We start from the raw sequence: 53,771 nt of genomic DNA, 5'->3' as shown, positions 1-53,771 counted from the left end.
GGATGTTTTCAAACTCGAAGGTGACAATATCAACCGATTTGGCAAAGGCGGTCAGCGCGTCGACGTCATCATAGCCAGCGGTGGTCAGCGCATGGGCGACATCACCTGCAGGTGGGTTGGCACCGGGTTCAAAGATATGCGTGCGAAACCCCAGACGTGCGGCAGCAACGGCCAGCATGCGCCCCAATTGCCCGCCGCCCAAAATCCCGATGGTGGCCCCTGTCTTCAATGCTTCAGTCATCCGAAGGCTCCTCTGGGATAGACGCGCTAAGCGCATCGCGCCAAGCGTCAAGACGGGCGGCAAGGGCAGGGTCTTGGAGGGCCAGAATGCCCGCCGCCATCAACGCGGCATTCGCAGCACCTGCCACACCGATCGCCATCGTCGCGACCGGAAAGCCCCGGGGCATCTGCACAATAGAATAAAGCGAATCCACACCCGACAGCGCCTTGGTCTGCACCGGTACGCCGATCACCGGCACGCGGGTCTTGGACGCCATCATGCCGGGCAAATGCGCAGCACCGCCCGCACCGGCGATGATCACCTGCAGGCCACGGTCGGCGGCGGTTTTCCCATAGCTCCACAACCGGTCGGGGGTGCGGTGTGCCGATACGATCTTGGCCTCGTAAGCGATACCAAGTTCATCCAGCAGCGTCGCTGCCTCGCGCATCGTGGCCCAATCGGACTGCGAGCCCATGATGATGCCGACAGGTGGATTTTCCATGAAAAAGGGCCTTTGCTAGAGCGTATAAGAAGCGCGCACTATAGCCATGATCGCCCGCGTGGCAATCCGCTGGCGGGCGCTGTCAGGCGGTAATATCGGGGGTCAGCCGGTCTTCGATCTGGGCAATCAGGTCTTTCAGGCGCAGCTTGCGTTTTTTCAGCCGCTGCAGCGTCAGTTGATCGCCCGTCCCCTTGTCGACCAGCGCCTGAATGGCATCGTCCAGATCGCGATGCTCGCGGCGAAACACCTCAAGCTCGACACGCAGGACATCGTCATTCTTCATCGACAGGTCGGAGGGAGGATTCATAAGTTTGGCTGATTCTTGCTATATCTAGGCCTGCGAATATAGGCGGTTGCAATTCAAAGGCATAGCCCTTGCGTCCTGCCCCCATGGCCCCCATATTTGACGCAGGTCGCCGAATACGGGGCCGGATGACTGACTGTCGCTTATCTTAAAGGACGTGTCTTATGACGAAATTAACGCTGGCTTCCTACCCGCATATGCTGGGTTTCGAGCAGTTGGAACGGGTGATGGAACGTACGGCGAAGGCCGGAAACGAAGGCTATCCACCGTTCAACATTGAACAAACATCGGACTATAGCTACCGCATTACGCTTGCGGTTGCAGGTTTTGCGGAACAAGATCTCTCTATAACCGTTGAGGATAGACAACTTGTGATCCGTGGCCGTCAGGTCGACACGCAAGAAGACCGAATCTTTTTGCACCGCGGGATTGCCGCACGCCAGTTCCAACGATCCTTCGTACTGGCCGACGGTGTAGACGTTGGCGAAGCGCTGATTGAAAACGGCCTACTACACGTCGATCTCACCCGCGCGAAGCCCGAAAAGGTCGTTCAGACCATCAAGATCAGAAAAGGGGAACAAAATGCATAACGAAGAAACGCATGTTCAGGACCGTACCGTCTACGTCAAGATGATTGCCGTGTCCGACCTTCCCCTCGAAGTGCGCGAGCAGGCGGAAGGGCTAAAACAGCTATACGCCGTGCATGACGCCGAAGGGCAGCAGCTGGCGCTGGTCGGTGACCGCAAGCTCGCCTTTAGCCTCGCGCGCGATCATGACTACGCGCCCGTTATGGTGCATTAAGTCCTAACATCGATAATTAAACAAAAAGGGTCGCTGATTTGCGGCCCTTTTTTTGTGCACGGCATCCAACAACACGCACGAAAAAGGCCAGCCTATGAAGGCTGGCCTTTCTGTATTCGACTTGGCGAAAGAGTTACCCCTTGATCAGCCCCATGCTTTCCAGCTTGAGCAGCACCTGATGGGCGCAATTGTCGACGTCGACATTCTCTGTCTCAACGCGCAGTTCGGGGGTTTCGGGAACGTCATAGGGGTCTGAGATCCCTGTGAATTCCTTGATCTTGCCCTCACGCGCCAACTTGTACAGACCCTTGCGGTCGCGGCGTTCGCATTCCTCGATGGAGGTGGCGACATGCACCTCGACGAAGGCACCAAAGCTTTCCACGTCTTCGCGCACGGCGCGGCGGGTGGTGGCGTAAGGCGCAATCGGCGCGCAGATGGCGATGCCGCCGTTCTTGGTGATCTCGGACGCGACATAGCCGATGCGGCGGATGTTCAGATCGCGGTGCTCTTTGCTAAAGCCCAATTCCGACGACAGGTTCTTGCGGACGATATCGCCATCCAGCAGCGTGACGGGACGGCCGCCCATCTCCATCAGTTTGACCATCAAAGCATTGGCGATTGTCGATTTCCCCGAGCCGGAAAAACCGGTGAAGAAGACGGTAAAGCCCTGCTTGTTGCGTGGCGGCTTGGTGCGGCGCAGCTCTTCAACCACCTCGGGGAAGGAGAACCATTCAGGAATTTCCAGCCCTTCCTGCAAACGGCGACGCAACTCGGTGCCCGAGATGTTGAGGATGGTGATGTCATCCTTGTCTTCGATCTCGTCAATCGCCTCGTATTGCGCGCGCTCGGCCACCCAAACCATATGTTTGAAGTCGACCATTTCGATGCCCATTTCTTCCTCGTGGGCGCGGAACAGATCCTGCGCGTCATAGGGGCCATAGAAATCATCACCGGCAGAGTTCTTGCCGGGGCCCGCATGGTCGCGGCCCACGATGAAATGGGTGCAGCCGTGGTTCTTGCGGATCAGACCGTGCCACACGGCCTCGCGGGGGCCGGCCATGCGCATGGCGAGGTTCAGCAGGCTCATTGCGGTGGTGGCGGCGGGGTATTTGTTCAGCACGGCCTCGTAGCAGCGCACGCGGGTAAAGTGGTCCACATCGCCGGGCTTGGTCAGACCGACAACGGGGTGGATCAGCAGGTTCGCCTGCGCTTCACGCGCGGCGCGGAAGGTCAGTTCCTGGTGCGCGCGGTGCAGGGGGTTGCGGGTCTGGAAGGCCACAACCTTGCGCCAACCCATCTTGCGGAAATAGGCGCGCAGCTCATTCGGCGTGTCGCGACGCGCCTTGAAATCATAGTGGACGGGCTGCTGGATGCCAGTCACAGGGCCGCCCAGATAGACGTTGCCCGCGGTGTTGTGCAGATAGTTCACCGCCGGATGCGCGCTGTCATCCGCGCCAAAGACTTTCTCTGCCTCGCGGGCCTTGTTCGGGACCCAACGGTCGGTGACGGTCATGACCGCCAAGATCACGCCTTCCTGATCGCGCAGCGCAATGTCCTGCCCGATCTCGAGCCCTTCGGCAAACTTCTCGGACACATCAAGGTTGATCGGCATCGGCCACAGCGACCCATCCGCCAGACGCATGTTTTCGACAACACCGTCATAGTCTTCTTCGGTCAAGAAACCCTTAAGAGGGTTGAAGCCACCGTTCATCAGCAGCTCTAGATCGCAGATCTGGCGCGGCGTCAGGTCATGGCTGACCAGATCACCAGCTTCCACCTTCAGCTTCTGCGCCGAGTCGTAAGAGACGTAGAGTTCAGGGATCGGAGCAAGGTTGGGCGTTTGCATGGGCGTCTCGCAATTTTTTAGGTTCAAATTCGAATATTCGGGCTGATAGACCGCACCGATTGGGCTAGGCAACCTTTGTAGCCGCTTTGCGGCGAATTACGGACAGCGACGTGTTTTTTGCTGGGAAAAGGCAATCTTATCCCAGCAAACGCCATCCTAGGCGAACGTTATGCGTCGTCTTTTACCTCGGCTCCATAGCCAAGCGGCAGCGATGTGTCTTTGCCTTCGTCATCGCCAACTTTCGCAAGGAATCGTTCAGCCTCTAGCGCGGCCATGCAGCCCATGCCGGCGCTGGTCACGGCCTGACGGTACTTGTGGTCGGTCAGGTCGCCCGCCGCGAACACACCGGGGACAGAGGTTTCGGTGCTGTCCGGCTTGGTGACGACATAGCCGCCCATATGCGTTTCCAGCGTATCCTTGACCAATTCATTCGCGGGCGCGTGACCGATGGCGACGAAAACACCTTTGCATGGAATATCGGTGATCTCGCCGGTTTCGACGTGCTTGACCTTGACCCCTTCGACACCAAGCGGCGCATCGGTGCCATAAACTTCATCCAGTTGGTGGAACCACAGCGGTTCGATCTTTGGATTTTTCATCAGCCGGTCGATCAGGATCTTCTCGGCGCGCAGCTCGTCCCGGCGGTGGATCAAAGTGACCTTGGAGGCGAAGTTGGTCAGGAACAGCGCTTCTTCCACGGCGGTGTTGCCACCCCCGATGACCACGATTTCCTGATTGCGGTAGAAGAAGCCGTCGCAGGTGGCGCAGGCCGAAACGCCGAAGCCTTTGAACTTCTCTTCGGTCTCAAGCCCCAGCCATTTTGCCCGTGCGCCTGTTGCGAGGATCACAGCGTCGGCCACATAGGTCGTGCCGCTGTCGCCCTTGGCGTGGAAGGGGCGGCTGGACAGGTCCAGATCGGTGATGATGTCGCCGATGATCTCGGTCCCCATCGCCTTGGCGTGGTCCTGCATGCGGATCATCAGATCGGGGCCCTGGACCTCGCTGTCGCCGGGCCAGTTTTCAACCTCGGTCGTGGTGGTCAACTGCCCGCCCGGTTCGATGCCTTGTACAAGGATCGGGTTCAGCATCGCGCGGCTGGCATAGACACCGGCAGTATATCCGGCAGGGCCGGAGCCGATGATCAAAAGCTTGGTTTCGCGAGTTTCGGCCATGATAAAGAACCCCAGAATGTATAATTTGTTGCGTTCCAACCGATATAGACGCCCCTCGGGTTGCCTTAAACCCCAAGTTTGCATATCCGCCCTGCAAAGATCGCCGTCATCGAAAATGCGGTTGATTTTTGCTTGAATTCAGAACATTGCGCACCGGCGAAAGATTATTGCGTCCAACGATGTTGGTGCTATAACAATTGAAAATCCTATGGGGGTATTATGGCAGGGACGCGGCTTGATCCGATTGATCGGAAAATTTTAGCCGAATTGCAGGCGGACGGGCGCATGACCAACGTTGAGTTGGCCAAACGTGTAGGCATCTCTGCACCGCCGTGCCTGCGCCGGGTCCGGACCCTTGAGGAAAGCGGATATATCCGCGGCTACCACGCGAATGTTAACGCGCGTGAGCTGGGGTTCGAGGTACAGGTCTTCGCGATGGTCGGTCTAGCCAGCCAGGCTGAATCCGACCTCACCGCCTTTGAAGAGAAGTGCCGCAACTGGCCGCTGGTCCGCGAATGTCACATGCTCAACGGCGAGGTGGATTTCCTGCTGAAATGCGTCGCCCCCGATCTGTCGAGCTTCCAGAGCTTTCTGACCGGACAATTGCTGACGACGCCCAATGTGGAAAGCGTCAAAACCAGCCTTGTGATCCGCCCGGCCAAAGATGAACCGGGCGTGCCTTTTGATGTGCTGGAAAGCCGTCTGAAAAGCGAACCCTAAAGGCTATTGCGCAGCGTAGATCGGGTCTGACCGTTCTGACGCGCGGGGGTGACACAGCGGGCCAAAATCCTTGGCACTACTGATATGCGGAAACATTGATAAAAACGCGTCACGTTGATGCAGCGGCAGGGCTGCGATTGTCGACGGGCCGGGGTGAAATGTCTCCATCTCCAGACCGCTGACGCTGATCGCGGCATGACGGGCAAGACCCAAGTGATACAGCCGTACCGGCGTCGGAGGCTGAATTTCGATTATATTCACCCCGTCCACCAGATCTCGCATCAGGGTAAAGACCTTGCGCGTCTGCTTTGCGCCGCGAAGACTTTGTGGCGTATGCAGGATGCGCGCAGCGGGGCCGAAGGTCAGGAAACCAGAGGGGCGGGCCAGCCCCAGACTGTCCGCCATGACCCGTACAAGCGGCGTGCGATGGCCGATATCCGCAGGGACGAACTTGCTTGATCCAACCCAAAGAAGCGGAGTGTGCAGCCCGTCGGCCTGTACGATCCGGTCACCCGGGCAAAGATCTTCGACCGGGATTTCCCCTTGGGTCGTGCGGATCAACGTACCATGGGCGAAAGCGGAAAACGGTTCTTCGAACAACGGTGTGGCAGGGGCGTAGCCTTCGGTCACAAAGACGGAGCCGTCCTGACGCAGCACCGCAATCTCATACGCGCGGGTGCGTCCGGTAGATCTGGCACGCGCTTCCCGCAGAACCGAACGCGAGGCTGCGGATTGCGCCGTATGTGTAGGGGAGGGGGCAAAATCAGGGGCAGTATGCAATGTCATAACGTGACCTTTATATGGTCGATCCCACGTGCCTAGCCCCCGCTGAAACACCTGCGATCCGGATTAATCCGCGCGAGAGAGGCCCGCGCGCAGAGAATGTTTGTGATCGGTCTCAAACCATCTGTGCGGACAGGCACCCGCCCGCCGCGCGCAGAGTCACCGGCGGCCCGTGACCCCCCGGGCCATAAGCCGACCCTGTTCAGGCGGCTTTTTGCTGGGACGTCAGGGCAGCGCGTTTCGCGATAAACGCGGCGCGGCGTGTGCCACGGGACCAAGGCAGGTTCACGCCTTCCTTGTTGGAAGCGTCGATAACCGATTTGATGAAGCGTGCGTTGGTTTTCATGCTCTGTATCCTATTGTCTATGGGCAATGCCCTTTCGTCGAGGATCACTATGCAAATGCTTTCGGGCACCGATTGGGCATTTCGCGAAAAAATACAGATAATTCGAGCAAACCTGAGAGCGGTTTGTGGCACGGCCTCAAAAGCGCGAAACACCCTTGAATTTATGACCTGTGGTAGAAAATGCGCCGCCATTCAAACAGGCTGCTCGCTGGCTATGGGGCGAAATTTGGGCAGGTGCCTGTCGCATTGCTGCCTAAATTCACGCTGCTACAGCACAATCGCAGCGATCAGCCGGCCATAGTCAGCCTCTTTCGCGTGGGTGCTGCGACGGTAGCTATAGAAACGATCCGCATCGCTATAGGTGCAGTGGCGCGTCCATTCCGCATGGCCCACACCTGCCGCGCGCAGGCGGTTCAGGCCAAAGCCCGCAAGGTCGAATTGCATCCGGTCATCGGCACCATTTGCAAAATAGCGGGCGAATGTCGGATCTTCTGCTAGGAAGGCGTCGATGAACTCTGGCCCGACCTCATAGGCGCGCTGGCTGATGCAGGGGCCGATCACTGCTGTGATATTGTCGCGCGTGGCCCCAAGGTCTTCCATCGCCTCGACTGTGGCCGTCAGCACCCCGTCAAGCGCGCCGCGCCAACCGGCATGCGCCGCCCCGATCACGCCGGCTTCGGCGTCGTGGAACAGCACAGGCTGGCAATCGGCGGTCAGGATCGACAAGGCCAGCCCCGGTGTCGCGGTGACCAGTGCATCGGCGCGGGGTTTCTCGTTCAGGGGGCCATCGACGCTAATGACGGTGGCGGAATGGATCTGATGCACGCCAACCAGATGGTCCGGTGCCACGTCCATTGCATCGGCGACACGGGCACGATTGATCTCTACGACCTCGCGCTGGTCCGAGCTGCCAACCCCGCAATTCAGCCCGGCAAACACGCCAGAGGAGGCACCGCCGCGGCGCGTAAAGAACCCGTGGCGCACGTCGCCAAGACTATCGGAGGTGAGTATTTCCAGCGTCATGGTTCCAATCCTGGGGGCGGGCTATGGTGCGGAGGATAAATCCCCATCACTTTAAACAAATTTCCCATTTCTGACGGATGCGTCAAGCGTCTATGTGCGGCGACATGGGCGTTCAGCGCGTCCTCGGTCATGCCCTTGGCAAGGGTCTGTGCGCGTTGAGTGATCCCGAGGCGTTCAAGAAAGACGCCCTGCGGGGTGATGCGAGTGTGGCTGGCCGGTGCGGCTGCGAGGGCAAGCTTTTCAAAATCGACGTGTGCTGTCAAATCGGCTTGGCCGGGAGCGGCCAGCGGATCGGCTTTTTCATGCCCCCGCAGCGCCTGCAAGGTATCGCCCAGACTGTGCCAGTCGCCATAATCCACGATCAGCGCGGCGCCGCCGTGGGTCGCGATCCGTTCCGACACGGGGTGGAGGATCGGCGCAAGCTGCGTGCAATCCTCGACCAGATCGCCGGGCGTGGTATCGGCCAGCCGGTCGGCCAGCGCGGGTTGCGGCAGCTCGGGCCCCAGCCCAAAGCTCAACGCGCCGTCCGCCAGCCCAACCTGCCGTTCGCGCCACGATGTTTCGCCACGGACGAACTGGCGGATCGGCAGCGCGTCGAAAAATTCATTCGCCACCAGAAAAAGCGGCTGGTCGGGCAGCGCGTCGGTCCTGTCGGCCCAGATCACCTGATGCCCCGCAAGGGTCTTGGCCTGGGCATCGCGCAGCGTCGGGGACGCCTCTACCAGCGTAATTTGCGCCGCCTCGATAAAGCCGGGCACGTTGCGGGTCGCGCGCAGGATATCGGCCATCAGGGTGCCGCGGCCGGGGCCAAGCTCGGCCAAGGTGAAGGCCGTGGGCGCGTCTTGGGCGAGCCAGCTCTGCGCGAGACACAGGCCCAACAGCTCTCCGAACATCTGGCTGATCTCGGGAGCAGTGGTGAAATCGCCTTGGGTGCCAAAGGGGTCACGGGTGGTATAATAGCCCTGCGTCGGATGCAGCAGGCAGGTGGCCATATATTCGTCGATCCGCATCGGCCCGTTGGACGCGATGCGGCTGTGTAGAATGTCGCGTAGTGTGGTCATGCCTTGCGCGTCGCCCGCAAGATCAGGAACACCCCGATGGCAATCATCGGCAGGCTCAGCAGTTGGCCCATGGTCAGCCCCCAGCCGTTTACATGCCACGCCAGCCCCAGCGGGTTGTCGGCGCTGACAAATTGCGCATCCGGTTGGCGTACGAATTCGACGATGAAACGCGCGGCCCCGTAGCCGGCCAGAAAGACGCCGCCGATCAGCCCCTCCGATTTCAGCCCGCCGCGCCGCCATGCCAGATAGATCAGCAGGGCCCCAAGGATCAGCCCCTCAAGCAGCGCCTCATATAGCTGCGAGGGATGCCGCGCACAGATCGTTGCAATGTCCGGGCAGTCCTGTGCGGCCACCGTGGGAAAGGCCACGCCCCAGGGCAGATCAGTGGGGCGGCCCCAAAGCTCTGCATTGATGAAATTCGCCAGACGCCCCAGAAACAGGCCGGGTGCCAGCCCCAGACAGACGACATCACCGGTCGAGATCGTGCTGATGCCGTGACGTTTGGTATAGGCGATACCCGCAAAGATCACCCCAAGCGCGCCGCCGTGGAACGACATGCCCCCCTCCCAGATCCGCAGGATCTGCGCGGGATTGCTGAGGTAATAGCCCGGTTGATAGAATAGTACATATCCCAGACGCCCGCCCAGAATGACGCCGAGAATGACCCAGAAAAGCAGATCCTCGACCTGCTGTTTGGTCATGACGGGGGTATTGCCCGCCCAAAGCCGGGGCCGTTCAACGGCGCGCACAACGATGCGCCAGCCAACGAGGATGCCGACGATATAGGCCAGCGCATACCAGCGCAGGGCGACGGTCATGCCAAACAATGTGAACGAGAAAATCTCGGGCGATAGGTCGGGGAAGGGGAGCATTGCATTCATGCGCTGATTGAGCCTGACCGTAAACGGAAGTCAACCTTGCGAGAACCCGCTTTGCACACCATATAGTGAGCAACAGCCGATCAGGAGAGAATGACCATGCAAACGCGCAACAAGATTTTCGACGACATCTCGCAGATGATGACCAATGCCATGGGCGTGGCCCAAGGGGCCAAGACCGAAGCAGAGACCGCGATGAAGGGAATGCTGGACCGTTGGCTGGCAGACCGTGATTTTGTGACACGCGAAGAATTCGATGCGGTGCGCGCCATGGCGCAAAAAGCCCGCGAAGAGAATGAAGCGCTGAAGGCGCGGCTTGATGCGATGGACAGCAAGGGCTGATCGCCGCGCTCATCCTCGGCCAACTTTGTACGATGTGATCCGCACCCGCCTTTTGGCGGGTGTGTTCGTTTTTGGGGTGGCACCTTCGCCTCTAATGCTGTCTGTCGGGGTCAGTGCTCTATAGATGGGGGGTTATGCTGCTTTTATCCACAAGATACTGAGGTTATCCCCTATCTTTCGTGGTTACCCCCAGAAAAAGACTTGCCTCAGGGCCGCGTTGCGCGCACCATATTTGGTATAGGTCGCTAAGAGCTTCGGCGATTTATGGTAGATGCACCCATGTATTGATGTGCCTGCGCATATGAATACCCGGATCCAAAGAGGTGACCACATGGCCCTGACAGAGCAGTATCTTGAAGAAGACATTCACCCCATCGACATCGTAGAAAATCTCGCGGCGTATCACGACTGGGACTTCGACCGTATATCGGACGAACAGATCGCGATGGCCGTCGAAGGGCAGTGGCGGACCTATTCCATCACCCTCGCGTGGTCGCCCTTTGACGAAACCCTGCGCCTTGTCTGCACCTTCGAAATGGATCCGCCCGCGGAAAAACTGCCGGTGCTCTATCACTTGCTCAACGATGTGAACGATCAATGCTGGACCGGTGCCTTCACCTATTGGCCGGAACAAAAGCTGATGGTTTATCGCTATGGGCTGGTTCTTGCCGGGGGGCAGGATGCCTCTGCGCAGCAGATTGATACCATGATCAACGCCGCCGTGAGCAACGCAGAGCGGTATTATCCCGCGGTGCAGCTGGCGGTTTGGGGCGACCAGACCCCCCGACAAGCCCTTCAGGTTGCCATTGCAGAGGCGTACGGCCACGCATAGGTGTATCCCCGAATGTTAATTTAGGGGTACAGATATGAAAGATACGCGCATCGCCAAAGACGGTTTGGTTCTACTGGGCTGTGGCAAGATGGGATCCGCGATGCTGGCGGGCTGGCTGGCACGCGGGCTTCCGACATCTTCGGTATATGTCATCGATCCGAAACCCTCTGATTGGTTGAAAGAGCAGGGCGTGCAGTTGAACGTCGATCTGCCCAAGGAGCCCGCTGTGGTTCTTGTGGCGGTGAAGCCGCAGATGATGGGTGACGCGCTGCCCACGTTGCAGGCCATGGGCAACGGCAAGACGGTTTTTGTAAGCGTCGCCGCCGGCACCACCATCGCGACGTTTGAGAAAACGCTGGGGGAACAGACGCCGATCGTGCGCGCCATGCCCAACACACCCGCCGCCATCAGCCAAGGCATCACCGCCATCGTCGGCAACGACCACGTCGACGCCAAGGGTATGGATGAAGCTGAAGAGCTGCTGTCAGCCGTGGGCGACGTTGTCCGGCTGGAGGAGGAATCCCAGATCGACGCAGTCACTGGGGTCAGCGGCTCGGGTCCGGCGTATGTTTTCCACATGATCGAAACCATGGCCGCGGGCGGGATCGCGCAGGGGCTCAGCCCCGAGCTCGCGCTAAAGCTCGCCACGGCGACGGTGGCAGGGGCCGGGGCGCTGGCGAAATCCGCGGACGAAGGCCCGGACCAGCTGCGCATCAACGTGACCAGCCCCAACGGCACCACACAGGCCGCGCTGGACGTGCTGATGAACGAGCAAGACGGCTTTCCGGTCCTGCTCAAACGCGCTGTGGCGGCGGCCGCCGATCGTTCGCGTGAGCTTTCGAATGGCTGAGATCAGCTTTGACGACTTCATGAAAGTCGACATCAGGGTCGGGACGGTCACGCGTGCCGAACCCTTCCCCGAGGCGCGCAAGCCCGCGATCAAGATGTGGATCGACTTTGGTCCCGAGATCGGTGAGCGTAAAACCTCGGCTCAGGTGACGGTGCATTACACGCCCGAGACGCTGATCGGCACGCAGGTGATGGGGGTGGTCAACTTCCCGCCGCGTCAGATCGGGCCGTTCATGTCCGAAGTTTTGGTGCTTGGGGTGCCGGACGAGGACGGGGCGATTGTGCTGATGCGCCCCACGCAACCCACCCCGAACGGAGGACGTCTGCATTGACGAAACTACTGATCGCCCGCCCTGCGCCCCCCGAAGTGCACGAGGCCTTGGAAGGCTTTGACGTGACCTATCGCGAGGACAGCGCGCCCTTGTCCGAGGACGAGATGCAGGACGCCCTGCGCGACTATGACGGGGTGCTGGCCACCTTGGGCGACCGCTTTACCGCGGATGTCTTTGGCAAGGTCGGCATGCCACGGTGCAAGATGCTCGCCAATTTCGGGGTGGGCTATAACCACATCGATGTCGAGGCGGCAAAGGCGGCGGGGCTTCAGGTCTCTAACACGCCCGGTGCTGTGACCGATGCCACCGCCGATATCGCCATGACGCTGATGCTGATGGCCGCACGGCGTGCGGGAGAAGGCGAACGGCTGGTGCGGTCAGGTCAATGGTCCGGATGGGAGCCTTCGCAGCTTTTGGGCATGCATCTGACGGGCAAGACTGTCGGGATCGTCGGGATGGGACGTATCGGCCAAGCCGTCGCGCGGCGCTGTCACTACGGCTTTTCGATGGATGTGAAATACTTTAGCCGCAGCGCGAAAAGCGTCGCCTATCCGGCGGAACATATCAGTGATCTCAAACAGTTGGTCGCCGCTGTTGATGTTGTCGTTATCGCTGTGCCGGGCGGGGATGACACGCAGCATCTGATCAATGCGGATGTGCTGGCGGCGATGCAGCCCCATGCCTTCCTGATCAACATCGCTCGTGGCAATATCGTCGAGGAAGCCGCTTTGATCGAGGCGCTGCAAGCGGGCACCTTCGGCGGCGCAGGGCTGGATGTGTATGAGTTCGAGCCAGAGGTGCCGCAAGCCCTGCGGGATCTGGATAATGTGGTGCTATTACCGCATCTAGGCACGTCCTCCCGAGAGGTGCGTGTGGATATGTGGATGATGGCGGTTGAGAATTTGAAAGCGGGCGTCGCGGGCGAAACGCCCCCGAACCTCGTTTAACGGCCCACGGCCTCGCGCCAATGTCGGCGGCATAACGAGATATAGGTCTCGTTGCCGCCGATCTGCACCTGCGCCCCTTCGCGGATCGCTTTGCCTTCGGCATCCTGCCGCACCACCATCGTCGCTTTCTTGCCGCAGTGGCAGATCGTGCGCACCTCGCGCATTTCATCGGCAAGGGCGAGCAGCGTCGCAGACCCGGGGAAGAGCAGACCACGGAAGTCCACGCGCAGCCCGTAGCACATGATAGGCACCCGCAGGTCATCCACCGCACGGGCCAATTGCCAGACCTGATCAGGGCTGAGGAACTGCGCCTCGTCGATGAAGATGCAGGCGCAAGGGCCTTCAGCCAAACGCTTTTCGATCTTCGCCAGAAGGTCTTCGTCCGTCTCGAAAGTGTCGGCCTCGTGCCCGATCCCGATACGCGATGCGATCCGCCCGTGTCCGGCGCGGTTGTCGAATTTCGCGGTCATCAGGTAGGGGACCATGCCGCGTTCGACATAGTTATGAGCCGCCTGCAGAAGTACGGTCGATTTGCCCGCGTTCATGGTCGAATAATGAAAGTAAAGCTTTGCCATGGCCCTCTTTAGCGTCAGGCGACCTTGGCGTTCAAGGTGGGGGGAGGGCAGCGGGGACGCGTCTGTCGCAGACCGCGCCCCACATGTCACAGGTGTTGAAGTGGCTCTGTGCCGGTGGGCTTAGCCGTGGCGCTGCACCAGCACAGAACCCACGGAATATCCGGCCCCGAAGGAACAGATCAGCCCGGTGTCCCCATCGGTCAGATCGTCGGAGTATTTCGAAAACGCGATGATCGACCCGGCAGAGGAGGTGTTGGCGTAGTCTTGCAGGATGTTCGGCTGCTCGCCCGCTTCGGGCGCGCGACCCAGCACTTTGCGACCGATGAAGTCATTCATCGATTTATTCGCCTGATGCAGCCACAGACGCTTTAGATCAGCGGCCTCAACGCCTTCGTCAGCCATGTGGCCCGCGATGTGTTCGGCAACCATCGGCAGCACTTCCTTGAACACCTTGCGCCCGTTCTGCATGAACTGCATGTCGCGGCGGTCCGCGACGCCATCGGGGCGGGACCGGCGCAAAAAGCCATTGTTGTTGCGGATGTTGTTCGAGAACTCGGTCGCGCAACGGGTTGATTTGATCTCGAAATAAGCACCGGCTGCATCTTCGGCGCGTTCGATCAGCACGGCGGTGGCCACGTCCCCAAAGATAAAGTGGCAGTCACGGTCGCGCCATTCCAGATGGGCCGAGCATATCTCGGGGCAGACCACCAGCGCCGAGCGGATCGAGCCGGAGCGGATCATATCCGCTGCCGCTTGGATGCCGAAGGTCGCGGACGAACAGGCGACGTTCATATCGAAGGCAAAGCCGTTGATATCCAGCAACTGCTGGATTTCGATCGCGACCGCCGGATAGGCGCGTTCAAGGTTCGACGCCGCGCAGATGACGGCATCAACATCAGCCGCGGTTTTCCCGGCCGCCTTCAACGCCTTTTGTGCCGCATCCAGCGCCATCTCGGCCATCAGGCCGGGTTCGTCGTCGGACCGTTGGCGCAGCAGGGGGTGCATCACCTTGGGATCCAGAATGCCCGTCTTATCCATGACATAGCGCTGTTCGATCCCCGACGCCTTGACGATGAACTCCTCTGACGAGTGTTCCTTGGCGGGCAACTCTCCGGCGTCGATCTCGGCGGCGTGTTCGGCATTGTACAGATCGGCATAGGCGTTGAACGCCTTGACCAGCTCGGCGTTGGTGATGACCTGTTCCGGCGTAAAGATGCCGCTACCAGTAATGGCGGGTGTGTACATGGGTAAACCTTTTTCAGCGTTGTCCGAGTAGGCCAAGAAACGGCTGCGGGGTCAAGTCCAGCGGGGGCTGGCATGCAAGGGCGACGGACAATGAGAGAGGGGAGGAAAGGGGAAAGACCTGCGCCACGCGTCAAAGACGCGGCGCAGGTCAGAAAGGGCAGATTAGCCCTGAAGCGATTTAACGCCGATTTCGTCTTCGGCTTGTGCCTTGATGGCCAGCGCTGCGGCATAGGCACCGGCGGCCGTGGTGAAATACGGGATCTTGTCATACAGCGCGATAGAGCGGATGGATTTGCTGTCCTCGACCGCCTGCGCGCCTTCGGTGGTGTTCATCACCAGTTGGATCGCTTCGTCCTTCATCATGTCGGTGATGTTCGGGCGACCCTCGTAGACCTTGTTCACGATCTCGCAGGCGATGTCATGCTCTGTCAGCCAGGCGGCGGTGCCACGGGTGGCGCGCAGGGTGAACCCTTGCTCCAGCAGGATACGCGCGGCAGTCAGCATGTCTTCCGACTTGTCCATATCTTTGATCGAGAAGAACACGCAGCCCTTGCGCGGCAACGGATTGCCCGCGCCCATTTGCGCCTTGAGGAAGGCACGGGGGAAATCGCGGTCCCAGCCCATAACCTCGCCCGTTGACCGCATTTCCGGCCCAAGCAGCGTGTCGACGCCGGGGAAGCGGGCGAAGGGCAGCACGGCTTCCTTGACCGAGAACCAAGGCATGTTCGGGTCCGCCAGTGTCATTGGATCACCCAAAGGCAGCACGTCGTCATAGGCGGCATCGTCACGGTAGGGCGCGCGTTGCGGGAAGGCCGACAGCTTTTCGCCCGCCATGATCCGCGCAGCGATTGACGCAATCGCGCTGTCCGTCGCTTTGGCGACAAAGGGCACGGTGCGCGAGGCGCGGGGGTTGACTTCGATCAGATAGATCTGGCCGTCCTTGACCGCGAACTGGATGTTCATCAGGCCCACTACATTCAACGCCAGCGCCAGCGCCTTGGTCTGTTTTTCGACCTCGGCAATGATGTCGCGGCTCAGCGAATAGGGGGGCAACGAACAGGCGCTGTCGCCCGAATGAACGCCGGCCTCTTCGATGTGCTGCATGATGCCCGCAACGTGGACATCCGTGCCGTCTGACAGCGCGTCGACGTCCAGCTCTACCGCGCCCGAGAGGTAGTGGTCCAACAGCACGGGGCTTTTGCCCGATACGACCACCGCGTCGCGGATATAGCGTTCGAGGCTGGCCTGATCGCGCACGATCTCCATCGCGCGGCCGCCCAGAACGTAAGACGGGCGGATCACCAGCGGAAAGCCGATGTCTGCTGCGATCTCAAGCGCTTCGGCGTCGGAGTGGGCGATACCGTTATGCGGCTGTTTCAGGCCCAGCGATTGCACCAGCTGCTGGAACCGTTCGCGGTCTTCGGCAAGGTCGATCATGTCGGGCGTGGTGCCAAGGATCGGGATGCCCGCCTCTTGCAGCGCTTGCGCGATCTTCAGCGGTGTCTGGCCGCCGAACTGCACGATGACGCCGTGCAGCGTGCCGTTTTCCTGTTCGACCCGCAGGATTTCCATCACGTGTTCAAAGGTGACGGGTTCGAAATACAGCCGGTCCGAGGTGTCATAGTCGGTCGAGACGGTTTCGGGGTTACAGTTGACCATGATCGTCTCGTAGCCCGCGTCGGTCAGCGCATAGCAGGCGTGACAACAGCAATAGTCGAACTCGATCCCTTGACCAATCCGGTTCGGTCCACCGCCCAGAATGACGACTTTCTGACGGTCGCTGGGGCGGGCTTCGCATTCAACTTCGTCAAAGGCGGGGGCCTCGTAGGTAGAATACATGTAGGGCGTTTGCGCTTCGAATTCGGCGGCGCAGGTGTCGATCCGTTTGAACACGGCCTTGACGCCAAGGTTCAGACGCGCGCGGCGTACGTTGTCTTCGTCGCGACCGGTCAGCGTGCCAAGGCGCGCGTCGGTAAAGCCCATCATCTTGAGCTTGCGCATCCCGTCTTCGGTCAGCGGCAGCCCGTCTTTGCGGACCTGCGCCTCGGCGTCGACGATCTCGCGGATGCGGGCAAGGAACCACGGGTCGAACATGGTCACACCGTGGATATCCACGTCGGACATACCGTGACGCATCGCCTGAGCAATGGTGCGCATCCGGTCGGGGGTCTGCTTGCTGATCGCGGCAATCAGCGCGGCTTCGTTCTGTGGTGCGTCGGCGGGCAGGTCACTGTCCAGACCGGGGATGTCGATTTCATCAAAACCGGTCAGCCCGGATTCCATCGACGCCAGCGCCTTTTGCAGCGACTCGTGGATCGTGCGGCCAATCGCCATCGCTTCGCCGACAGACTTCATCGCGGTCGTCAGATAGGGTTCGGAGCCGGGGAATTTCTCGAACGCGAATTTCGGGATCTTGGTGACGACATAATCGATTGTCGGCTCGAAGGACGCAGGGGTCACGCCGGTGATGTCGTTGTCCAGCTCGTCTAGGGTAAAGCCCACCGCCAGCTTGGCCGCGATCTTGGCAATGGGGAAACCCGTCGCCTTGGACGCCAGCGCAGAAGAGCGCGATACACGGGGGTTCATCTCGATCACGACCATGCGGCCATCTTCGGGGTTCACGGCCCACTGCACGTTCGATCCGCCTGTTTCCACGCCGATTTCGCGCAGCACGGCGATCGAGTGGTTACGCATGATCTGGTATTCTTTGTCGGTCAGCGTCAGGGCAGGGGCCACGGTGATCGAATCGCCTGTGTGCACGCCCATCGGGTCGACGTTCTCGATCGAGCAGACGATGATCGCATTGTCAGCAGTGTCGCGCACCACTTCCATCTCGTATTCTTTCCAGCCAAGCAGGCTCTCATCAATCAGGATCTGACCCATCGGCGACGCGTCCATCCCCGAGCGGCAGTAGAATTCGTAATCGTCGCGGTTATAGGCCACGCCGCCGCCGGTGCCACCCATGGTGAAGGCAGGGCGGATGATGGCGGGCAGGCCGACATATTCCAGCGCGTCGAGCGCAAGCTGAACGCCCGCCGCAAGGTCTTTTTTACCGCTGGCGGCAACGGGCGCGGTGACGATGGTCGCCTTGGGATTTTCGATGCCCAAACGGTCCATCGCCTCGCGGAAGAGCTTGCGATCCTCTGCCATTTCAATGGCTTCGCGTTTCGCGCCGATCATCTCGACGTTGAATTTCTCCAGCACGCCCATCTCTTCGAGCGCGAGCGAGGTGTTCAGCCCGGTCTGACCGCCCATCGTTGGCAGCAGCGCGTCAGGGCGTTCTTTCTCGATGATCTTGGCGACGATTTCAGGGGTGATGGGTTCGATGTAGGTGGCATCCGCCAGCCCCGGATCGGTCATGATCGTCGCAGGGTTGGAGTTCACGAGGATGACGCGGTAGCCTTCCTCTTTCAGGGCCTTACAGGCCTGCGCGCCGGAGTAGTCGAACTCGCACGCCTGACCGATGACAATGGGCCCCGCTCCAATGATCATGATCGACTGGATATCGGTTCTTTTTGGCATGGCTCAGGCCCCCGGATGTTTGCAAATTCTCCGCGTTATAGGCTTTGGGGGGAGAGGTGCAAGGGGGCATGTCGGGATATGGGGCGTGTTTTCAGGCAACACCCATGTGGCAGGGGCGCAGCACCGCCCGATACGGTGCCCCTTTGCCTTAACCGAGCGTCAGGAAGGCGCGCAAAGACGCCTCGAAGTCGCGCGGCTTTTCGGCGTGCAGCCAATGGCCCGTGTCCGGCAGCTTGGCAAAGCGCGACTGCGGGAACAGCGCCTTGATCACGGGGCGGTCTTCGGGTTTGACATAGGTGGAGTTGCCGCCGGACAGGAACAGCACCTCCCCCTCGTATTGTCCATCGACCCCATCGGGCCAGCCGACGATCTTGGACATCTCTGCCTCAAGCACATCAAGGTTCAGCTTCCACACCTTGTTGGGCACATCCAGAGACTGGGTGAAAAAGCTTTGCAATGCGGGCTCGACCCCCGCCGCCGCCAATTGGTCAGAGGCGTCGGAGCGGCGGGTGAGCGTACCCAGATCGACCGTGCGCATCGCATCGATAAACTCTTGCTGGCTGTGGCCATAAGCGACAGGAGCGATATCGGCGACCACCAGACGGTTCACGAGTTCGGGATGGTTCAGCGCCAGCATCATGGCCGCCTTACCGCCCATCGAGTGCCCGCAGACGTCCATTGGCGCGCCAAGATGGGTGATGACCTCTGCCAGATCGGCGGCCATCTCGGGGTAGCTTTGCGTCTGCGCGCGCGGGCTGTCCCCGTGGTTGCGCATATCGACGGTCACCACGCGGCGCTGGTCGGACATCCGTTTGGCGATCACGCCCCAATTGCGGCCTGACCCGAAAAGACCATGCACGATCAGCAGGGCAGGGGCGTCGCCTGTGGTGCCATATTCAGTGTAATTCAACATGCCCAAGATGTAGGGCCATTGCAGCGGATGTGCCAGACCGTTTAGGGTTGAAACATGCTGGATCAAAAAGACCTAGAGACCAAGGCACGTGAAATGCAGCGCGGCTTGCAGGCAAAGCTGGGTGTGCAGGGGCGCGATGTCTCTCATGCGTTGGCGCGCGCAGGGCGACGTCTGCCCGCGCGGGTGCGGCGTGAGGGCAAGGTCTTTGCACAGGCGGCTTTTATGGCGCGCAACCCCAAGATGGCACGCAGGCTCGAGGGCGCGACGGTGCAGTCCGCCTATGACCGCGTGATGGAGCATCTTGCCGGGATCGACGTGGCCGAACGGCGCAAGGACCGCTGGCTTGGTCTTGCGGCCAGCGTGGCGTTCAACCTGATGTGCGTGGCGGTGGCGTTCATCACATTTCTGTGGTGGCGCGGCTACGTCTGACGGGCGCTGCTGTTACGATCAAATACGCAAAAGCCCCGCTGCGGACCTGCAAGCGGGGCTTTGTTTTGAAGCGTGGTTTGGGGCGCTGCCCCGCCCTTGCGGGCCCCCCGGGATTTAATCCATTTGGAAGGGCCCGGGGCACATCGCTTTAGAGGTTGGGGCTTTAGAGGTCGGGATAGATCGGGAAGCGGGCGCAGAGCGCTTCGACTTCGGCTTTGACCTTGGCTTCGACCTCGGCGTTGCCATCGGCCCCATTGGCGGCCAGCCCGTCGACGACCTCTATGATCCAGTCGGCGATCTGACGGAATTCATCCTCACCAAACCCGCGTGTTGTTGCCGCCGGCGATCCCAAACGGATGCCGGAGGTGACCATGGGCTTTTCAGGGTCAAACGGCACACCGTTCTTGTTGCAGGTGATGTGGGCGCGGCCCAGAGCTTTTTCGGTGTCGTTCCCTTTGACACCTTTGGGGCGCAGGTCGACCAGTAGCAGGTGGGTGTCGGTGCCGTGTGTGATCGTGTCGAGCCCGCCTTTGATCAGCTGGTCGCTGAGTGCTTGGGCGTTCTTGATGACCTGTTGGATGTAGGTCTTGAACTCGGGCTTGAGCGCTTCACCAAAGGCCACGGCCTTGGCCGCGATCACATGCATCAGCGGGCCACCCTGAATACCGGGGAAGATGGCCGAGTTGAACTTTTTCGCCAGCGCTTCGTCGTTGGTCAGGATCATGCCGCCGCGCGGACCGCGCAGGGTTTTATGTGTGGTGGTTGTCGCCACATGCGCATGGGGGAAGGGGGAGGGGTGTTCGCCCGCAGCGACCAGACCGGCAAAATGGGCCATGTCCACCTGTAGGTAGGCACCGACCATATCGGCAATCTCGCGCATCCGCTTGAAGTCGATCTGGCGCGGGATGGCGGAACCACCGGCGATGATCAGCTTGGGCTGGTGCTCTTTCGCGAGCGCTTCGACCTGGTCATAGTCAAGCTGGTTGTCTTGTTTGCGCACGCCGTACTGGATGGCGTTGAACCATTTGCCGGATTGGTTCGGCTTGGCCCCGTGGGTCAGGTGGCCGCCCGCGTCGAGGCTCATGCCCAGAATGGTGTCACCGGGTTGCAGCAGCGCGGTGAACACGCCCTGGTTGGCTTGGCTGCCCGAATTCGGCTGCACGTTGGCGAAATCGCAGTTGAACAATTTGCACGCGCGTTCAATCGCCAGGTTTTCCGCCACATCGACAAAATCACACCCGCCGTAATAGCGGCGGCCCGGGTAGCCTTCGGCGTATTTGTTGGTCATCACCGACCCCTGCGCCGCCATGACAGCCGCAGACACGATGTTTTCGGAGGCGATCAGTTCGATCTCGTTACGCTGGCGACCCAGCTCGTCTGTAATGGACCCGAAGATTTCGGGATCGGCTTCGGACAGGGGGGTGGTGAAAAAACCGGACATGGGCGTGGTTCCTTTGACTACGTGTGCGGGTTGCGGGCTATCTAGCTTAATCCGGCACGGGGGTGAAGGTCGTAATGCGCCGGTCGCACCGTCATATGCGGCAAAGCTGGTAGGTCGGCGCGATATGTGGTTCTTTTGACTGTGAATATCCCTCATTGGAAACATCCGCCCATGAAGATCGCTTTTATCGCCAGCCGCTCTGATGTTGCACAGGATGCGTTGACGGCGCTGAGCGCACGATACGGCAATGTCACGCGCGAGGAGGCAGAGGTTATCGTCGCCCTCGGGGGGGACGGGTTCATGCTGCAGGCGCTGCACGACTCGCAAGAGCTGTCGACGCCGGTCTATGGCATGAACCGCGGCACCATCGGGTTCTTGATGAACGCCTATGCCGAAGAGGATCTGGTGGATCGTCTGCGCGCAGCAGAAGAGGCGGTGATCAACCCGCTGGTGATGGTCGCCACCCACGCCAATGGCGAGACCTCCAAGGCGCTGGCCTTGAACGAGGTCGCCTTGCTGCGCGAGGGGCCGCAGGCCGCCAAGCTGCGGATCAGCGTCGACGGGCGCGTGCGGATGGAAGAGCTGGTCTGCGACGGGGCACTGGTGGCGACGCCTGCCGGGTCCACTGCCTATAATTACTCCGCGCACGGCCCGATCCTGCCGATTGGCGCGGATGTGCTGGCCCTGACGGCGATGGCGGCGTTTCGGCCACGGCGCTGGCGCGGGGCCTTGCTGCCGAAAACGGTGACCGTGCGCTTTGATGTGCTGGAGCCCGCCAAACGCCCTGTGATGGCCGACGCCGACGGGAATTCCTACCGCGATGTCGTCGCGGTCGAGATCACCTCGGACCCGTTGATCAAGCACCGTATCCTGTTCGATCCGGGCCACGGTCTGGAAGAACGGCTGATCAGCGAGCAGTTCAACTAATCCGCGTTTCAGACGGAACCGCGGTGCCTTTGGCGCGTTGATATTCCGAGACGCATGAGAGGCCATTCAGGTGCTTTCATCGTTTGGAATTTTAGCAAAAGGAGACCTGACATGAATTGGGATACAATCAAAGGTAACTGGAGCCAGATGACCGGTAAGGTCAAAGAAGAATGGGGTGATCTGACCGATGATGACCTGACAGAAGCCGCCGGCGAACGCGACCAGCTGGTCGGCAAGATTCAGGCGCGCTACGGCGTTGCCAAAGACGAGGCGGAGCGTCAGGTAGACAGCTTCGTGGCCAAACACTAACTGGCCTAGATATTGAATAGAAAAGGCGGCTGTTACAGCCGCCTTTTTCGCGTTCTGGGGTGCCGGATCTATCAGGTGTCCTTGGCGTAGCCGATGGTTTGCAGCGCCGACTTGATCTCGTCCAGAATGGCCGGATCGTCGATCGTGGCGGGCAGTTTGAACGGCTCTGCATCCGCCAGTTTGACCATCGTTGCCCGCAGGATCTTGCCTGAACGCGTCTTGGGCAAGCGATCCACCACCAGCGTCATCTTATAGGCTGCCACTGGCCCGATCTGGTCACGCACCCGTTGCTGGCATTCGGCTGCAATCTCGGCATGGGGGCGGTCGACCCCTTTGGACAGGCACACAAACCCCATCGGGGCTTGGCCCTTCAGCGGATCGCTGACGCCGATCACGGCACATTCAGCCACATCGGGGTGGCCGGCCAGAACCTCTTCCATCGCGCCGGTGGACAAGCGGTGACCGGCGACGTTGATCACGTCATCGGTGCGCGCCATGATATAAAGATATCCATCCTCGTCGATCCTGCCCGCATCGCCCGTTTCGTAGTATCCGGGATAGGTCGTGAGGTAACTTTTGCGGAAGCGATCTTCGGCATTCCACAGGGTGGGCAGCGTGCCGGGGGGCAGGGGCAGCTTGATCGCGATAGACCCCAAAGTGCCAGCGGGTTGCGGCTCGCCCGCCTCGTTCAGGATTTGCACGTCATAGCCCGGCATCGGCACCGTGGGGGAGCCGACTTTGACCGGCAGCGCCTCTAGTCCGGCGGGGTTGCCGACGATGGTATAGCCGGTTTCGGTCTGCCACCAATGGTCATAGACGGGTATGCCCAGCTTTTCCTGCGCCCAGATCACGGTGTCTGGGTCGGCGCGCTCGCCCGCCAGATACAGCGCGCGCAGGCAGGAAATGTCGTATTTGCCAATCTCCTCGCCCTTGGGATCTTCGCGTTTGACGGCGCGGATCGCGGTGGGGGCGGTAAAGAAGCTGCGGACATTGTGTTCGGAAATGACGCGCCAGAAGGTGCCCGCATCGGGTGTGCCCACGGGCTTGCCTTCGAACACAACGGTGGTGTTGCCATGCACCAGCGGGCCATAGCAAATGTAGCTGTGCCCCACGACCCAGCCCACATCGGAGGCGGCCCAGAAGACATCGCCCGGATCGACATTGTAGATGTTCTTCATCGTCCAGTTCAGCGCCACCAGATGCCCCGCGGTTTGGCGCACCACGCCCTTGGGCGCGCCGGTCGTCCCCGAGGTGTAAAGAATGTAGGCAGGGTGGTTGCCCTCCACCGCGACGCAGGGCGCGGGGGTGGTGCCTTTTTGCGCCGCGTGCCAATCCAGATCGCGCCCCGGTGTCAGATCGCAGGGGGCCTGTTCGCGTTGCAGGATCAGGCAGAAGTCGGGTTTGTGGTCGGCCTGTTCAATGGCCCCGTCAAGCAGCGGCTTATAGGCCACGACGCGTGCCGGTTCCAACCCGCAGGATGCGGCGATGATCGCTTTGGGGGTGCAGTCGTTGATCCGCACGGCCAGTTCGTTCGAGGCAAAGCCGCCGAACACGACCGAGTGCACCGCCCCGATCCGTGCGCAGGCGAGCATCGCCTCAAGCGCTTCGGGAACCATCGGCATATAGATGATCACGCGGTCGCCTTTGCCCACGCCATTGGCCTGTAGCGCACCGGCGACAGCGGCGACGCGGGTTTGCAGCTCGGCAAAGGTGATCTTGGTCTGGGTGTCGGTGATCGGGCTGTCATGGATAATCGCCACCTGATCGGCACGGCCGTTTTCCACATGGCGATCAACGGCATTATAGCACGCATTTACTTTGGCGTCGGCGAACCATTCGTACAGATCATTGCCCTTGTCGAACAACGCCTGACGGGGCGCTTCCTCCCAATCGATGGCTTTGGACTGCTCTAGCCAGTAGGCTTCAGGGTTGTCCTGACAGCTTTTGTAAATGTCGTGATATCCCATATGCGGTTCCCTCCCGTGAACGCGAATACCATTTGGTAGGCCACGGCCGCGGGAAAGAGCAAGAGCTTGCGCCTATATCGCGGCCATCCGGCAACAAAGTTTACAGCCGCTCCCCCGCGCGCGGTGTCAAAATTTACAAGCGCGTTTCGGCCGGTGTCCGGTAGCGCACAGATTTTCGCGCAGCGCATGTCGAATATGACCCACCGCGTCGAATTTGGATCAGATCAATCGCGCAAAGGGGCGCAGCATCACGGATAGGGACGGCATGTCGCCGCCCTTCGTCTTTGAACAAAGGTTCAGAACAATGGGTGATAAGCTCGCCAACAAGAAGAAAAAGGCCAAAGCAGACGCACGGCCTGCCAAGCCGATGCCAAGCAGCGTGTCTGACATCAAGGCACCCTTTGCGGCCAAGGGCACCAAACCGGCCAAGTAATTCCGGCCGGTTCCGGTCCATGCGCCGCCCCGCATAAGGGCGGCGTTTTCACCCGGGGTGTCAGCCGTATTCGGCGACCGGCGTACCGGCGATCGCACCGACGTTCAGCAGCCCGCGCGCGGTGATAGACGGAGAGACGATATGAGCACGGTTGCCCATCCCCATCAGGATCGGCCCAACCTCAAGCCCGCCCCCCTTCATCTTCAGAATATTGCGCACGCCCGATGCCGCATCTGCATGGGCAAAGACAAGAACATTCGCAGGACCTTCCATCCGGTTCGAGGGCAGCAGACGGCTGCGCAGCTCGGGGTCGAGGGCGGCATCGATGTTCATCTCGCCCTCATAGCAGAAATCGTGGTTGCCCGCATCCAGCAGCCGTAGCGCCGCGCGCAGACGTTTGCCCGACCCTTCGCCCTGATTGCCGAACTGGCTTTGCGAACACAGGGCGATCTTGGGTTCGATGCCGAAACGCTGCACGTGACGTGCAGCGCCGATGGCGATTTCGGCGATCTGTTCGGGGGTGGGGTGCAGATGCACCTGCGTATCCGCGATAAACAAGGGCCCATCTTCCAGGATCATCAGCGACAGGGCCCCATGGGGGCGCCGCCCGTCGCGACCGAGAACCTGTTCGATATAATTCATATGCCAGCGGAATTCCCCGAAGGTGCCGCAGATCAGGCTGTCGGCCTCTTCGCGGTGCACCATCACCGCGCCGATGGCGGTGGTATTGGTGCGCATGATGGCGCGCGCGATATCAGGTGACACGCCGCGGCGGGCCATCAGGTTGTGATAGGTCTCCCAATAGTCGCGGTAGCGCGGGTCGTTTTCTGGGTTCACCAGATCCACTGTCTCGCCCAGCTTGATTGTCAGACCAGCCTTTTCGATGCGCCGTTCGATCACCTCGGGGCGGCCGATCAGGATCGGGCGTTCCTTGGTTTCCTCCACCATGGCTTGGGCGGCGCGCAGCACGCGTTCGTCTTCGCCTTCGGCAAAGACGATCCGGCGCGGGGCCACGCGCGCGGCCTCGAACACGGGGCGCATCAGCATGGACGATTTGAAGACCGAGCTGTCCAGCTTGTGGCGATAGGCGGCCAGATCCTCGATCGGGCGGGTGGCGACGCCGGTGTCCATCGCGGCTTTCGCGACGGCGGTAGAGACGACACCGATCAGGCGCGGGTCAAAGGGTTTGGGGATCAGGTAGTCGGGGCCAAAGGTCAGCTGTTCGCCCTGATAGGCGGCGGCAGCCTCGGCCGAGGTGGTGGCACGGGCAAGTGCGGCGATCCCGTCGATACAGGCGATCTTCATCTCGTCATTGATCGTGGTTGCCCCCACATCCAGCGCACCGCGGAAGATAAAGGGGAAGCACAATACGTTGTTGACCTGATTGGGAAAATCCGACCGGCCCGTTGCGATAATCGCATCAGGTGCCACCGCACGGGCCAGATCGGGCATGATTTCCGGCGTGGGGTTGGCCAGCGCAAAAATGATCGGCTGCGGCGCCATTTTCTGCACCATTTCGGGGCTCAGGACACCGGGACCAGAGAGCCCGAGGAACAGATCGGCATCATGGATCACATCGGCCAGATCACGCAGGTCGGATTTCTGCGCGTATTCCGATTTGATCGGGTTCATGTCGATCTCGCGGCCCTCGTAGACCAGACCGTGAATATCACAAAGCCAGACGTTCTCGCGCTTCACACCGAGTTTCAGCAGCATGTTCAGACAAGCGATGCCCGCCGCGCCGCCGCCTGTGGAGACGATCTTGATGTCCTCGAACTTCTTGCCCGCCACGAAAAGCGCGTTTTTCACGGCGGCCCCAACGACAATCGCGGTGCCGTGCTGGTCGTCGTGGAAAACCGGAATGTTCATCCGCTCGCGGCAGATGCGTTCGACGGTAAAGCAATCGGGGGCCTTGATGTCTTCGAGGTTGATCGCGCCGAAGGTCGGCTCTAGCGCGCACACCAGTTCAGCAAGCTTTTCGGGGTCGTTCTGGTCCAGCTCGATGTCGAAGCAATCGATATTGGCGAATTTCTTGAAAAGGACGGCCTTGCCCTCCATCACCGGTTTGGAGGCCAGCGCGCCGATGTTGCCAAGCCCCAGAACCGCCGTGCCATTGGTCACCACACCCACAAGGTTCGCGCGGGTTGTGTAATGCGCGGCTGTGGTCGGGTCGGCCTTGATCTCAAGGCAGGCTTCGGCCACGCCGGGGGAATAGGCGCGCGCCAGATCGCGGCCGTTCGCCAGTGGTTTGGTCGCGCGCACTTCGAGTTTTCCGGGCTTGGGGAAAGCGTGATAGTCAAGTGCGGCTTGGCGCAGATTGGGCGCATCGGTCATGTTTTGGCGGTCCTTTAAGAGAGTAGTTTAGCGTTAAACTATTTTGCCAGCCGCGCCAACACGACTTTTGGAGCGGGGCGTGTCACCGCCCATGCGGCGCAGATTGTGGGGCGGGAAGGGGGCCAGCCCCCATCGTGGCAGGCCACGATTCCCCCGGAGTTTGTCTGGCAAAATGAAGCATGGCATTTTTCCGCTTTTGGCATCGCAACTTTGGCGAAAGGTTTTTATAGTTTTGTGAAACTTGGGGGAATTATGACCAGTGATTTGCGACAGCACGCCATCGCCGTGCAGGAAAATGCCTATGCGCCCTATTCCAACTTCAAGGTGGGGGCCGCGTTGCGTACGGCCTCGGGTGCGGTGTTTGTAGGCTGCAACGTGGAAAACGTCGCCTACCCGGAAGGCACCTGTGCCGAGGCCGGTGCCATCGCCGCCATGATCGCGGCGGGCGAGACGGCTTTTGTAGAGGCTTATGTGATTGCGGGCAGCCCCACGCCCGTCACGCCCTGTGGCGGCTGCCGTCAGAAACTGGCGGAATTCGGTCAGGGGGACGCGCGGGTGACGATGGCGACCCTGTCGGGCGTTGAAGAGGTGATGACCATGGCCGAGCTGTTGCCCGGTGCCTTTGGCCGCGCGCATATGGAGGGCTAAGCCATGGATGCCCGCGCGATCCTGTCCAAACTGCGGCACCGGCGGTCGCTGAACCGAGAAGAGCTTGTCTGGTTCGCGATGGCCCTTGCCGACGGGCGGGTCAGTGATGCGCAGGCGGGGGCCTTTGCGATGGGGGTCTGTCAGGTCGGGCTGAGCGATGTGGGCCGCGTGGCCCTGACGCTCGCCATGCGCGACAGCGGGCGGGTGTTCGATTGGGATCTGAACGGGCCGGTGCTGGATAAACATTCGACGGGCGGTGTGGGCGATTGCGTCAGCCTTGTGCTGGCCCCTGCTTTGGCCGCCTGCGGGGCCTATGTGCCGATGATCTCGGGGCGTGGGCTGGGGCATACCGGCGGGACGCTGGACAAGCTTGAGGCCATTCCGGGTGTGAATACCACATTGGACGAGGCGCAGTTTCGCGCCGTGGTGGCGAAGGCAGGCTGTGCGATTGTCAGTGCGACCGACGGTATCGCCCCCGCGGACAAGCGGCTTTATGCGGTGCGCGATGTGTCTTCGACCGTGGACAGCCTTGATCTGATCACCGCGTCGATCCTGTCGAAGAAGCTGGCGGCGGGGCTGGATGGTCTGGTCTTGGACGTCAAGGTCGGCAGCGGTGCCTTCATGAAAGATCTGGCGCAGGCGCAGGCGCTGGCGACGGCGTTGACCAAGACTGCGAATGCGAGTGGATGCCGGACGACGGCGGTTATCAGCGATATGAGCCAGCCCCTGGTGCCGAGCCTTGGGAACGCGCTGGAAGTGGCCGAGGTGATGCGCGTGCTGACGGGGCACAACAAGGGGCCGATTGTCTCGGTCTGTGCGGCTCTTGGGGGGGTGTTGCTGGCCAATGCAGGGCTGGCGGGCGATGTGCAGGTCGGGGCGGATATGATCGTGCAGGCAATACGGTCGGGCCGCGCGGCAGAACGCTTTGGCGTGATGATCGCGGCCATGGGCGGGCCTGCGAAGTTTGTCGAAAACTGGACGCGGTTCCTGCCCGAGGCGACGATCATCGGAGAGGTCCCCGCACCGAAAACCGGATATGTGACCGCGATTGATGGGGAGGCCTTGGGCCTTGCGGTCGTCGCTTTGGGCGGCGGGCGCGCGGTCGAGACGGACCAGATCAACCCGGCCGTGGGGATTTCGGATGTCGTCCGCCTGGGCGCGAAAGTATCGTCTAAGGGGCCACTGGCGGTGGTCCATGCCGCCCGCGCCGGTGACGCAGAGCGGGCCGCAAAGGCGGTGCGCGGTGCGATTACCATCGGCCCGAAGCCGGTCGCCGTGCCGGATTTGATTGTAGAGAGGGTCGGCTGATGGCGCGTGCTTTTCTGGTTGTGATGGATTCAGTCGGTATCGGCGGTGCCCCTGATGCGGACACCTTCTTTAACGGGCGTGTGCCGGACACCGGCGCGAATACCCTTGGTCATATCGCGCAGGCCTGTGCCGAAGGCCGTGCAGAAGACGGGCGCAGCGGCCCTTTGAACGTGCCGCATATGGCGTCGCTGGGGCTTGGCCCCGCGATTGAACTGGCCAGCGGGCTGCATATCGCTAGCCTTGATGCCACCGTCAGCGGCACATGGGGCGCGGCGACAGAAATTTCGCGCGGCAAGGATACGCCCTCGGGTCATTGGGAATTGGCCGGTTTGCCGGTCCCGTGGGAGTGGCATTACTTTCCCGATGTGTCGAAGTCCTTTCCGCCCGCGCTTGTTGCGCAGCTTGCGGCCTTTGCCGGCACGGACGAGATTTTGGGGAATTGCCACGCCCCCGGCACCGCCATTATCGAGGAGTTCGGCGCGCAGCATATCAAGACCGGTTTCCCGATCTGCTATACCTCGGCTGACAGCGTGTTGCAGATCGCCGCGCATGAAGAGAGTTTCGGCCTGCAACGGCTGTTGGACCTATGCGAAAACATGGCCCCGATCGCGCATGAGATGAAAGTCGGGCGGGTGATCGCGCGTCCCTTCATCGGTGATGCGCAAAACGGCTTTACCCGCACCACCAACCGTCGTGATTTCGCGATCAAGCCACCCGCGCCGGTGCTGAGCAACTGGGTGCAGGACAGTGGTGCCCGTGTTTATGCCGTTGGAAAGATCGGTGACATTTTTTCGATGACCGGTTTTGACGAGGTGCGCAAAGGGTCGGACGAGACATTGATGGGCCATCTTGGCGATCTGGTTGAAAGCGCCGAGGACGGCAGTCTGACGTTTGCGAATTTTGTGGAGTTTGACAGTCTTTATGGGCACCGGCGCGATGTGTCGGGCTATGCCCGTGCGCTTGAGTGGTTTGATGCCGAGATTGGTAAGCTGCTGGGGCAACTGCGGGACGGGGATCTGCTGGTGCTGACTGCAGATCACGGGAACGACCCGACATGGGTGGGCACCGACCACACCCGCGAACGGGCCCCGGTTCTGGTGGCGGGGCAGGGTGCGGGCCGCTTGGGGCAGATCGGTTTTCGCGATGTCGCTGGGCTGGTGGCGCGGCATCTTGGGGTTGCGGTGCCCGACTAAACTCTGTTCGGCGGCGTATCGGTCGGGTGGGGGCCAGCCCCCATCGTGGCAGGGCCGCGATCCCCCCGGAGTTTGACTGGCAAAATGAAGCTGGCGAAGATGCGATGGTTGCGGGGCACGGCTTTTCGGGGCATGAGTTCAGCCAAGTAATATGGAGAGCGCCCCGATGTCCGATATCGTTGAACACCTGACCGTCGTTAATCATCCGCTGGTGCAGCACAAGCTGACAATCATGCGGGATAAATCCACATCGACCGCGGCGTTCCGTCAGTTGCTGCGCGAGATCAGCCAGCTTCTGGCCTATGAGGTGACCCGCGGCCTGCCGATGACGACCAAGCGGATCGACACGCCGATGCAGCCGATGGACGCTCCTACGCTGGACGGCAAGAAGCTGGCGCTGATTTCTATCCTGCGGGCGGGCAACGGGTTGATGGATGGCGTGCTTGAGCTGATCCCGTCGGCACGGGTGGGCTTTGTTGGCCTGTATCGTGACGAGGAAACGTTGCAGCCGGTGGAATACTATTTCAAGGTGCCCGAGGGTATGGACGACCGTCTGGTGATCGCCGTGGACCCGATGCTCGCCACTGGTAATTCATCCGTGGCTGCGATCGACATGCTGAAGAAAGCCGGTGCGACCAATATCCGCTTCCTGTGTCTGCTGGCGGCCCCCGAAGGCGTGGCCCGCATGAAAGAGGCGCATCCCGATGTGCCGATCGTCACCGCGGCGGTCGACGAGAAGCTGAACGAGCAGGGGTATATCATTCCCGGGCTTGGTGACGCCGGTGACCGGATGTTCGGGACCAAGTAAGGCGCAAAATGGGCGATCCGGTGATCAGGGTGCTTTACTCTGAAACCGGGATCGCGCATGGTTTATTTACTACATTGTGTGGGGGCGCAGATGAAATTTACTAGTATTGTGGCAGTTGCGGCATTGATGACGACGTTTGGGGCAGGTATTTCCCAAGCGCAGAGCTTTCGCGATCAACCGGCGGAATTCCCATCGGCCTCGTATAAGGGCAAGCAATATGTTGACAGCAAAGGCTGTGTGTTTATTCGGGCCGGTATCGACGGCAATGTGACCTGGGTGCCGCGCGTGTCGCGCAAGCGTCAGGGTGTCTGCGGCTTCAAGCCGACCAATGTGCAGACAGCGGCCAGCGCGCCTGCCGGTGGTGCTGATGCGCCGGTGCAGATCACCGTGAACAACGCGCCCGCCGCGGCCAAACAGCCCACGGTTGCGGCACGCCCTCTGCCACAGCGCAAGGCCAAGCCGGTTGTTGTACGCCAGAAAGCACCCAAGCCGGTGCGCCAGCCGGTGCCACGCTCGGTCGACGTGCCGGCCGCACCGCGCGCGCAAGCGCCGGTGGCGGTGGCGCAGGTGCCGACCACCTGTGCCGGACGCTCTGCCATCAGCCAGCAATACTCCGGGTCGCGGACCAAGGGGCTCGCCGTGCGTTGCGGCCCGCAAACCGCGCCGATCCTGCCCTCCACCGCGCAGGTCGGGGCCGTGGCGTCTGCGCCGTCCTATGGGGCAGCCACAGGCAGCGTCACAACCACGGCGAGACCCGCAGCGGCGCATGCGCATACGCGTATCGTGCCGAAACATGTCGCGATCAACCGCCAGAACACCTATGCCAACGTCTCGGTGCCCAAAGGATATCGCCCCGTGTGGGAAGACGACCGTCTGAACCCCAAGCGGGCCGAACAGAACCTTGAGGGGCGGTCCAAGATGTTGTTGATCTGGACCAACACCGTGCCGCGCCGTCTGGTCAACCAAAGCACAGGGCGGGACATGACCGCGCGTTTGCCACTGGTCTACCCCTATACCTCGGTCGAGCAGCAGCGCCGCGAGTTGGGCGAGGTGAGCTTTGCCAAGCGCAACGGCCAACTGGTCAAACGTATCGTCCGCAACAAGAACGCAGCGCCTGCCGCGCGCAAGCCGGTCTACTCCAGCCGTTCGACCCCCAAGCCAGTCGCCACAGCCCCAGCGACCCCGCGTGCCGCAGGCAAGACCTATGTGCAGATCGGCGTCTATGGGGACAGCGCAAACGCGCAGCGTGCGGCACAGCGTATCGCGCGGATGGGGATGGGCGCGCGCATCGGTAAGTCCACCCGCGGCGGCAAGACCTATCTGTCGGTGCAGGCGGGGCCCTTTGGCGCGTCCGCGGCCCCAGCGGCTTTGGGTAAGTTGCGCGGTGCCGGTTACGGCGATGCCTACATCCGCTGACGCATCCGCACGACAGTACAGATAAAAGGCCAGTCGGGGCGATCCGGCTGGCCTTTTGCGTTGAAGGTCGGAGTGTGTATCTCTGCCTTAGCCGCCACAGATATTTTGCAGCCGTAGCCAGTCGGCATCGTTCAGCAGAGGGTCGGTCTCCTTGCCGTTCATCGGATCGCCTTCGATCAGGGGCAGCACCGTCTCTCCGGTGATGTCGCGGGCTTGCGCGTAAGGGGTGCTGTGCAGGCGCTGTTTTTCGAAACGGGCAAGCAGGGCGTCAACGGGCGGTTCCGGCGCGGGTTCGGCCATCAGATGTTCGGCGTAGCGTGTGAGGGCCGCATCCGACACATCGCCGGTGGTCAGTAGGCGGAAGTTTTCGCGGATGCCGATGGTGGCGAGCATATGTTCAAGCGGGTCTGTGACGGCGCGTTTCGCCTGTTCTGCCAGAATATAGCCGCCCGCGATATCGGGGGACTCGTAATCCTCGAAGAGGGTCTTGTTCAGCACGATCAGCCCGCCGGGCAGGTGCAGGCTGGGGCGGGTCATGGCGGGCAGAACCACCATCGGATCAGACGACAGCCGCGCGCCGAGCTTTGCCAGCGCCGTGCGCCCGCGGGCGTTGGTACAGGCGGGGCCGGACACCCGTTCGATCTTTTTCAGCAGCGCCGCCCCGATGGAGGCGCGTTTGACCTTGGGCACCACCCGCAGCGTGTGATCTTGCAGCGCGCCTGGCAGCCAGAACAGCGCCACCGCCGCCACCACCAGCGCCGAGGTCAGCACCCCGGCAAAGCGCAGCCGCCCCGGGCGGGGGCGACGGCGTTCGACCACGCGGCGCAGGGTTTCGATGGCGTCGATCATCTCTCCCTCGCTGTCGGGGATTTCCAGCGTTTCACTGGGGTCGCCATCGGGGTGGAAAATCGCAGGGCGGGTGCCAGGGTTTGACCGCGCCAAAGCCGCCAGTGACCAATGGGTCAGCGCCTGATCCTTGAGGTCGGAAATCACCAGTGTCGCATCGCCGATCGACACGATGACTTCGCGACGTTGGGCATCGGGGGCCGAACGCCATAGTCCGGTTGCTTCCAACCGGGCGTATTTGGAAAGGGCTGTCATATCCTGAAGTATAGTGCCTAACTGTTTTGGATAGTTTACCACCTGACACGGGTTGAGCAATGGGTGGACTTAAGACAGCATAGGAGAATTCGAAAGGAGCGTCCCATGCAGATCAAGCCCGCACATCCCGATGATGCCGCCAGACTTGTCGAGATCTGGTATCGTGGTTGGCATCAGGCCCATGCCGATGTCGTGCCGCCCGCCTTGACCGCCCTGCGCAGTTTCGAAGAGTTCACGATGCGGATGCGGGTGCACCTTAAGCATACGCAGGTGGTCTGGGTCGAAGGGCAGATCGCGGGGTTCTTCATGGTGGACCATGACGAGATCTACCAGTTCTACGTCAGTGATGCCTTTCAGGGCAGCGGTCTGGCGCAGCAGATGATGGCGGCGACCGAAGCAGAACTGGGGCATGGGCTGAAATGGCTGGCCTGTTCGGTTGGCAACACCCGCGCCGCGCGGTTCTATGAGGCCTGCGGTTGGGTGCAGGCAGGCACGATCCCCTACGAGGTCGAAACCGGCGAGGGGCCGTTGCAGATCGACGTCTGGCGGTATGAAAAACGGCTCGGCCCGCAAGAGCAGGCAGAGGCGGTGATCGTCGCCGATCCGGTCGTCACACCGCGCGCGATGTAGACCGCACTAAAGCCTGGCGGCCTGTGCGCGCAGTTCGAATTTCTGGATCTTCCCGGTCGAGGTTTTCGGCAGCTCTTGAAACACCACGCGTTTGGGTGCTTTGAAACCCGCAAGCGTGTCGCGCGCAAAGGCGATCAGGGCGGCTTCGTCTCCGCTCCGGCCCGGTTTCAGCTCGACAAAAGCACAGGGCACTTCGCCCCATTTCTCGTCCGGTTGCGCGACAACAGCGGCGAGGTTCACATCCGGATGGCCCATCAATACGCCTTCGACCTCGACGGACGAGATGTTCTCGCCGCCCGAGATGATGATGTCCTTGGCGCGATCTGCGATCTGCATATGTCCGTTTGGATGCTGCACCGCCAGATCGCCCGAATGGAAATACCCGCCCGCAAAGGCCGCGCGCGTGGCGGCGGGGTTCTTGAAATACCCTTTCATCACCGAATTGCCGCGGATCATGATCTCTCCCTGTGTGGCAGCGTCCAGTGGGACTTGGGTCATTTCGCTGTCCATGACGGTGATCTCTTCCATCATCGGCATGGCGACGCCCTGACGGGCCTTGATCGCGGCGCGCTCGGCCCCTTGGGCGCTGTCCCATGCGGGATCCCACAGACATTCAGTGACATGGCCGTAGGTCTCGGTCAGCCCGTAGACCTGCGTGACGTTGAACCCCAAAGCTTCGATCTTGGACAGCGTCGCAGGGGCAGGGGGCGCACCGGCGGTAAAGACCTCCACCTGATGATCAAAGGCGCGGCGTTCGGCTTCCATCGCGTTCACCATCATGTTCAGCACGATGGGGGCACCGCCAAAATGGGTCACGCCTTCGTCGGCGATGGCGTCATAGATCGCAGCGGCAGTGATGTCGCGGCAGCAGACCAGTGTGCCCCCCAAAAGGGGCATCATCCACGTATGGTTCCAGCCGTTGCAGTGAAACAGCGGTACGATCTGCATGAACACGGGCCGCATCACCATACGCCAGCTAACCACCGTGCCCATGGTCATCAGATAGGCACCGCGATGGTGATAGACCACGCCCTTGGGCCGCCCCGTCGTGCCAGAGGTATAGTTGAGCGCAAGGCTTTCCCATTCGTCCTGCGGCATGATCCAGTTGAACGCAGGGTCGCCGGTGGCGATGAAATCATCGTATGTCGTGTGGCGACCCGTTGCCGGAAACCCCGCCGCGGGGTCAGGCACTTCGATCAGCAGCGGGGGCGGGCCGTCGAGCGTTGCACAAGCCGCCTCTGCCAGATCGACGAATTGCGTATCGACCAGCAGCACCCGCGCTTCGCCGTGGTCGAGGATGTAGCCCACCGTATCCACATCCAGCCGCGTGTTGATGGTGTTAAGCACGGCACCGCAGGCGGGCACGCCGAAATGCGCCTCTGCCTGGGCGGGGATATTGGGCAGGATCGTCGCCACAACCTGACCCGGTTCAACCCCCGCCGCCGCCAAGGCCGAAGCAAGCTGCGAACAGCGCGCATGGTACTGCGTATAGGTCACCCGATGCGCGCCGTAGATCACCGCCGTCATATCGGCAAAGACATGGGCCGCGCGTTTCAGGTGCGACAGCGGAGTGAGCGGCACGTAATTCGCGGCGCATTTGTCCAACCCGTCTTCGTTCGTCATCCAGCCCATGGCGCACCCTGTCTTTTTTCGCTTTGTCCCGGTTACTATTGCGCAGCATCCCCCGTTTTGGGAAGGATGATAAAAGCAGGGCAGAGGCAGGATATGGGCACGAGCGTAAAGCGGCCAATCACAGATGCGGCGGGGCGGTCATGATCATCAGCCGCGGGCGCAATTATATCTTTGTGCATATCCCCAAGACCGGAGGCACGTCCCTTGCGCTGGCGCTTGAGGCGCGGGCGATGAAAGAGGATCTGATGCTGGGCGACACGCCCAAGGCGGTCAAGCGGCGCAAGCGTCTGTCAGGGGCGGCGTCGGCAGGACGGCTTTGGAAACACGCGACCCTCGCCGATATCGAAGGCGTGGTCACCCGCCAAGAGATTGCCCGGATGTTCGCCTTTGCGCTTGTGCGTAACCCGTGGGACCGGATGGTCAGCTATTACCATTGGCTGCGCGCGCAAGGGTTCGATCATCCCGCCGTGGGGCTTGCCAAGTCGCTGGCGTTTGATGCCTTCGTGCAGACGCCTACCGTGCAGGGCAGCCTTCTGGCCTCTCCCTATGGGTCTTATCTGCGTGACGGGGCGGGCGAGGATCAAAGCAACCTGTTCATCCGGATCGAGCATTTCGCGCAGGACGCGCAGCCGCTGTTCGACCATCTGGGCTTTGATCTGACGTTGCCGCATGCGAATGCGTCTGACCGCGCGGCGGGCTATGGGGACTATTACACCCCCCAAACCCGCGACCTGATCGCCACGACCTGCGCCGAGGATATCGCGCGTTTCGGCTACAGTTTCGACGGCTGAGCGCGCGGGCGGTACATCACCCAGCAAAGCAAAACGGCCAGCAAGAACTGCTGGCCGTTTCCGTTTTCTCTATCGGGCGCTGCCGGCTTAGGCGGCTTTGGCGTCCGGCCCGAAGCGACCGTAGAAGGTCTGGTTCTTCTCGGCCATTTCACGCAGCAGGTCAGGGCATTTGAACCGCTCGCCGAACTGCGCTTCAAGCTGGTCACACCGTTCCGCGGCATAGGGCGTGCCGATGATGTCGAGCCAGCTGAACGGGCCGCCGGACCAAGGCGCAAAGCCCCATCCAAGGATCGCGCCCACATCGCCTTCGCGGATATCTTCCAACACGCCTTCTTCCAGCGCACGTACAGCTTCGAGCACCTGAACGAACATCAGTCGGTCCTGCACATCGCGCAGGTCTGGCTGTTCCTCGGCCAGCGGGAACTTGTCGTGCATCCCCTTCCAATAGCCCTGACGCTTGCCCTTTTCATCATAGTCAAAGAAGCCCGCGTTCGCCTTGCGGCCCAGACGGCCCAGATCTTCCATCCAGAAGATCAGATCATCCGCTTGGCTGGCAGGATAGGCATTGCCCATGGCCGCCTTGGTCGCGCGGGCAATCTTGGCCCCCAGATCGATCGAGGTTTCATCGGTCAACTGCACCGGCCCCACAGGGAAGCCCAGAAGCTGCGCCGCGTGATCGACGAGTTGCGGTGCCGCCCCTTCGGTGATCATCCGCGCGCCTTCGTTGGCATAGGGGATGATGCAGCGGTTGGCATAGAAGAACCGCGCGTCATTGACCACGATCGGCGTCTTGCGGATCTGGCGCACATAGTCGAGCGATTTGGCCACCGCACGGTCGCCAGTCTCGGCACCCTTGATGATCTCTACCAGTGCCATTTTTTCGACGGGCGAGAAGAAGTGGATGCCGATGAACTGATCCGCCCGGCTGGACGCTTTGGCCAGCTCGGTGATCGGCAGGGTCGAGGTGTTGGAGGCAAAGATGCAATCCTCGGGGATCACGGCTTCGACCTTCTTGGTCATCTCGGCCTTGACGGCAGGGTCTTCGAAGACGGCTTCGATGATCAGGTCACAGCCTTTCAGCGCATCCAGATCGGTGGTTGCGGTGATCAGATTAAGGGCGGCGGCTTTCTTTTCCTCGGTGGATTTCTTGCGCGCGATGCCCTTGTCAAAGAAGCTGGCGGAGTAGGCTTTGCCCTTGTCCGCGGCTTCTTGGGTCTGGTCGATCAACACGACCTCGATCCCGGCTTGCACGGAGACAAGCGTGATGCCCGCACCCATCATGCCAGCCCCCAGAACGCCCAGTTTCTTGACGCGCTGATCGGCAACACCTTCGGGACGTACCGCGCCTTTTTCCAGCGCTTCCTTGTTCAGGAACAGCGACCGGATCATGGCAGAGGAGGACGGGTTCAGCAGGATGTTGGTGAACCAGCGCGCCTCGATCTTCAGCGCGGTATCAAACGGCACAAGCGAGCCTTCGTAAACGGCGCTCAGCAGGGCCTTGGCCGCAGGGAAGGCACCTTGGGTCTTGCCGTTGACCATCGCATTGGCCCCGACGAAGGTCATGAAGCCCGCAGGGTGATAGGGGGCACCACCGGGCATCTTGTAGCCCTTGGCGTCCCAGGGTTTCAGAATGTCCGCATCCTTGGCATTCAGCACCCATTCTTTCGCGGCGGCAACCGGATCAGCGACAACTTCGTCGATCAGACCGGCAGATTTCGCGGCAGCAGGGGCAACCATCTTGCCTTCCAGCAAGAAGGGCGATGCGGCCATCGCGCCGAGTTTGCGCGCCAGACGGGTGGTGCCGCCCGCGCCGGGGAAGATACCGACCATGATCTCGGGCAGACCGATACGGGCCTTGGGGTTGTCTGCGACAAAGATGCGGTGCGTGGCCAGCGGCAGTTCAAGCCCGATGCCCGCGGCAGTGCCGGGCAGGGCAGAGGCAATCGGCTTGCCGCCCTTGTTGGTCTTGGCGTCCATGCCCGCGCGTTCGATCTTGCGCAGCAGGGCGTGCATTTTCATCGTGCCGTCAAACAGCCCCTGTGCGGGGTCGTCCCCTGCGTCTTCGCGCATCTTGGCGAGCAGGTTCAGGTCCATACCACCGGCAAAGGACCCGTCCTTGCCAGAGGTGATCACGGCCCCCTTGATGGCGTCGTCGGACAGGACCGTGTCGATGATGCTGTCCAGCTCGGACAGGCCCTCGATCGACATGACGTTCATGGATTTTCCGGGCACGTCCCAGGTGATGATGGCGACGCCGTCGGCGTCTGTCTTCATGGTGAAATCGGTCATTTAAATCTCTCCCTGATTTGGAGTGTGTTACGAGCGCTGAGGCGTATAGTCAGCGAATTTTTCAAGCAGTGAGCGGATCAAGGCGATGGTGGCTTCGGGGCCTTTGTCGCAGTCTTCCTCGCTTAGCAGTATCCGTTTGAAGTCCTTAAAGCGCTCGCGGTCATAGCTGTCGCTTGGATCGTTGCGATGCTTGAAGAACAGCGGCGGCGTGGCCTGATACAGGCGCACATATTGCCCCCCGCGTTCTTCTGCGAGCTTAAGGTCGCTCAACCCACGCCGCGCTGCCAGATCGGCTACGGCGTGGAAAGGATGCGGCTGGTCGCCCATCAAACGCGCTCGATGATGGTGGCGGCACCCATGCCGGATGCGATACAAAGCGTGGCCATCCCGACTTCCTTGTCCGAACGCTCAAGCTCGTCCAGCAGCGTGCCGATGATCATCGCGCCGGTGGCCCCCAAGGGGTGACCCATGGCGATCGACCCGCCGTTCACGTTGACCTTGCTTTCATCAACGTCGAACGCCTGCATGAAGCGCATGACCACGGCGGCAAAGGCCTCGTTGACCTCGAACAGATCGATGTCGTTGATGTTCATGCCATTGTCGGCAAGGATCTTTTCGGTCACGGGAACTGGGCCGGTCAGCATGATGGTCGGGTCGGTTCCGATCTTGGCGGTTGCACGGATGCGCGCGCGTGGCTTGAGACCGTGTTTCTCGCCGAATTCCTTGTTCCCGATCAGCACAGCCGCCGCACCGTCCACGATGCCCGAGGAGTTCCCCGCGTGGTGGATGTGGTTGATCTTCTCGAGGTGCGGATACTTCATCAGCGCGACCTTATCAAAGCCCGGCATGACCTCGCCCATCTGCTGGAACGCAGGGTTCAGCGACCCGAGCGACTGCATGTCGGTCTGGGGGCGCATGTATTCGTCATGGCTGAGGATCGACAGACCGTTCTGGTCCTTGATCTCGATCACGGATTTATCAAAGCGCCCTTCGTCCCAGGCTTTCTTGGCACGCTGCTGCGACTGCATCGCCAGCTTGTCGGCCTCGTCACGGGTAAAGCCGTATTCGGTCGCGATGATGTCAGCCGAGATACCCTGCGGCACGAAATACCGCTCCATCGCGAGCGAGGGGTCAACGGCAATCGCTGCGCCGTCGCTGCCCATGGCCACGCGGCCCATCATTTCAACGCCACCGGCGATATAGCCCATGCCCGCGCCACCGCGCACCTGGTTGGCGGCAAGGTTCACAGCTTCCATGCCAGAGGCGCAGAAACGGTTGATGGCAAGGCCGGGGATGCGCTCATCCAGATCGGATGCCAGCACGGCAGAGCGCGCCAGACAGCCGCCCTGTTCCATCACCTGGGTCACGTTCCCCCAGATCACGTCCTCGACGGCGTGGCCTTCCAGGTTGTTCCGCTCTTTCATCGCATTGAGCGTCAGCGCGGACAGGCGCAACGAAGTCAGCTCATGCAGGGCGCCGTCTTTGCGGCCCTTGCCACGCGGGGTGCGCAGGGCGTCGTAGATATATGCTTCGGTCATGTGGTGTCTCCCTTTGGGTCAGGCGCGGTCAGCAGGGCTGCCGGGCATCAGGTCGTAGGGGGCTTTCCAGCCCGGTGTGTCGCTCAGACGCGTGAGCCACGCGTCGATATGGGGCCAGTCCTTGCGGACAAAGCCGAAAGGCTCGGGGTAATACAGATAGCCGCAGCAGCTGAGGTCGGCGTTGGTGATCCCGTCGCCGACAATCCAGTCGCGGCCGTTCAGATGGTCGTTCAGCACGGCATAGGCCGCAGACAAACGCCCCTGCATAAAGCCGATGACTTCTTTGGGCTGCTTGTCTTCGGCCAGGAAGTTTATCAAAAAACGCGTCATACCGGCGTTCGAGCTGAGCTTGTGGTTGTCCCACAGCACCCACCGCAGGATCTCTCGGCGCTCTTCGGGATTGCCCCCGCCGAATTTGCCGGATTGTTCCGAGATATAATCCTGGATCACGCCGGATTGGGTCAGACGGATGTCACCATCAATCATCACCGGCGCTTCGCCCATGTTATTGATCGTCGTGCGGTAATCCTGCGTGCGGGTTTCGCCGCCGAAGAAATCAACTTTCACCGGCTCCCAGTCGAGCCCCGACAGCTGCAGCGCAAGCGCCGCCTTATAGGCGTTTCCGCTTTCGCCGAAGCAATGCAGTTTGATGGTCATCTGAACCCTCCCTCAAGTCCTGTGTGTCGATCGTCGTCCCGTGGGGGTTTCACACCCCCACACCCCCGTGGAGTTTATCCGGCAAAATGAAGATGCGCGGGTTTGCGTTAATCAGTTACTAATCATCCTGTCGTATTCAACCCCCGCGCGGCAGGCTGGAGAGCTGAGCCGCGTGCAAAGTGAAGCCCTGCTTTGGTCGTGCGGGTCGCAGGATCAGGGCAGGGTGTTTGCGCTTCATTTTGCCCCTTAAACTCTCCCCGAAGGGTCGGGTTCGGCAGGGCGTTCGGGGTGTGGTGCTGTGCTACCTCTTTCGTCCGTCCAGTTCCGCGTTGAACAGCCGCAGTCGCGCGGTCAGGTTCTCTTCGTCGATCACGCTGTTGAAGTTCTCGAAGAGAAACGACAGCGCTTCGCCTTCATCCAATCCGGCCTCTGCCGCGAATTTCTTCAGGCGGCGGTAGCCGTCTTCGGTCATGGCGACAGGGAAGCGGCGGGTCAGGCGGAAACGTTTGGGCATCGGGCGTCCTTTCAGTCAGCATCGGGGTGGGGGATGTCCCCACCCCGATGCAACCTAGAAGTTTGCCGCGTCCAGCGCCATCACAGTATCCGCGCCGGTTTCGATCCGCTTGAGATGCAGCGAAGTCGCGGGCAGTTGACGGGCCATGTAGAAACGGCCGGTTGCCAGTTTGGTCTCGTAGAAGGACGCGTCGCCGGTGCCATCTTTCAGCGCTTTCTTCGCGGCCAGACCCATTTTCGCCCACATCAGGCCCAGACAGACATGCCCGAACATATGCATGAAGTCATTCGACCCCGAGAGCGCGTTGTTGGGGTTCTTCATGCCGTTCTGCATGAAGTACATGCCCGCCGATTGCAGGTCTTTGCTGGCAGCCTTCAGCGGCTCCATAAAGCTGGCGTCGAACTCGGCGTCCTGGCCTGCGTTTTCCTTGATGAAGGTCTTGACCATATCAAAGAAGGCCATGACGTGTTTGCCACCGTCCTGCGCCAGTTTGCGGCCCACGAGGTCCAGCGCCTGAACGCCATTGGCCCCTTCGTAGATCATGGCGATACGGGCGTCGCGGGTGAACTGGGACATGCCCCATTCCTCGATATAGCCGTGGCCACCATAGACCTGCTGCGCCTTGACCGTCATGTCATAGCCGATGTCGGTCAGGAAGCCTTTGATGACGGGGGTCATCAGCGAGACAAGCCCGTCGGCATCCTTGTCATCCGCGCGGTGTGCCGCGTCGATCAGGCTGGCTCCCCAGAGGATGAACGCCCGGGCCCCTTCGACAAAGGATTTCTGCTCCATCAGGCTGCGACGGATATCGGGGTGGACGATCAACGGATCGGCAGGCTTGTCGGGGTGCTCTGTCCCGGTGACGGCACGGCCTTGCAGGCGGTCCTTGGCGTAGGCCAGCGCGTTCTGATAGGCCACATCGGCCTGCGCCAGACCCTGCATGCCGACGCCCACGCGGGCTTCGTTCATCATGGTGAACATCGCGCGCATGCCTTTGTGTTCGTCACCCAGCAGGTAGCCGACCGCGCCGTCATAGTTCATCACACAGGTAGAGTTGCCGTGGATGCCCATCTTCTCTTCGATGGAGCCGACGGACACCGCGTTGCGTTCGCCAAGCGAGCCGTCTTCCTTGACCATGAACTTGGGCACGATGAACAGCGATACGCCCTTGATGCCTTCGGGGCCGCCTTCGATCTTGGCCAGCACCAAATGGATGATGTTATCGGCCATGTCGTGTTCACCGGACGAGATAAAGATCTTCTGGCCGGTGATCTTATAGCTGCCGTCTTCCTGTGGCGCTGCCTTGGTGCGCATCAGGCCCAGATCGGTGCCGCAGTGGGGCTCTGTCAGGTTCATGGTGCCGGTCCATTCGCAGGACACCATGTTGGGCAGATATGTATCCTTTTGGGCGTCAGAGCCGTGGGCGAGGATCGCCGAGGCCGCACCGTGGGTCAGGCCCTGATACATGGTGAACGCCTGGTTGGACGCCGAGAACATCTCGCCCACGGCGGTGCCGAGGATATAGGGCATGTTCTGGCCGCCGTATTGCTCTGGCATGTCCAGACCGGTCCAGCCGCCTTCCTTGACCTTTTCAAAGGCGTCCTTGAACCCTTTGGGGGTGTAGACGACGCCGTTCTCCAGACGGCAGCCTTCCTGATCACCCACCGCGTTCAGCGGAGCGAGGACTTCGGAGGTCAGCTTGCCTGCTTCTTCCAGAATGGCAGAGGTGAAATCCGCCTCAAGCTCGTCGTAGCCGGGGGTGGACGATGCGGTGACGTTCAGCACGTCGTGCAGGACGAATTGCATATCCTTGATCGGGGCGGTGTAGCTCGGCATGTGGTGTTCTCCCTTGGCCATCTGGCCGTCGTTTGGTCAGTATATCTAGGTCGGTGTATCAGGTGTTCGGGTGCGCCGGACTGCGGGCCTATTCTGCCGCGTTGCGAGCGCTGTTGATGGAGGCGATCATTTTCTCCCCCCATTTCAACTGGTTTTGCAGGTCGTCGATGGCGTTGTTCAGATCCTCGCGCTGTGCTTCGAGGTCGGCCAGACGTTCGCGCGCGATGTCATAGGTGCGCGCCAATTGGGTCTGTTGCTGGTCGCCCATGTGGTACAGGTCCAGCAACTGGCGGATTTCTTCGAGGCTGAAGCCAAAGCGCTTGCCACGCAGGATCAGTTTCAGCCGCGCACGGTCCCGTTTGGTAAACAGGCGCTTTTGTCCCTGACGTTCGGGGAAAAGCAGTTCTTTCGCTTCGTAGAACCGCAAGGTGCGCGGGGTCACATCGAAGGCGGTGCACATCTCGCGGATGGTCATCGTAGTGTTGGACATATCAGTTACTCGCTATTCTATCACTGCTGTAGAACGGTCAACTTCACCTAAACTGGGAGCGGTATAACCCAGAAACAAGCTTACGTAAGTTGGACGCTACGTCAAACGTTTGCTTTACGTTGAGTAAATCTGCGTAACCCCGCGAGGATTTTCCCGAGGCGGTCATTGATAGGTATCTCGCGCCGACTAAGTGGTCTGGGGGAGCAAGTTTTATCGGCCGGGGGGGTGATATGTCCGAGGATATGGATCCGCGACTATTCACAGAGTGTCTGCGCGAGGTCAGCAGCGTTTCGGCGCTATGGCTGCTTGTGCAACGCTTTGCCAAGGCGCAGGATTTTCGCACGGTCACCTATCACAGTATTGATGTGCAATCGCTTGGGGACTCTAGCTTTGGCGCTGTCGCGATCGGTATCCCGGCAGAGTTTCACCGGATGTATACCGAAGAGCACCTGTATCTGGACGATCCGTTTCCTCCCTTCGCGGCCTCACAGATCACCCCGTTTTTCTGGCGTGACCTGCCGCAGCTGACCACCTTGACCGAAAAGCAGAAAGCCTATCTGAACAGAGCGAGAGAATTCGGCTTTGCCGATGGGCTGGTCTGTCAGGTCTTTGGGCCACAGGCGCGCAATGCTTTGGTCAGTATCGGCTTCCACCACGACAGGCCGCGCCCGAGCGATGCAGAGGTTCTGGACCTGCACGTCGCCAGCCAGTTTGCCCATATGCGGTTCTGCGCGCTTGTGGCAGGCCCTGCTGCACCCAATCGGCGCTTGTCCCCGCGCGAGCTGGAATTGCTCCGCTGGATCGCGCGCGGCAAGAGCAACACCTCGATCGCGCAGATCATGGGGGTGTCGCGGCACACGGTCGATACGATCATGCGGCGTCTGTTTGGCAAACTGGATGTGACCGACCGGACTCGCGCGGCGGTGCGGGGGCTGGCCTTTGGCCTGATCGACCCGTCGCTGGATAACCTCTCGTAATGCAGGGAGCGTGACCGGATGTCGCGCACTTACGGGACGTGCGCATCACCTGTCGGACGCATAGTCGTGGCGAATTCTCAACCGTAAGTGGACAGGCCGTGGCGCAGAACAAACCCCCGAAACCCTCAACGACCCTTAATTCCTATGATCTTGCGCAGGGGCCGGTGATTTCCGCGTCTTCTGCATCGCGGGGGCTCAAGGATGCGGCCAAGCTTGTTGAAGACGTGGCGTATGAATTTGCTGCCTGCCTCGACGCTGATTCACTGTCGGAGCTGATTGTGACAGCCGCAGACCTGACCCGTCTTTCCGATGTGATGGGTCGGATGGCCGCGCGGCAGGCGTAAGCCGGCCCGCATCGCATCGGTTTCTCATACCATAGCTCGATGCTGCCAACGACGGCACCCTCCAGCCAGCGGCTGTCAGTTGTGGTAGCGCCCCGTAAACCCAAGGCGCTACGCAAATATCAGTCGCGCTTGGCCAATGCGGCCTCTGTATCGTCGCGAGATTTCTGCAGCTCTTCGATGGCTTCGTCCAACTGCTTGCGCTGTTCTGCCAGCTCTCCCAACTGGCGGTCCGCGCTCACGACCCACGCCCGCATTTGCGCTTCGGTGCCTTCGTTTTCATAGATCAGCAGCCACTGGCGGATGCCTTCCAGCGAATACCCGAACTTGCGTCCCCGCATGATCAGCTTCATGCGGGCGATTTCCCGCGCGCCATAGCTGCGGGACCGGCCTTCGCGCTCGGGGTGGAGCAATTCTATGTACTCGTAATAGCGCAACGTGCGCGGCGTGACGTCAAACTCCGCACACATTTCTTTAAAGTTCAGGCGTTTGTCTGTCATCTTGGTCTCCTCAAGTTCGGAAACTATGCGGTTCACTTTCCAAGCGCAACACTGGGGTTGCTCTTGCTTGGCCGCTCGGTTGATATGGGGGGAATAACGCCAAGGAAGTAAAAAATGTCAGACAAACTTCGCATCGCCAAGCAGTTCATCGCGGCGCTGCCTTACAGCGGTGCCCTGGGGATGGAACTGCAAGAGCTGGATGGTGGCGTCGCCGTGATCGACATGCCGTATGATGAACGGCTGATCGGCGATCCGCGCACAGGTGTCTTGCATGGCGGGGCCGTGTCGGCGTTGATGGATACCTGCTGCGGTGCCGCGGTGATGAGCCACCCCAGCAATCCCGGTGGGACGGCGACGATTGATTTGCGCATCGAATATCTGCGCGCGGCTGTGCCCGGTCAACGGATCACGGCGCGGGCGGAATGTTATCACGTGACGCGGAATGTCGCCTTTGTGCGCGCCACGGCACAGGACGAAGAAGACGGCAGCCCGGTCGCCACCGCCACCGGCAGTTTCACGGTGGAGGGCAAACGATGAGCACACGGAGCAAACCCGAGGCGGTACAGGTCGTCAAAAAGCGTCGCGATGCGGCGCTGCGTGCGCTGGTGGACGGCGTGCCCTACATCAGCTTTCTGGGGATCGAGTTCGACCGCCGTGGCGACGAGCTGACCGGCGTTCTGCCGTTTTCCGAAAAGCTGATCGGCAATCCGCTGTTGCAGGCGCTGCACGGTGGGGCCACGGCCTCGTTCCTTGAGGTCACGTCGATCATCACGCTTAGCTGGGAATACCTGTGGGAGGATCTTGAATCCGGTGCGCTGGCCGTCGACAAGATGGATGCAACGCATTTGCCACGATTGCCCAAGACCATCGACTTTACCGTCGATTACCTGCGCTCGGGCCTGCCGCGCGATGCCTATGCGCGCGCGCGGATCAACCGGTCGGGGCGGCGCTATGCCTCGGTGCATGTCGAGGCATGGCAGGACAACCGCAGCAAGCTTTTCGCGCAGGCAACGGGCCATTTCCTGATGCCCCAACGCCGTGACTGACGCGATTCCCAAGGGCGAAGTCAGCGCCGTCGCCCAAGGCAAACTATCCGCGAAAGAGGTGGTGACCCACCGCCGCGTGCTGAACATCGCCATCCCGATTGTTATCTCCAACGCCACCGTGCCCATCTTGGGCGCGGTGGATACCGGCGTCGTCGGGCAGATCGGGTTGGCGGCCCCGATCGGAGCCGTGGGCATCGGCGCGATCATCCTGTCATCGCTCTACTGGGTATTCGGCTTTCTGCGGATGGGCACCGTCGGGCTGACGGCGCAGGCGGCAGGCAACAACGACGCGGCAGAGGTCGCGGCACTGCTGACACGCGGGCTGCTGATCGGCGGGCTGGCGGGCCTTGCGCTGGTGATGCTGCAGATACCGCTGTTCTGGGCGGCGTTTCAGGTCTCTCCTGCCAGCGTCGAGGTCGAAAACCTCGCCCGGTCCTATATGGGGATCCGCGTCTGGTCCGCCCCGGCGGCGATTGCGATATACGCGATCACCGGCTGGCTGATCGCGCAGGAACGCACCCGTGCGGTGCTGGTGGTGCAACTGTGGATGAACGGGCTGAATATCGCGCTGGATCTGTGGTTCGTGCTGGGGCTCGGCTGGGGTATCCAGGGCGTCGCCATCGCGACCTTTCTGGCGGAATGGTCGGGTGCGGCACTTGGGCTGTGGTTCTGCCGTGCAGCTTTTGGAGTGCCCGCATGGCGGGACTGGGCGCAGGTGTTCGACGGGCCGCGCTGGATCAACATGATGAAGGTCAACGGCGACATCCTTGTGCGGTCGCTTTTGTTGCAGGCGGTGTTCGTCTCGTTCCTGTTTCTGGGATCGGGGTTGGGGGACGTGAAGCTCGCCGCCAACCAGGTGCTCTTGCAATTCCTGATGATCACGGCCTTTGCGCTTGACGGTTTCGCCTTTGCGGCCGAGGCGCTGGTCGGGCGGGCTATGGGCGGCAAGCAGCGTGATGTCCTGCGACGGGGCGCGATGCTGACCAGCGGCTGGGGTCTGCTGGCCTGTGCCTTGATGACCGTGGGCTTCGCATGGGGCGGGGGTATGATCATCGACCTCATGACCACCGCCCCGCTTGTGCGCGAAGAGGCGCGGGTGTTCTTGCCCTATATGGTCGCGGCCCCGCTGCTGGGGTGGGCGTCATGGATGCTGGACGGAATCTTTATCGGGGCCACGCGGTCGCGGGACATGCGCAACATGATGGCGGTGTCGTTTGTGATCTACTGTGCAAGTGCCGCGCTGCTGGTGCCGTGGCTGGGCAACCACGGGCTGTGGATTTCGCTGCTGGTATCCTTTGTCTCGCGTGGGGTCACGCTGGCGCTGCGCTACCCCGCGTTGGAACGTGCGGCGGGATAGGCCCCGCCCGCGCAAGGTCGGGGTGAAGTCGCGCGGATCGCGCCCCGATCTGCGCCGGGGCGTCCTGTCAAAGCCAGGCGCTGCGGTTGCTGCCCACGGCATCGGCTACGGTATCGAACCCGTCCTGCTTCAGCAGTTTGTCGAGCCCCTTGGCGATATCCGTCACCAGTGACAGCCCGCCATAGACGAGCGCCGTATAAAGCTGCACCGCCGAAGCGCCTGCGCAAATCTTGGCATAGGCATCCTCGGCCGAGCTGATGCCACCGACGCCCACCAGCGGAATATCGGTAAGCGTCGACAGGCGCGCCAGCACGCGCGTGGATTTTTCGAACAGGGGCGCGCCCGACAGCCCGCCCATCTGGTCACGCTGCGCGTTCTTCAGGCCGGTGCGGTCCAGCGTTGTATTCGTGGCAATGATCGCGGCAACATCTGCGTCATTGGCGACCTCGGCCACATCGGCGATCTCCGCCTCGGTAAGATCGGGGGCGATTTTCAGGAACACGGGCGTATCGCCGCGCACCTCCATCACGCCGGCCAGAAGTGCTGCGAGGGCGGCCTTGCCCTGCAGATCACGCAGCTTTTCGGTATTGGGCGAGGATACATTGACCGTGGCGAAATCCACGTGATCGCGAGCAAGCTCCATCACGCGGGCGAAATCGGCGGCGCGGTCGGTGCTGGTCTTGTTGGCTCCAAGGTTGAGCCCCACGGGCACGCCCGCGCCACGGCGCGCCAGACGCGTGCAGATCGCCTGCATGCCTTCGTTATTGAAGCCAAAGCGGTTGATCGCCGCGCGGTCCTCGGTCAGGCGGAACAGTCGGGGTTTGTCGTTACCGGGTTGGGGCAGGGGCGTGGCGGCCCCGACCTCGATAAAGCCGAAACCCGCGTTGGACAGCGGCGCGACGGCGGTGGCGTTCTTGTCAAACCCCGCGGCAAGGCCGACAGGGTTGGGCAGGCTCATCCCGGCAAGCGAGGTTTTCAGCCGTTTCGATGTGACCGGACCGGGTGTCGGGGCCAAGCCAAGCCGCAGTGCGGTGATTGCCAGACCATGGGCCGTTTCGGGGTCAACCTGATGCAGGGCGCGCAGCCCCAGCTGCTCGGCCATGCGCTTCATGCAAATTCATCCGTCAGGGGCAGCGGTGCGCTGCGGATCAGGCGCGATGTCACAACCGCGGCCTGACGGTGCACCACAGCCTGTTTGTACCGCGGGTCCGAGATCATCTGCAAAAAGGCATGGGCGTTGGGGTATTGCGCGATGAACATCACATCCCAATCCTCGTCCGAGGGGCCGATCAGCGTCACCTCGAACTGGCCGCGCCATAGGATCGATCCGCCGACATCCGCCAGCACCGGACCGCTTTCCGCGCCGTAATTCCTGTAGGCTTGCGCCCCTGTCAGCGCCTTGGCGGCCAGCGCGTGATCGTCGGGGTAGGCGGCCTTGTCGCGCAGTTTGACAAGGTTCACCATGTTCAGCGGCGTGTCGCGGTCCAGCCCCTTGAAGGCGTCGAACTGTGCGCGATCCGGGTCGATATATCCTGTCATCATTCAGCTTCCTTAAAGCCAGCGGGAAATTCATGCGCCCCGTTCAGCAAGGGCAGGGGCTGGGCCCAAACCACATCCTCTAGCATGAGCATGCGGTACAGATGCGGGAACTCGGCGCCGCCGCGCGACACCTCCCATTTCAGCGCATCACCAAGGCGGTCGGTCTCTACGGCCAGAAGAAACAGGTCTGCCTCACCGGCAAAGTGTTTCGCAGCCGTTTCAGCCGCTTGTTCAGAGGTCGAGAAATGCACATAGCCATCGGCGACATCAACCGGCGCGCCCGTGGTAGAGCCGTCGCGGCGCAGGGCCTGCCATTCATCGGAGCGAAAAATTTTGTAAATCAACATAGCCGCTGTGATGCCTTGGTCGGTGCAAACGGTCAAGGGCTGTGCGCTTTGCCGCAGCGCAGGGCGGTGACCTTGGGGAAGGGCGGGTTTGCGCTCAGATGGTCTTTGACAAGGGGGCAAACTGGGGGTCACCATAGGTGCATAATTCAACCCAAAGGGGGGACCCATCATGAAACGATTCCTGACAGCCACGGCAGCGCTTGCGCTGACCTCGGGCATGGCAGCGGCGGATTATAGTCTGACCATCCTGCACACCAATGATTTCCACGCGCGGTTTGAACCGATCAGCAAATACGATGGCCCTTGTTCCGCCGAGGACAATACCGCCGGTGAATGTTTTGGCGGGACGGCACGGCTGGTAAACGCGATCAAGGACGCCAAGGCGCGCACCAACAACTATGTGCTGGTCGACGGCGGGGACCAGTTTCAGGGCTCGCTGTTCTACACCCACTACAAGGGCAAGATGGCAGCCGAGATGATGAACATGCTGGGCTATGACGGCATGACCGTGGGCAACCACGAATTCGACGATGGCCCCGAAGTGCTTGCCGGTTTCATGGAAGCGATCGACTTTCCCATCCTGATGTCGAATGCCGATGTCTCTGCCGAACCGCTGCTGGCGGACAAGCTGGCGAAATCTGCCGTGATCGAGCGTGGCGGTGAAAAGATCGGCCTGATCGGACTGACCACCGAAGACACCCACGAACTGTCGAGCCCCGGAGACAACGTCGTCTTCACCGATTCCGTGGCTGCCGTGCAGGGCGAGGTCGATCTGCTGACCGCGCAGGGTATCAACAAGATCATCGTGCTCAGCCACTCGGGCTATGGGGTCGACCAGATGGTCGCCGAGAATACCACAGGCGTTGATGTGATCGTCGGCGGGCACACCAATACGCTGCTGTCCAATACCGATGAGAAAGCCGAAGGGGCCTATCCGACGATGGTCAAGGATACGGCGATCGTGCAGGCCTATGCCTACGGTAAATATCTGGGCGAGCTGAACGTGACCTTCGATGACGAGGGTAAGATCAAGGAAGCGTCGGGCGATCCGATCCTGATCGACGCAGGCGTCGCAGAGGACGAGACCACCGTCGCCCGTATCGGCGAACTGGCCCAACCGTTGGAAGAACTGCGCAGCAAGGTGGTCGCCGAAACCACCGAGCCGATCGAGGGCGACCGGTCGGTCTGCCGCGTGCAGGAATGTCAGATGGGCAACCTCGTCGCCGATGCGATGCTGGCCCGTGTGGCGGATCAGGGGATCGAGGTCGCGATCCAGAACAGCGGCGGCTTGCGCTCTTCCATCGACGCCGGAGAAGTGACCATGGGCGAAGTGCTGGCGGTGCTGCCGTTCCAGAACACCCTGTCGACCTTTCAGGTCACCGGTGCGGCACTGGTAGAGGCGTTGGAAAATGGCGTGAGCCAGATCGAAGAGGTCGCAGGTCGTTTCCCGCAAGTGGCGGGCATGACCTTTACCGTGGACACCAGCGCCGAGCCGGGCAGCCGCATCAGCGATGTCACCGTATCCGGCATGCCGCTTGATCCCGAAAAGACCTATGGCGTCGTGTCCAACAACTATGTGCGCAATGGCGGCGACGGCTATGCGCCGTTTACCTCTGCGCAGAACGCCTATGACTACGGTCCCGATCTGGCAGATGTAACGGCTGAATTCATCGCCGCCAACGGGGCCTATACGCCCTATACCGATGGCCGCATCACGGTGAAGTAAGCCACATCGCCATATCAATGCGAAACGGCGCGCCGCTGGAAACAGGGGCGCGCCGTTTTTATTTCAAGCACCTGCGACAAGCGCAGGGATGGACCCGATCACTCGCTCAGCGGTGCGGGGTCAAAGCTGATCTCGCCGGAGTAGCTTTTGGGGTTTTCCCCAAGCGACGTGCCGATAAAGGTCACTTGGCTGTTTGCCTCTACCGTTTGGCTAAAGCTGCTGCCGGTTTCCAGCGTGCCGGATGACCACGACCCGTCACCCGCGCTGACGTTGCGCGCGGCGCTGGCGTTGTTGACAAAACGCAGTTCGTCCCCGGCGTCGACATAGATCACGGCAGGAAAGAAGGCGTCGTCAAAGATCACGACGTCATGGGTTTGCGCGGTCGCTGCGGTGGCAGCCGCAAATATGACCGCTGTCGCGCCCGCAGAAATGAGTTTGGTAAGTGAAATTGGCATATCCATGCTCCCTTTCAAAAGGGGCCCCCCCCTTAAAACTGATGAAGGGTGTGCTAATGCAGGATTGCGGCGGAAATAGGGCGAATATGCTTCAGAACCTTGGCCTATGCTAAAGAACCTGACCCGTCTGCCCGTCGAGCCACGTCTTGAACGACTGCAAGGCCGCGGTTTCGGCACGGTCCTCGGGCCAGACGAGGTAGTAGTTCCCGATGCTCTGTGTCGTCTGCGTTGATGCCAGCACAAGCTGCCCGTCGCGCAGATAGGGCTCGGCGGAAAAGGTAGGAAGCAGCGCCACGCCCAACCCGTGCACCGCCGCCTGCGCCATAGTTGAAAACTGGTCGAACATCATGCCGGCAGGGGGTTCTTGCGTGACACCAAGCGCGCTCAGCCACCGCGACCAGCCGCGCGGGCGGGTATCCAGATGCAGTAGCGCATAGCGCAGGATCTGGCTGGGATCCTCCAGCGGTTCGGTCAGCAGTTCGGGCGCGCAGACGGGGACCACCGTCTCGGGCATCAGCGGCAAATAGCGCACACCGGGCCAGTCTTCCTTGCCAAAATGTATTGCAGCGTCGAAGGGGCTGTTCTGGAAGGAAAACGGATGCAGCCGCGTGCTGAGGTTCACCGTCACCTCCGGGTGGGACCGGGCAAAGTCGCGCAACCGCGGGGCCAGCCAATGCATGCCGAACCCCGGCAGAATGGCAAGGTTCAGCGCCCCCGCAATCGGGTTCGTGCGCGCGGTGATGGATGCCTGAGCCAGCCTGTTCAACACGTCACGCACCTGAATAACATAGCTTTTCCCCGCCTCTGTCAGCACCAGCTGTCGCCCTTGGCGGTCCAGCAGCGCCACGTTCAACTGCGCCTCTAGCGTCTTGAGCTGCCGGCTGATCGCGCTTTGCGTCAGGGACAGTTCCTGCGCCGCCAATGTGGCGCTGCCCAGGCGTGCCACTGCCTCGAATGCGAGCAGGGCGTTGACCGACGGAAGGAAGCGACGCGGGGCGATCATATGACTTTGACTCATAGGTTCAGGAGTAACCAGCGATAGTCATTGCCGCCGGGCTTTGCAATACTGCGCCCAAATCCGAACCCAGAGGAGGACATACCATGAGCACCGAATTGCCCGTATTGAAAGCCAAAGACGCCCCCGACATGGGCAGCTTTGATTGGGCGGATGCGTTCCGCCTGAACGAACAGCTGACCGAAGACGAACGCATGATCCAGGAAAGCGCGCGCGCCTATGCGCAGGAAAAGCTGCAGCCCCGCGTGATCGACGCTTTCGCCAATGAAACCACCGACCCCGCGATCTTCCGCGAGATGGGCGACATGGGCCTTCTGGGTGTCACCGTGCCCGAACAATACGGCGGCTTGGGCGGCAATTATGTGTCTTACGGTCTGGTTGCGCGCGAAGTGGAACGTGTGGACAGCGGCTATCGGTCGATGATGTCCGTGCAATCCAGCCTCGTCATGTACCCGATCTACGCCTATGGCTCGGAAGAGCAGCGCATGAAGTATCTGCCCAAACTGTCCAGCGGCGAATTCATCGGCTGCTTTGGCCTGACAGAACCTGATGCGGGCTCCGACC

At 61.1% G+C, this 53,771-nt stretch carries 58 protein-coding genes (2 of these 58 only partly in view); 26 read left to right on the top strand and 32 right to left on the bottom strand.

Annotation, left to right across the window (positions count from 1 at the left end; genetic code table 11):
• The 3 genes from ACTRWK_RS02400 to ACTRWK_RS02390 form a co-directional block, all read right to left on the bottom strand.
• Positions 1-241 carry the 5' end (the start) of a 5-(carboxyamino)imidazole ribonucleotide synthase gene (locus ACTRWK_RS02400; protein ID WP_009825189.1) on the bottom strand. 833 nt of this gene lie to the left of the window's left edge, so only the first 241 of its 1,074 coding nucleotides appear in the window; the start codon lies at positions 239-241; its stop codon lies off the left edge, out of view.
• Complete coding sequence (gene purE, locus ACTRWK_RS02395; RefSeq protein WP_289081748.1) at positions 234-722, bottom strand: 5-(carboxyamino)imidazole ribonucleotide mutase; 489 nt, start codon at positions 720-722, stop codon at positions 234-236. Before purE ends, ACTRWK_RS02400 begins: the two co-directional genes overlap by 8 nt.
• Before the next feature lie 82 nt (positions 723-804).
• Positions 805-1,029, bottom strand: coding sequence for a YdcH family protein (locus ACTRWK_RS02390; protein WP_005849528.1), 225 nt, complete (start codon positions 1,027-1,029; stop codon positions 805-807).
• Between the two features lie 161 nt (positions 1,030-1,190).
• Here ACTRWK_RS02390 and ACTRWK_RS02385 point away from each other — a divergent pair, with 161 nt between their 5' ends.
• Together ACTRWK_RS02385 and ACTRWK_RS02380 are read left to right on the top strand one after the other, a co-directional pair.
• Positions 1,191-1,616, top strand: coding sequence for an Hsp20 family protein (locus tag ACTRWK_RS02385; RefSeq protein ID WP_289081749.1), 426 nt, complete (start codon positions 1,191-1,193; stop codon positions 1,614-1,616).
• The gene (locus tag ACTRWK_RS02380; protein WP_009825186.1) at positions 1,609-1,827 is read left to right on the top strand and encodes a DUF1150 family protein; all 219 of its coding nucleotides are present in this window, start codon (positions 1,609-1,611) and stop codon (positions 1,825-1,827) included. The genes ACTRWK_RS02385 and ACTRWK_RS02380 overlap by 8 nt, the downstream gene beginning before the upstream one ends.
• A 133-nt stretch (positions 1,828-1,960) precedes the next feature.
• Here ACTRWK_RS02380 and ACTRWK_RS02375 read toward each other — a convergent pair whose 3' ends face one another.
• Both ACTRWK_RS02375 and trxB read right to left on the bottom strand, forming a co-directional pair.
• Entirely contained in the window at positions 1,961-3,673 is a 1,713-nt protein-coding gene (locus tag ACTRWK_RS02375) for a bifunctional sulfate adenylyltransferase/adenylylsulfate kinase (RefSeq protein ID WP_064217127.1), read from the bottom strand.
• Positions 3,674-3,840: 167 nt separating this feature from the next.
• Positions 3,841-4,845 carry a thioredoxin-disulfide reductase gene (gene trxB / locus ACTRWK_RS02370; RefSeq protein WP_289081173.1) on the bottom strand — a complete coding sequence of 335 codons (1,005 nt, stop codon included), beginning with the start codon at positions 4,843-4,845 and terminating at the stop codon, positions 3,841-3,843.
• Between the two features lie 219 nt (positions 4,846-5,064).
• Between trxB and ACTRWK_RS02365 the strand changes: the two genes are divergently transcribed.
• On the top strand, positions 5,065-5,565 hold the full coding sequence (locus ACTRWK_RS02365; RefSeq protein WP_005849518.1) for an Lrp/AsnC family transcriptional regulator: 501 nt from the start codon (positions 5,065-5,067) through the stop codon (positions 5,563-5,565).
• A 3-nt stretch (positions 5,566-5,568) separates the two neighbouring features.
• On the opposite strand, the gene ACTRWK_RS02360 is transcribed toward ACTRWK_RS02365, so the two are convergent.
• From ACTRWK_RS02360 to lgt, 5 genes are all read right to left on the bottom strand, one after another.
• Entirely contained in the window at positions 5,569-6,351 is a 783-nt protein-coding gene (locus ACTRWK_RS02360) for a Hint domain-containing protein (protein WP_289081174.1), read from the bottom strand.
• 199 nt (positions 6,352-6,550) lie between these two features.
• Positions 6,551-6,694 carry a hypothetical protein gene (locus ACTRWK_RS02355; protein WP_005849514.1) on the bottom strand — a complete coding sequence of 48 codons (144 nt, stop codon included), beginning with the start codon at positions 6,692-6,694 and terminating at the stop codon, positions 6,551-6,553.
• A 267-nt stretch (positions 6,695-6,961) separates the two neighbouring features.
• Positions 6,962-7,717: a peptidoglycan editing factor PgeF gene (gene pgeF, locus ACTRWK_RS02350; RefSeq protein ID WP_037944747.1), complete on the bottom strand. Its 756-nt coding sequence runs from the start codon at positions 7,715-7,717 to the stop codon at positions 6,962-6,964.
• Positions 7,714-8,778: a class I SAM-dependent methyltransferase gene (locus tag ACTRWK_RS02345; protein WP_037944746.1), complete on the bottom strand. Its 1,065-nt coding sequence runs from the start codon at positions 8,776-8,778 to the stop codon at positions 7,714-7,716. The genes pgeF and ACTRWK_RS02345 overlap by 4 nt, the downstream gene beginning before the upstream one ends.
• Positions 8,775-9,659 (bottom strand): prolipoprotein diacylglyceryl transferase, encoded by an 885-nt coding sequence (gene lgt, locus ACTRWK_RS02340; RefSeq protein WP_037944745.1) that lies wholly within the window; start codon positions 9,657-9,659, stop codon positions 8,775-8,777. The genes ACTRWK_RS02345 and lgt overlap by 4 nt, the downstream gene beginning before the upstream one ends.
• 96 nt (positions 9,660-9,755) lie before the next feature.
• Between lgt and ACTRWK_RS02335 the strand changes: the two genes are divergently transcribed.
• The 5 genes from ACTRWK_RS02335 to ACTRWK_RS02315 all read left to right on the top strand — a co-directional run bounded on the left by ACTRWK_RS02335 (position 9,756) and on the right by ACTRWK_RS02315 (position 12,958).
• On the top strand, positions 9,756-9,998 hold the full coding sequence (locus ACTRWK_RS02335; RefSeq protein ID WP_005849508.1) for an accessory factor UbiK family protein: 243 nt from the start codon (positions 9,756-9,758) through the stop codon (positions 9,996-9,998).
• 331 nt (positions 9,999-10,329) lie between these two features.
• A complete protein-coding gene (locus tag ACTRWK_RS02330; RefSeq protein ID WP_005849506.1) occupies positions 10,330-10,830 on the top strand; it encodes a type III secretion system chaperone family protein in 501 nt (166 codons plus the stop codon).
• 34 nt (positions 10,831-10,864) lie between these two features.
• Positions 10,865-11,680, top strand: coding sequence for a pyrroline-5-carboxylate reductase (proC, locus tag ACTRWK_RS02325; RefSeq protein WP_037944744.1), 816 nt, complete (start codon positions 10,865-10,867; stop codon positions 11,678-11,680).
• On the top strand, positions 11,673-12,011 hold the full coding sequence (locus ACTRWK_RS02320) for a tRNA-binding protein (RefSeq protein ID WP_037944743.1): 339 nt from the start codon (positions 11,673-11,675) through the stop codon (positions 12,009-12,011). The genes proC and ACTRWK_RS02320 overlap by 8 nt, the downstream gene beginning before the upstream one ends.
• A complete protein-coding gene (locus ACTRWK_RS02315; RefSeq protein ID WP_289081175.1) occupies positions 12,008-12,958 on the top strand; it encodes a 2-hydroxyacid dehydrogenase in 951 nt (316 codons plus the stop codon). Before ACTRWK_RS02320 ends, ACTRWK_RS02315 begins: the two co-directional genes overlap by 4 nt.
• Here the strand turns inward: ACTRWK_RS02315 and ACTRWK_RS02310 are convergent.
• The 4 genes from ACTRWK_RS02310 to ACTRWK_RS02295 form a co-directional block, all read right to left on the bottom strand.
• A complete protein-coding gene (locus ACTRWK_RS02310; protein WP_064217121.1) occupies positions 12,955-13,533 on the bottom strand; it encodes a thymidine kinase in 579 nt (192 codons plus the stop codon). The genes ACTRWK_RS02315 and ACTRWK_RS02310 overlap by 4 nt on opposite strands.
• A 120-nt stretch (positions 13,534-13,653) precedes the next feature.
• Complete coding sequence (locus ACTRWK_RS02305; RefSeq protein ID WP_289081176.1) at positions 13,654-14,778, bottom strand: beta-ketoacyl-ACP synthase III; 1,125 nt, start codon at positions 14,776-14,778, stop codon at positions 13,654-13,656.
• A gap of 162 nt (positions 14,779-14,940) precedes the next feature.
• A complete protein-coding gene (gene carB, locus ACTRWK_RS02300) occupies positions 14,941-18,300 on the bottom strand; it encodes a carbamoyl-phosphate synthase large subunit (RefSeq protein WP_289081177.1) in 3,360 nt (1,119 codons plus the stop codon).
• 148 nt (positions 18,301-18,448) lie between these two features.
• Positions 18,449-19,213 (bottom strand): alpha/beta fold hydrolase, encoded by a 765-nt coding sequence (locus ACTRWK_RS02295; RefSeq protein WP_289081299.1) that lies wholly within the window; start codon positions 19,211-19,213, stop codon positions 18,449-18,451.
• Between the two features lie 54 nt (positions 19,214-19,267).
• On the opposite strand from ACTRWK_RS02295, the gene ACTRWK_RS02290 reads away from it, so the two are divergent.
• Positions 19,268-19,642: a hypothetical protein gene (locus tag ACTRWK_RS02290; protein WP_074634687.1), complete on the top strand. Its 375-nt coding sequence runs from the start codon at positions 19,268-19,270 to the stop codon at positions 19,640-19,642.
• Between the two features lie 163 nt (positions 19,643-19,805).
• Here ACTRWK_RS02290 and glyA read toward each other — a convergent pair whose 3' ends face one another.
• Positions 19,806-21,083 carry a serine hydroxymethyltransferase gene (glyA, locus tag ACTRWK_RS02285; RefSeq protein ID WP_132997743.1) on the bottom strand — a complete coding sequence of 426 codons (1,278 nt, stop codon included), beginning with the start codon at positions 21,081-21,083 and terminating at the stop codon, positions 19,806-19,808.
• Between the two features lie 171 nt (positions 21,084-21,254).
• On the opposite strand from glyA, the gene ACTRWK_RS02280 reads away from it, so the two are divergent.
• Positions 21,255-22,010 (top strand): NAD kinase, encoded by a 756-nt coding sequence (locus tag ACTRWK_RS02280; protein WP_005849487.1) that lies wholly within the window; start codon positions 21,255-21,257, stop codon positions 22,008-22,010.
• Between the two features lie 111 nt (positions 22,011-22,121).
• Positions 22,122-22,319 (top strand): CsbD family protein, encoded by a 198-nt coding sequence (locus ACTRWK_RS02275; RefSeq protein ID WP_005849485.1) that lies wholly within the window; start codon positions 22,122-22,124, stop codon positions 22,317-22,319.
• 71 nt (positions 22,320-22,390) lie between these two features.
• Here ACTRWK_RS02275 and ACTRWK_RS02270 read toward each other — a convergent pair whose 3' ends face one another.
• The gene (locus ACTRWK_RS02270; RefSeq protein ID WP_289081178.1) at positions 22,391-24,286 is read right to left on the bottom strand and encodes a propionyl-CoA synthetase; all 1,896 of its coding nucleotides are present in this window, start codon (positions 24,284-24,286) and stop codon (positions 22,391-22,393) included.
• A gap of 304 nt (positions 24,287-24,590) precedes the next feature.
• On the opposite strand from ACTRWK_RS02270, the gene ACTRWK_RS02265 reads away from it, so the two are divergent.
• Complete coding sequence (locus ACTRWK_RS02265; protein WP_005849481.1) at positions 24,591-24,719, top strand: hypothetical protein; 129 nt, start codon at positions 24,591-24,593, stop codon at positions 24,717-24,719.
• Positions 24,720-24,779: 60 nt separating this feature from the next.
• Here ACTRWK_RS02265 and ACTRWK_RS02260 read toward each other — a convergent pair whose 3' ends face one another.
• A complete protein-coding gene (locus tag ACTRWK_RS02260; RefSeq protein WP_289081179.1) occupies positions 24,780-27,053 on the bottom strand; it encodes an NADP-dependent malic enzyme in 2,274 nt (757 codons plus the stop codon).
• A gap of 252 nt (positions 27,054-27,305) precedes the next feature.
• Here ACTRWK_RS02260 and ACTRWK_RS02255 point away from each other — a divergent pair, with 252 nt between their 5' ends.
• The 5 genes from ACTRWK_RS02255 (at position 27,306) to ACTRWK_RS02235 (ending at position 32,426) form a co-directional block, all read left to right on the top strand.
• Positions 27,306-27,701: a cytidine deaminase gene (locus ACTRWK_RS02255; RefSeq protein ID WP_132997742.1), complete on the top strand. Its 396-nt coding sequence runs from the start codon at positions 27,306-27,308 to the stop codon at positions 27,699-27,701.
• A 3-nt stretch (positions 27,702-27,704) separates the two neighbouring features.
• Positions 27,705-29,009: a thymidine phosphorylase gene (locus tag ACTRWK_RS02250; protein WP_462843780.1), complete on the top strand. Its 1,305-nt coding sequence runs from the start codon at positions 27,705-27,707 to the stop codon at positions 29,007-29,009.
• Positions 29,009-30,202 carry a phosphopentomutase gene (locus tag ACTRWK_RS02245; protein WP_462843779.1) on the top strand — a complete coding sequence of 398 codons (1,194 nt, stop codon included), beginning with the start codon at positions 29,009-29,011 and terminating at the stop codon, positions 30,200-30,202. Before ACTRWK_RS02250 ends, ACTRWK_RS02245 begins: the two co-directional genes overlap by 1 nt.
• Before the next feature lie 166 nt (positions 30,203-30,368).
• The gene (gene upp / locus ACTRWK_RS02240; protein WP_005849474.1) at positions 30,369-31,010 is read left to right on the top strand and encodes a uracil phosphoribosyltransferase; all 642 of its coding nucleotides are present in this window, start codon (positions 30,369-30,371) and stop codon (positions 31,008-31,010) included.
• Between the two features lie 90 nt (positions 31,011-31,100).
• Positions 31,101-32,426 carry an SPOR domain-containing protein gene (locus tag ACTRWK_RS02235; protein ID WP_340269481.1) on the top strand — a complete coding sequence of 442 codons (1,326 nt, stop codon included), beginning with the start codon at positions 31,101-31,103 and terminating at the stop codon, positions 32,424-32,426.
• 87 nt (positions 32,427-32,513) lie between these two features.
• Here the strand turns inward: ACTRWK_RS02235 and ACTRWK_RS02230 are convergent, their stop codons facing one another.
• Positions 32,514-33,527 (bottom strand): hypothetical protein, encoded by a 1,014-nt coding sequence (locus ACTRWK_RS02230; protein ID WP_037966171.1) that lies wholly within the window; start codon positions 33,525-33,527, stop codon positions 32,514-32,516.
• A gap of 105 nt (positions 33,528-33,632) precedes the next feature.
• On the opposite strand from ACTRWK_RS02230, the gene ACTRWK_RS02225 reads away from it, so the two are divergent.
• Entirely contained in the window at positions 33,633-34,157 is a 525-nt protein-coding gene (locus ACTRWK_RS02225; protein WP_184581588.1) for a GNAT family N-acetyltransferase, read from the top strand.
• A 6-nt stretch (positions 34,158-34,163) separates the two neighbouring features.
• Here ACTRWK_RS02225 and ACTRWK_RS02220 read toward each other — a convergent pair whose 3' ends face one another.
• Complete coding sequence (locus tag ACTRWK_RS02220) at positions 34,164-35,789, bottom strand: AMP-binding protein (protein ID WP_462843778.1); 1,626 nt, start codon at positions 35,787-35,789, stop codon at positions 34,164-34,166.
• 140 nt (positions 35,790-35,929) lie between these two features.
• Here ACTRWK_RS02220 and ACTRWK_RS02215 point away from each other — a divergent pair, with 140 nt between their 5' ends.
• Positions 35,930-36,580, top strand: coding sequence for a sulfotransferase family 2 domain-containing protein (locus ACTRWK_RS02215; RefSeq protein WP_462843777.1), 651 nt, complete (start codon positions 35,930-35,932; stop codon positions 36,578-36,580).
• An 87-nt stretch (positions 36,581-36,667) separates the two neighbouring features.
• Here the strand turns inward: ACTRWK_RS02215 and ACTRWK_RS02210 are convergent, their stop codons facing one another.
• The 7 genes from ACTRWK_RS02210 to ACTRWK_RS02180 all read right to left on the bottom strand — a co-directional run bounded on the left by ACTRWK_RS02210 (position 36,668) and on the right by ACTRWK_RS02180 (position 43,904).
• Complete coding sequence (locus ACTRWK_RS02210) at positions 36,668-38,869, bottom strand: 3-hydroxyacyl-CoA dehydrogenase NAD-binding domain-containing protein (protein WP_037944728.1); 2,202 nt, start codon at positions 38,867-38,869, stop codon at positions 36,668-36,670.
• 27 nt (positions 38,870-38,896) lie between these two features.
• Positions 38,897-39,196 (bottom strand): acetyl-CoA acetyltransferase, encoded by a 300-nt coding sequence (locus ACTRWK_RS02205; protein ID WP_289081185.1) that lies wholly within the window; start codon positions 39,194-39,196, stop codon positions 38,897-38,899.
• Positions 39,196-40,407 carry an acetyl-CoA C-acetyltransferase gene (locus ACTRWK_RS02200; protein WP_132997737.1) on the bottom strand — a complete coding sequence of 404 codons (1,212 nt, stop codon included), beginning with the start codon at positions 40,405-40,407 and terminating at the stop codon, positions 39,196-39,198. Before ACTRWK_RS02200 ends, ACTRWK_RS02205 begins: the two co-directional genes overlap by 1 nt.
• An 18-nt stretch (positions 40,408-40,425) precedes the next feature.
• Positions 40,426-41,064: a glutathione S-transferase family protein gene (locus tag ACTRWK_RS02195; RefSeq protein WP_289081186.1), complete on the bottom strand. Its 639-nt coding sequence runs from the start codon at positions 41,062-41,064 to the stop codon at positions 40,426-40,428.
• Positions 41,065-41,365: 301 nt separating this feature from the next.
• On the bottom strand, positions 41,366-41,578 hold the full coding sequence (locus tag ACTRWK_RS02190; protein ID WP_005849464.1) for a hypothetical protein: 213 nt from the start codon (positions 41,576-41,578) through the stop codon (positions 41,366-41,368).
• Positions 41,579-41,632: 54 nt separating this feature from the next.
• Positions 41,633-43,414 carry an acyl-CoA dehydrogenase C-terminal domain-containing protein gene (locus ACTRWK_RS02185; protein ID WP_037944724.1) on the bottom strand — a complete coding sequence of 594 codons (1,782 nt, stop codon included), beginning with the start codon at positions 43,412-43,414 and terminating at the stop codon, positions 41,633-41,635.
• A gap of 88 nt (positions 43,415-43,502) precedes the next feature.
• Complete coding sequence (locus ACTRWK_RS02180; protein ID WP_037944722.1) at positions 43,503-43,904, bottom strand: MerR family transcriptional regulator; 402 nt, start codon at positions 43,902-43,904, stop codon at positions 43,503-43,505.
• A 230-nt stretch (positions 43,905-44,134) separates the two neighbouring features.
• On the opposite strand from ACTRWK_RS02180, the gene ACTRWK_RS02175 reads away from it, so the two are divergent.
• Together ACTRWK_RS02175 and ACTRWK_RS02170 are read left to right on the top strand one after the other, a co-directional pair.
• Positions 44,135-44,881 carry a helix-turn-helix transcriptional regulator gene (locus tag ACTRWK_RS02175; protein WP_037944721.1) on the top strand — a complete coding sequence of 249 codons (747 nt, stop codon included), beginning with the start codon at positions 44,135-44,137 and terminating at the stop codon, positions 44,879-44,881.
• A 98-nt stretch (positions 44,882-44,979) separates the two neighbouring features.
• Positions 44,980-45,225 (top strand): hypothetical protein, encoded by a 246-nt coding sequence (locus tag ACTRWK_RS02170; protein ID WP_184581601.1) that lies wholly within the window; start codon positions 44,980-44,982, stop codon positions 45,223-45,225.
• Between the two features lie 119 nt (positions 45,226-45,344).
• On the opposite strand, the gene ACTRWK_RS02165 is transcribed toward ACTRWK_RS02170, so the two are convergent.
• Complete coding sequence (locus ACTRWK_RS02165) at positions 45,345-45,722, bottom strand: MerR family transcriptional regulator (protein WP_005849459.1); 378 nt, start codon at positions 45,720-45,722, stop codon at positions 45,345-45,347.
• A 114-nt stretch (positions 45,723-45,836) separates the two neighbouring features.
• On the opposite strand from ACTRWK_RS02165, the gene ACTRWK_RS02160 reads away from it, so the two are divergent.
• The 3 genes from ACTRWK_RS02160 to ACTRWK_RS02150 are packed head-to-tail and all read left to right on the top strand — an operon-like array spanning position 45,837 to position 48,125.
• Positions 45,837-46,259: a PaaI family thioesterase gene (locus ACTRWK_RS02160; RefSeq protein ID WP_005849458.1), complete on the top strand. Its 423-nt coding sequence runs from the start codon at positions 45,837-45,839 to the stop codon at positions 46,257-46,259.
• Positions 46,256-46,768: a PaaI family thioesterase gene (locus ACTRWK_RS02155; RefSeq protein ID WP_037944719.1), complete on the top strand. Its 513-nt coding sequence runs from the start codon at positions 46,256-46,258 to the stop codon at positions 46,766-46,768. The genes ACTRWK_RS02160 and ACTRWK_RS02155 overlap by 4 nt, the downstream gene beginning before the upstream one ends.
• Positions 46,761-48,125, top strand: a complete 1,365-nt coding sequence (locus ACTRWK_RS02150) for an MATE family efflux transporter (protein ID WP_037944718.1) — start codon at positions 46,761-46,763, stop codon at positions 48,123-48,125. The genes ACTRWK_RS02155 and ACTRWK_RS02150 overlap by 8 nt, the downstream gene beginning before the upstream one ends.
• A gap of 67 nt (positions 48,126-48,192) precedes the next feature.
• On the opposite strand, the gene ACTRWK_RS02145 is transcribed toward ACTRWK_RS02150, so the two are convergent.
• From ACTRWK_RS02145 to ACTRWK_RS02135, 3 genes are read right to left on the bottom strand one after another with little or no spacing between them, the layout of a single operon-like run.
• Entirely contained in the window at positions 48,193-49,236 is a 1,044-nt protein-coding gene (locus ACTRWK_RS02145) for a quinone-dependent dihydroorotate dehydrogenase (protein ID WP_289081187.1), read from the bottom strand.
• Complete coding sequence (locus ACTRWK_RS02140; protein WP_037945096.1) at positions 49,233-49,664, bottom strand: DUF1330 domain-containing protein; 432 nt, start codon at positions 49,662-49,664, stop codon at positions 49,233-49,235. Before ACTRWK_RS02140 ends, ACTRWK_RS02145 begins: the two co-directional genes overlap by 4 nt.
• On the bottom strand, positions 49,664-50,011 hold the full coding sequence (locus ACTRWK_RS02135) for a DUF952 domain-containing protein (protein ID WP_037945094.1): 348 nt from the start codon (positions 50,009-50,011) through the stop codon (positions 49,664-49,666). The genes ACTRWK_RS02140 and ACTRWK_RS02135 overlap by 1 nt, the downstream gene beginning before the upstream one ends.
• Positions 50,012-50,180: 169 nt before the next feature.
• On the opposite strand from ACTRWK_RS02135, the gene ACTRWK_RS02130 reads away from it, so the two are divergent.
• Entirely contained in the window at positions 50,181-51,737 is a 1,557-nt protein-coding gene (locus ACTRWK_RS02130) for a bifunctional metallophosphatase/5'-nucleotidase (RefSeq protein ID WP_037944716.1), read from the top strand.
• Between the two features lie 98 nt (positions 51,738-51,835).
• Here ACTRWK_RS02130 and ACTRWK_RS02125 read toward each other — a convergent pair whose 3' ends face one another.
• A complete protein-coding gene (locus ACTRWK_RS02125) occupies positions 51,836-52,192 on the bottom strand; it encodes a cupredoxin domain-containing protein (RefSeq protein WP_289081188.1) in 357 nt (118 codons plus the stop codon).
• Between the two features lie 109 nt (positions 52,193-52,301).
• Positions 52,302-53,195: a LysR substrate-binding domain-containing protein gene (locus ACTRWK_RS02120; protein ID WP_289081189.1), complete on the bottom strand. Its 894-nt coding sequence runs from the start codon at positions 53,193-53,195 to the stop codon at positions 52,302-52,304.
• A gap of 98 nt (positions 53,196-53,293) precedes the next feature.
• Here ACTRWK_RS02120 and ACTRWK_RS02115 point away from each other — a divergent pair, with 98 nt between their 5' ends.
• Positions 53,294-53,771 carry the 5' end (the start) of an acyl-CoA dehydrogenase gene (locus tag ACTRWK_RS02115; protein ID WP_005849449.1) on the top strand. The gene runs 746 nt beyond the window's last position, so the window shows 478 of its 1,224 coding nt (coding positions 1-478); it begins with the start codon at positions 53,294-53,296; the stop codon falls past the right edge of the window.

The sequence above is a fragment of the Sulfitobacter sp. G5_S2_6_S6 genome, assembly GCF_054968505.1.
The sequence above is the reverse complement of the archived record's forward strand: the minus strand, read 5'-3'. Positions and strand labels throughout refer to the sequence as shown.

Excerpts from the sequence above, each read along its gene's own strand:
- purE (WP_289081748.1), bottom strand. The coding sequence starts at position 722 with ATGGAAAATCCACCTGTCGGCATCATCATGGGCTCGCAGTCCGATTGG.
- ACTRWK_RS02390 (WP_005849528.1), bottom strand. The coding sequence starts at position 1,029 with ATGAATCCTCCCTCCGACCTGTCGATGAAGAATGACGATGTCCTGCGT.
- ACTRWK_RS02385 (WP_289081749.1), top strand. The coding sequence starts at position 1,191 with ATGACGAAATTAACGCTGGCTTCCTACCCGCATATGCTGGGTTTCGAG.
- ACTRWK_RS02380 (WP_009825186.1), top strand. The coding sequence starts at position 1,609 with ATGCATAACGAAGAAACGCATGTTCAGGACCGTACCGTCTACGTCAAG.
- ACTRWK_RS02375 (WP_064217127.1), bottom strand. The coding sequence starts at position 3,673 with ATGCAAACGCCCAACCTTGCTCCGATCCCTGAACTCTACGTCTCTTAC.
- trxB (WP_289081173.1), bottom strand. The coding sequence starts at position 4,845 with ATGGCCGAAACTCGCGAAACCAAGCTTTTGATCATCGGCTCCGGCCCT.
- ACTRWK_RS02365 (WP_005849518.1), top strand. The coding sequence starts at position 5,065 with ATGGCAGGGACGCGGCTTGATCCGATTGATCGGAAAATTTTAGCCGAA.
- ACTRWK_RS02360 (WP_289081174.1), bottom strand. The coding sequence starts at position 6,351 with ATGACATTGCATACTGCCCCTGATTTTGCCCCCTCCCCTACACATACG.
- ACTRWK_RS02355 (WP_005849514.1), bottom strand. The coding sequence starts at position 6,694 with ATGAAAACCAACGCACGCTTCATCAAATCGGTTATCGACGCTTCCAAC.
- pgeF (WP_037944747.1), bottom strand. The coding sequence starts at position 7,717 with ATGACGCTGGAAATACTCACCTCCGATAGTCTTGGCGACGTGCGCCAC.
- ACTRWK_RS02345 (WP_037944746.1), bottom strand. The coding sequence starts at position 8,778 with ATGACCACACTACGCGACATTCTACACAGCCGCATCGCGTCCAACGGG.
- lgt (WP_037944745.1), bottom strand. The coding sequence starts at position 9,659 with ATGAATGCAATGCTCCCCTTCCCCGACCTATCGCCCGAGATTTTCTCG.
- ACTRWK_RS02335 (WP_005849508.1), top strand. The coding sequence starts at position 9,756 with ATGCAAACGCGCAACAAGATTTTCGACGACATCTCGCAGATGATGACC.
- ACTRWK_RS02330 (WP_005849506.1), top strand. The coding sequence starts at position 10,330 with ATGGCCCTGACAGAGCAGTATCTTGAAGAAGACATTCACCCCATCGAC.
- proC (WP_037944744.1), top strand. The coding sequence starts at position 10,865 with ATGAAAGATACGCGCATCGCCAAAGACGGTTTGGTTCTACTGGGCTGT.
- ACTRWK_RS02320 (WP_037944743.1), top strand. The coding sequence starts at position 11,673 with ATGGCTGAGATCAGCTTTGACGACTTCATGAAAGTCGACATCAGGGTC.
- ACTRWK_RS02310 (WP_064217121.1), bottom strand. The coding sequence starts at position 13,533 with ATGGCAAAGCTTTACTTTCATTATTCGACCATGAACGCGGGCAAATCG.
- ACTRWK_RS02305 (WP_289081176.1), bottom strand. The coding sequence starts at position 14,778 with ATGTACACACCCGCCATTACTGGTAGCGGCATCTTTACGCCGGAACAG.
- carB (WP_289081177.1), bottom strand. The coding sequence starts at position 18,300 with ATGCCAAAAAGAACCGATATCCAGTCGATCATGATCATTGGAGCGGGG.
- ACTRWK_RS02295 (WP_289081299.1), bottom strand. The coding sequence starts at position 19,213 with ATGTTGAATTACACTGAATATGGCACCACAGGCGACGCCCCTGCCCTG.
- ACTRWK_RS02290 (WP_074634687.1), top strand. The coding sequence starts at position 19,268 with ATGCTGGATCAAAAAGACCTAGAGACCAAGGCACGTGAAATGCAGCGC.
- glyA (WP_132997743.1), bottom strand. The coding sequence starts at position 21,083 with ATGTCCGGTTTTTTCACCACCCCCCTGTCCGAAGCCGATCCCGAAATC.
- ACTRWK_RS02280 (WP_005849487.1), top strand. The coding sequence starts at position 21,255 with ATGAAGATCGCTTTTATCGCCAGCCGCTCTGATGTTGCACAGGATGCG.
- ACTRWK_RS02275 (WP_005849485.1), top strand. The coding sequence starts at position 22,122 with ATGAATTGGGATACAATCAAAGGTAACTGGAGCCAGATGACCGGTAAG.
- ACTRWK_RS02270 (WP_289081178.1), bottom strand. The coding sequence starts at position 24,286 with ATGGGATATCACGACATTTACAAAAGCTGTCAGGACAACCCTGAAGCC.
- ACTRWK_RS02265 (WP_005849481.1), top strand. The coding sequence starts at position 24,591 with ATGGGTGATAAGCTCGCCAACAAGAAGAAAAAGGCCAAAGCAGACGCA.
- ACTRWK_RS02260 (WP_289081179.1), bottom strand. The coding sequence starts at position 27,053 with ATGACCGATGCGCCCAATCTGCGCCAAGCCGCACTTGACTATCACGCT.
- ACTRWK_RS02255 (WP_132997742.1), top strand. The coding sequence starts at position 27,306 with ATGACCAGTGATTTGCGACAGCACGCCATCGCCGTGCAGGAAAATGCC.
- ACTRWK_RS02250 (WP_462843780.1), top strand. The coding sequence starts at position 27,705 with ATGGATGCCCGCGCGATCCTGTCCAAACTGCGGCACCGGCGGTCGCTG.
- ACTRWK_RS02245 (WP_462843779.1), top strand. The coding sequence starts at position 29,009 with ATGGCGCGTGCTTTTCTGGTTGTGATGGATTCAGTCGGTATCGGCGGT.
- upp (WP_005849474.1), top strand. The coding sequence starts at position 30,369 with ATGTCCGATATCGTTGAACACCTGACCGTCGTTAATCATCCGCTGGTG.
- ACTRWK_RS02235 (WP_340269481.1), top strand. The coding sequence starts at position 31,101 with ATGAAATTTACTAGTATTGTGGCAGTTGCGGCATTGATGACGACGTTT.
- ACTRWK_RS02230 (WP_037966171.1), bottom strand. The coding sequence starts at position 33,527 with ATGACAGCCCTTTCCAAATACGCCCGGTTGGAAGCAACCGGACTATGG.
- ACTRWK_RS02225 (WP_184581588.1), top strand. The coding sequence starts at position 33,633 with ATGCAGATCAAGCCCGCACATCCCGATGATGCCGCCAGACTTGTCGAG.
- ACTRWK_RS02220 (WP_462843778.1), bottom strand. The coding sequence starts at position 35,789 with ATGGGCTGGATGACGAACGAAGACGGGTTGGACAAATGCGCCGCGAAT.
- ACTRWK_RS02215 (WP_462843777.1), top strand. The coding sequence starts at position 35,930 with ATGATCATCAGCCGCGGGCGCAATTATATCTTTGTGCATATCCCCAAG.
- ACTRWK_RS02210 (WP_037944728.1), bottom strand. The coding sequence starts at position 38,869 with ATGACCGATTTCACCATGAAGACAGACGCCGACGGCGTCGCCATCATC.
- ACTRWK_RS02205 (WP_289081185.1), bottom strand. The coding sequence starts at position 39,196 with ATGGGCGACCAGCCGCATCCTTTCCACGCCGTAGCCGATCTGGCAGCG.
- ACTRWK_RS02200 (WP_132997737.1), bottom strand. The coding sequence starts at position 40,407 with ATGACCGAAGCATATATCTACGACGCCCTGCGCACCCCGCGTGGCAAG.
- ACTRWK_RS02195 (WP_289081186.1), bottom strand. The coding sequence starts at position 41,064 with ATGACCATCAAACTGCATTGCTTCGGCGAAAGCGGAAACGCCTATAAG.
- ACTRWK_RS02190 (WP_005849464.1), bottom strand. The coding sequence starts at position 41,578 with ATGCCCAAACGTTTCCGCCTGACCCGCCGCTTCCCTGTCGCCATGACC.
- ACTRWK_RS02185 (WP_037944724.1), bottom strand. The coding sequence starts at position 43,414 with ATGCCGAGCTACACCGCCCCGATCAAGGATATGCAATTCGTCCTGCAC.
- ACTRWK_RS02180 (WP_037944722.1), bottom strand. The coding sequence starts at position 43,904 with ATGTCCAACACTACGATGACCATCCGCGAGATGTGCACCGCCTTCGAT.
- ACTRWK_RS02175 (WP_037944721.1), top strand. The coding sequence starts at position 44,135 with ATGTCCGAGGATATGGATCCGCGACTATTCACAGAGTGTCTGCGCGAG.
- ACTRWK_RS02165 (WP_005849459.1), bottom strand. The coding sequence starts at position 45,722 with ATGACAGACAAACGCCTGAACTTTAAAGAAATGTGTGCGGAGTTTGAC.
- ACTRWK_RS02160 (WP_005849458.1), top strand. The coding sequence starts at position 45,837 with ATGTCAGACAAACTTCGCATCGCCAAGCAGTTCATCGCGGCGCTGCCT.
- ACTRWK_RS02155 (WP_037944719.1), top strand. The coding sequence starts at position 46,256 with ATGAGCACACGGAGCAAACCCGAGGCGGTACAGGTCGTCAAAAAGCGT.
- ACTRWK_RS02145 (WP_289081187.1), bottom strand. The coding sequence starts at position 49,236 with ATGAAGCGCATGGCCGAGCAGCTGGGGCTGCGCGCCCTGCATCAGGTT.
- ACTRWK_RS02140 (WP_037945096.1), bottom strand. The coding sequence starts at position 49,664 with ATGACAGGATATATCGACCCGGATCGCGCACAGTTCGACGCCTTCAAG.
- ACTRWK_RS02135 (WP_037945094.1), bottom strand. The coding sequence starts at position 50,011 with ATGTTGATTTACAAAATTTTTCGCTCCGATGAATGGCAGGCCCTGCGC.
- ACTRWK_RS02130 (WP_037944716.1), top strand. The coding sequence starts at position 50,181 with ATGAAACGATTCCTGACAGCCACGGCAGCGCTTGCGCTGACCTCGGGC.
- ACTRWK_RS02125 (WP_289081188.1), bottom strand. The coding sequence starts at position 52,192 with ATGCCAATTTCACTTACCAAACTCATTTCTGCGGGCGCGACAGCGGTC.
- ACTRWK_RS02120 (WP_289081189.1), bottom strand. The coding sequence starts at position 53,195 with ATGATCGCCCCGCGTCGCTTCCTTCCGTCGGTCAACGCCCTGCTCGCA.